This is a genomic window from Martinezella tropici (assembly GCF_008370325.1).
GTDB lineage: Bacteria > Pseudomonadota > Alphaproteobacteria > Rhizobiales > Rhizobiaceae > Rhizobium > Rhizobium tropici_B.
This window is the reverse complement of record NZ_VNIP01000006.1, coordinates 170,236-226,554: the sequence shown is the minus strand read 5'-3', so window position 1 is coordinate 226,554 and position 56,319 is coordinate 170,236. Positions and strand designations below refer to the sequence as shown.

Annotated in this window: 56 protein-coding genes and 2 pseudogenes (2 of these 58 cut by a window edge); 31 read left to right on the top strand and 27 right to left on the bottom strand. The window is 60.6% G+C overall.

What is annotated here, in order from left to right:
• Positions 1 to 1,141, top strand: the 3' portion of a protein-coding gene (locus FP026_RS09475) for an RNA polymerase sigma factor (protein ID WP_149634376.1). 107 nt of this gene lie to the left of the window's left edge; the window shows 1,141 of its 1,248 coding nt (coding positions 108–1,248); its start codon lies off the left edge, out of view; its stop codon occupies positions 1,139 to 1,141.
• A gap of 4 nt (positions 1,142 to 1,145) precedes the next feature.
• On the opposite strand, the gene FP026_RS09470 is transcribed toward FP026_RS09475, so the two are convergent.
• The 5 genes from FP026_RS09470 to FP026_RS09450 form a co-directional block, all read right to left on the bottom strand.
• Positions 1,146 to 2,177 carry a peptidoglycan -binding protein gene (locus FP026_RS09470; RefSeq protein ID WP_149634375.1) on the bottom strand — a complete coding sequence of 344 codons (1,032 nt, stop codon included), beginning with the start codon at positions 2,175 to 2,177 and terminating at the stop codon, positions 1,146 to 1,148.
• 3 nt (positions 2,178 to 2,180) lie between these two features.
• On the bottom strand, positions 2,181 to 3,224 hold the full coding sequence (locus FP026_RS09465; RefSeq protein WP_149634374.1) for a flagellar motor protein MotA: 1,044 nt from the start codon (positions 3,222 to 3,224) through the stop codon (positions 2,181 to 2,183).
• 135 nt (positions 3,225 to 3,359) lie between these two features.
• A complete protein-coding gene (locus FP026_RS09460) occupies positions 3,360 to 4,160 on the bottom strand; it encodes an inositol monophosphatase family protein (RefSeq protein ID WP_149634373.1) in 801 nt (266 codons plus the stop codon).
• 195 nt (positions 4,161 to 4,355) lie between these two features.
• Positions 4,356 to 5,594, bottom strand: coding sequence for a tetratricopeptide repeat protein (locus tag FP026_RS09455; RefSeq protein WP_149634372.1), 1,239 nt, complete (start codon positions 5,592 to 5,594; stop codon positions 4,356 to 4,358).
• Between the two features lie 9 nt (positions 5,595 to 5,603).
• Positions 5,604 to 6,257, bottom strand: a complete 654-nt coding sequence (locus FP026_RS09450; protein ID WP_149634371.1) for a thiamine phosphate synthase — start codon at positions 6,255 to 6,257, stop codon at positions 5,604 to 5,606.
• A gap of 222 nt (positions 6,258 to 6,479) precedes the next feature.
• On the opposite strand from FP026_RS09450, the gene FP026_RS09445 reads away from it, so the two are divergent.
• Positions 6,480 to 6,740, top strand: a complete 261-nt coding sequence (locus FP026_RS09445) for an ArsR/SmtB family transcription factor (RefSeq protein ID WP_149634370.1) — start codon at positions 6,480 to 6,482, stop codon at positions 6,738 to 6,740.
• Positions 6,741 to 6,912: 172 nt separating this feature from the next.
• Here the strand turns inward: FP026_RS09445 and FP026_RS09440 are convergent, their stop codons facing one another.
• Positions 6,913 to 7,086, bottom strand: coding sequence for a YdcH family protein (locus FP026_RS09440; protein WP_149634369.1), 174 nt, complete (start codon positions 7,084 to 7,086; stop codon positions 6,913 to 6,915).
• Positions 7,087 to 7,317: 231 nt separating this feature from the next.
• On the opposite strand from FP026_RS09440, the gene FP026_RS09435 reads away from it, so the two are divergent.
• The 6 genes from FP026_RS09435 (at position 7,318) to FP026_RS09410 (ending at position 11,266) form a co-directional block, all read left to right on the top strand.
• Positions 7,318 to 7,521: a YdcH family protein gene (locus FP026_RS09435; protein ID WP_075851912.1), complete on the top strand. Its 204-nt coding sequence runs from the start codon at positions 7,318 to 7,320 to the stop codon at positions 7,519 to 7,521.
• Between the two features lie 19 nt (positions 7,522 to 7,540).
• Entirely contained in the window at positions 7,541 to 8,035 is a 495-nt protein-coding gene (purE, locus tag FP026_RS09430) for a 5-(carboxyamino)imidazole ribonucleotide mutase (RefSeq protein WP_037196597.1), read from the top strand.
• Positions 8,032 to 9,090 (top strand): 5-(carboxyamino)imidazole ribonucleotide synthase, encoded by a 1,059-nt coding sequence (locus FP026_RS09425; RefSeq protein WP_149634368.1) that lies wholly within the window; start codon positions 8,032 to 8,034, stop codon positions 9,088 to 9,090. The genes purE and FP026_RS09425 overlap by 4 nt, the downstream gene beginning before the upstream one ends.
• Before the next feature lie 152 nt (positions 9,091 to 9,242).
• Complete coding sequence (ykgO, locus tag FP026_RS09420) at positions 9,243 to 9,368, top strand: type B 50S ribosomal protein L36 (protein ID WP_003582204.1); 126 nt, start codon at positions 9,243 to 9,245, stop codon at positions 9,366 to 9,368.
• Positions 9,369 to 9,458: 90 nt separating this feature from the next.
• Complete coding sequence (locus tag FP026_RS09415; protein ID WP_149634367.1) at positions 9,459 to 10,088, top strand: hypothetical protein; 630 nt, start codon at positions 9,459 to 9,461, stop codon at positions 10,086 to 10,088.
• A 128-nt stretch (positions 10,089 to 10,216) separates the two neighbouring features.
• A complete protein-coding gene (locus tag FP026_RS09410) occupies positions 10,217 to 11,266 on the top strand; it encodes an alpha/beta fold hydrolase (RefSeq protein WP_149634366.1) in 1,050 nt (349 codons plus the stop codon).
• Here FP026_RS09410 and FP026_RS09405 read toward each other — a convergent pair.
• Positions 11,245 to 12,186 carry a LysR substrate-binding domain-containing protein gene (locus FP026_RS09405; RefSeq protein ID WP_149634365.1) on the bottom strand — a complete coding sequence of 314 codons (942 nt, stop codon included), beginning with the start codon at positions 12,184 to 12,186 and terminating at the stop codon, positions 11,245 to 11,247. The two genes, FP026_RS09410 and FP026_RS09405, sit on opposite strands and share 22 nt — an antisense overlap.
• Before the next feature lie 110 nt (positions 12,187 to 12,296).
• Here FP026_RS09405 and FP026_RS09400 point away from each other — a divergent pair, with 110 nt between their 5' ends.
• The 4 genes from FP026_RS09400 to FP026_RS09385 all read left to right on the top strand — a co-directional run bounded on the left by FP026_RS09400 (position 12,297) and on the right by FP026_RS09385 (position 14,726).
• A complete protein-coding gene (locus FP026_RS09400) occupies positions 12,297 to 12,689 on the top strand; it encodes a tautomerase family protein (protein WP_149634364.1) in 393 nt (130 codons plus the stop codon).
• 5 nt (positions 12,690 to 12,694) lie between these two features.
• On the top strand, positions 12,695 to 13,090 hold the full coding sequence (locus FP026_RS09395; protein ID WP_149634363.1) for a cupin domain-containing protein: 396 nt from the start codon (positions 12,695 to 12,697) through the stop codon (positions 13,088 to 13,090).
• 2 nt (positions 13,091 to 13,092) lie between these two features.
• Positions 13,093 to 13,665, top strand: a complete 573-nt coding sequence (locus FP026_RS09390) for a DUF4865 family protein (protein ID WP_149634362.1) — start codon at positions 13,093 to 13,095, stop codon at positions 13,663 to 13,665.
• Positions 13,666 to 13,754: 89 nt separating this feature from the next.
• On the top strand, positions 13,755 to 14,726 hold the full coding sequence (locus tag FP026_RS09385; RefSeq protein WP_149634361.1) for a threonine ammonia-lyase: 972 nt from the start codon (positions 13,755 to 13,757) through the stop codon (positions 14,724 to 14,726).
• Between the two features lie 3 nt (positions 14,727 to 14,729).
• Here the strand turns inward: FP026_RS09385 and FP026_RS09380 are convergent, their stop codons facing one another.
• The 4 genes from FP026_RS09380 to FP026_RS09365 all read right to left on the bottom strand — a co-directional run bounded on the left by FP026_RS09380 (position 14,730) and on the right by FP026_RS09365 (position 18,639).
• Complete coding sequence (locus FP026_RS09380; protein WP_149634360.1) at positions 14,730 to 15,365, bottom strand: LysE family translocator; 636 nt, start codon at positions 15,363 to 15,365, stop codon at positions 14,730 to 14,732.
• Between the two features lie 334 nt (positions 15,366 to 15,699).
• Positions 15,700 to 16,581 (bottom strand): NAD(P)-dependent oxidoreductase, encoded by an 882-nt coding sequence (locus FP026_RS09375; RefSeq protein WP_149634359.1) that lies wholly within the window; start codon positions 16,579 to 16,581, stop codon positions 15,700 to 15,702.
• A gap of 130 nt (positions 16,582 to 16,711) precedes the next feature.
• On the bottom strand, positions 16,712 to 18,151 hold the full coding sequence (gene pyk / locus FP026_RS09370; protein WP_149634358.1) for a pyruvate kinase: 1,440 nt from the start codon (positions 18,149 to 18,151) through the stop codon (positions 16,712 to 16,714).
• A complete protein-coding gene (locus FP026_RS09365; protein WP_149634357.1) occupies positions 18,151 to 18,639 on the bottom strand; it encodes a DUF1036 domain-containing protein in 489 nt (162 codons plus the stop codon). Before FP026_RS09365 ends, pyk begins: the two co-directional genes overlap by 1 nt.
• Before the next feature lie 203 nt (positions 18,640 to 18,842).
• On the opposite strand from FP026_RS09365, the gene FP026_RS09360 reads away from it, so the two are divergent.
• The 3 genes from FP026_RS09360 (at position 18,843) to FP026_RS09350 (ending at position 20,394) form a co-directional block, all read left to right on the top strand.
• A complete protein-coding gene (locus FP026_RS09360) occupies positions 18,843 to 19,637 on the top strand; it encodes an N-formylglutamate amidohydrolase (protein WP_149634356.1) in 795 nt (264 codons plus the stop codon).
• Positions 19,638 to 19,665: 28 nt separating this feature from the next.
• Positions 19,666 to 19,971 (top strand): DUF1244 domain-containing protein, encoded by a 306-nt coding sequence (locus FP026_RS09355; protein ID WP_149634355.1) that lies wholly within the window; start codon positions 19,666 to 19,668, stop codon positions 19,969 to 19,971.
• 171 nt (positions 19,972 to 20,142) lie between these two features.
• Positions 20,143 to 20,394 (top strand): DUF2312 domain-containing protein, encoded by a 252-nt coding sequence (locus FP026_RS09350; protein WP_015341059.1) that lies wholly within the window; start codon positions 20,143 to 20,145, stop codon positions 20,392 to 20,394.
• A gap of 35 nt (positions 20,395 to 20,429) precedes the next feature.
• On the opposite strand, the gene FP026_RS09345 is transcribed toward FP026_RS09350, so the two are convergent.
• The 5 genes from FP026_RS09345 to FP026_RS09325 all read right to left on the bottom strand — a co-directional run bounded on the left by FP026_RS09345 (position 20,430) and on the right by FP026_RS09325 (position 26,476).
• On the bottom strand, positions 20,430 to 22,424 hold the full coding sequence (locus FP026_RS09345) for an ATP-binding protein (protein WP_149634354.1): 1,995 nt from the start codon (positions 22,422 to 22,424) through the stop codon (positions 20,430 to 20,432).
• A gap of 152 nt (positions 22,425 to 22,576) precedes the next feature.
• Entirely contained in the window at positions 22,577 to 23,629 is a 1,053-nt protein-coding gene (locus tag FP026_RS09340; protein WP_149634353.1) for an NAD(P)H-dependent flavin oxidoreductase, read from the bottom strand.
• A gap of 13 nt (positions 23,630 to 23,642) precedes the next feature.
• The gene (locus FP026_RS09335) at positions 23,643 to 23,834 is read right to left on the bottom strand and encodes a hypothetical protein (RefSeq protein WP_149634352.1); all 192 of its coding nucleotides are present in this window, start codon (positions 23,832 to 23,834) and stop codon (positions 23,643 to 23,645) included.
• Between the two features lie 101 nt (positions 23,835 to 23,935).
• The gene (locus tag FP026_RS09330; protein WP_149634351.1) at positions 23,936 to 25,033 is read right to left on the bottom strand and encodes a branched-chain amino acid aminotransferase; all 1,098 of its coding nucleotides are present in this window, start codon (positions 25,031 to 25,033) and stop codon (positions 23,936 to 23,938) included.
• A gap of 180 nt (positions 25,034 to 25,213) precedes the next feature.
• Positions 25,214 to 26,476 carry a flavin monoamine oxidase family protein gene (locus tag FP026_RS09325; protein ID WP_149634350.1) on the bottom strand — a complete coding sequence of 421 codons (1,263 nt, stop codon included), beginning with the start codon at positions 26,474 to 26,476 and terminating at the stop codon, positions 25,214 to 25,216.
• A 332-nt stretch (positions 26,477 to 26,808) separates the two neighbouring features.
• Between FP026_RS09325 and FP026_RS09320 the strand changes: the two genes are divergently transcribed.
• Positions 26,809 to 27,078, top strand: a complete 270-nt coding sequence (locus tag FP026_RS09320) for a hypothetical protein (protein WP_149634349.1) — start codon at positions 26,809 to 26,811, stop codon at positions 27,076 to 27,078.
• A gap of 25 nt (positions 27,079 to 27,103) precedes the next feature.
• On the opposite strand, the gene FP026_RS09315 is transcribed toward FP026_RS09320, so the two are convergent.
• The 6 genes and pseudogenes from FP026_RS09315 to FP026_RS09295 form a co-directional block, all read right to left on the bottom strand.
• The gene (locus tag FP026_RS09315) at positions 27,104 to 27,805 is read right to left on the bottom strand and encodes a polysaccharide deacetylase family protein (RefSeq protein WP_149634348.1); all 702 of its coding nucleotides are present in this window, start codon (positions 27,803 to 27,805) and stop codon (positions 27,104 to 27,106) included.
• A gap of 11 nt (positions 27,806 to 27,816) precedes the next feature.
• Positions 27,817 to 28,659, bottom strand: a complete 843-nt coding sequence (locus FP026_RS09310) for a glycosyltransferase family 25 protein (RefSeq protein WP_149634347.1) — start codon at positions 28,657 to 28,659, stop codon at positions 27,817 to 27,819.
• Positions 28,660 to 28,778: 119 nt separating this feature from the next.
• On the bottom strand, positions 28,779 to 29,396 hold the full coding sequence (locus tag FP026_RS09305) for a hypothetical protein (protein WP_149634346.1): 618 nt from the start codon (positions 29,394 to 29,396) through the stop codon (positions 28,779 to 28,781).
• Positions 29,397 to 29,612: 216 nt separating this feature from the next.
• Entirely contained in the window at positions 29,613 to 31,565 is a 1,953-nt protein-coding gene (locus tag FP026_RS09300; protein WP_149634345.1) for a DUF882 domain-containing protein, read from the bottom strand.
• Positions 31,566 to 31,740: 175 nt separating this feature from the next.
• Positions 31,741 to 31,953: pseudogene (locus tag FP026_RS30945) on the bottom strand (helix-turn-helix domain-containing protein); the annotation flags it as partial.
• A 116-nt stretch (positions 31,954 to 32,069) separates the two neighbouring features.
• Positions 32,070 to 33,321, bottom strand: a pseudogene (locus FP026_RS09295) (sigma-54-dependent transcriptional regulator); the annotation flags it as partial.
• A 220-nt stretch (positions 33,322 to 33,541) separates the two neighbouring features.
• Here FP026_RS09295 and FP026_RS09290 point away from each other — a divergent pair.
• The 9 genes from FP026_RS09290 (at position 33,542) to hemH (ending at position 43,710) form a co-directional block, all read left to right on the top strand.
• A complete protein-coding gene (locus tag FP026_RS09290) occupies positions 33,542 to 35,386 on the top strand; it encodes a M3 family oligoendopeptidase (protein WP_149634343.1) in 1,845 nt (614 codons plus the stop codon).
• Between the two features lie 268 nt (positions 35,387 to 35,654).
• Positions 35,655 to 36,815: an aminodeoxychorismate synthase component I gene (locus FP026_RS09285; RefSeq protein WP_149634342.1), complete on the top strand. Its 1,161-nt coding sequence runs from the start codon at positions 35,655 to 35,657 to the stop codon at positions 36,813 to 36,815.
• Positions 36,800 to 37,441, top strand: coding sequence for an aminotransferase class IV family protein (locus tag FP026_RS09280; RefSeq protein WP_149634341.1), 642 nt, complete (start codon positions 36,800 to 36,802; stop codon positions 37,439 to 37,441). The genes FP026_RS09285 and FP026_RS09280 overlap by 16 nt, the downstream gene beginning before the upstream one ends.
• A gap of 3 nt (positions 37,442 to 37,444) precedes the next feature.
• Positions 37,445 to 37,729, top strand: a complete 285-nt coding sequence (locus FP026_RS09275; RefSeq protein ID WP_149634340.1) for a YciI family protein — start codon at positions 37,445 to 37,447, stop codon at positions 37,727 to 37,729.
• A gap of 240 nt (positions 37,730 to 37,969) precedes the next feature.
• Positions 37,970 to 39,421, top strand: coding sequence for a homospermidine synthase (locus FP026_RS09270; RefSeq protein WP_149634339.1), 1,452 nt, complete (start codon positions 37,970 to 37,972; stop codon positions 39,419 to 39,421).
• Between the two features lie 181 nt (positions 39,422 to 39,602).
• Complete coding sequence (locus tag FP026_RS09265; protein ID WP_149634338.1) at positions 39,603 to 39,989, top strand: hypothetical protein; 387 nt, start codon at positions 39,603 to 39,605, stop codon at positions 39,987 to 39,989.
• Positions 39,990 to 40,017: 28 nt separating this feature from the next.
• On the top strand, positions 40,018 to 40,341 hold the full coding sequence (locus FP026_RS09260; protein ID WP_149634337.1) for a hypothetical protein: 324 nt from the start codon (positions 40,018 to 40,020) through the stop codon (positions 40,339 to 40,341).
• Between the two features lie 146 nt (positions 40,342 to 40,487).
• Positions 40,488 to 42,587, top strand: a complete 2,100-nt coding sequence (locus FP026_RS09255) for a 5'-nucleotidase C-terminal domain-containing protein (protein WP_149634336.1) — start codon at positions 40,488 to 40,490, stop codon at positions 42,585 to 42,587.
• A gap of 97 nt (positions 42,588 to 42,684) precedes the next feature.
• Complete coding sequence (hemH, locus tag FP026_RS09250; protein WP_149634335.1) at positions 42,685 to 43,710, top strand: ferrochelatase; 1,026 nt, start codon at positions 42,685 to 42,687, stop codon at positions 43,708 to 43,710.
• Positions 43,711 to 43,786: 76 nt separating this feature from the next.
• Here hemH and FP026_RS09245 read toward each other — a convergent pair whose 3' ends face one another.
• Positions 43,787 to 44,695 carry a S1C family serine protease gene (locus tag FP026_RS09245; RefSeq protein WP_149634334.1) on the bottom strand — a complete coding sequence of 303 codons (909 nt, stop codon included), beginning with the start codon at positions 44,693 to 44,695 and terminating at the stop codon, positions 43,787 to 43,789.
• Positions 44,696 to 44,995: 300 nt separating this feature from the next.
• On the opposite strand from FP026_RS09245, the gene FP026_RS09240 reads away from it, so the two are divergent.
• Positions 44,996 to 46,012: an SPFH domain-containing protein gene (locus tag FP026_RS09240; protein WP_149634333.1), complete on the top strand. Its 1,017-nt coding sequence runs from the start codon at positions 44,996 to 44,998 to the stop codon at positions 46,010 to 46,012.
• Position 46,013: 1 nt separating this feature from the next.
• Positions 46,014 to 46,472: an NfeD family protein gene (locus FP026_RS09235; protein WP_149634332.1), complete on the top strand. Its 459-nt coding sequence runs from the start codon at positions 46,014 to 46,016 to the stop codon at positions 46,470 to 46,472.
• Here the strand turns inward: FP026_RS09235 and FP026_RS09230 are convergent, their stop codons facing one another.
• Positions 46,473 to 47,468 carry a KpsF/GutQ family sugar-phosphate isomerase gene (locus tag FP026_RS09230; RefSeq protein ID WP_149634331.1) on the bottom strand — a complete coding sequence of 332 codons (996 nt, stop codon included), beginning with the start codon at positions 47,466 to 47,468 and terminating at the stop codon, positions 46,473 to 46,475. It lies immediately after the preceding gene.
• Positions 47,469 to 47,666: 198 nt separating this feature from the next.
• On the opposite strand from FP026_RS09230, the gene FP026_RS09225 reads away from it, so the two are divergent.
• A complete protein-coding gene (locus FP026_RS09225; protein WP_149634330.1) occupies positions 47,667 to 49,193 on the top strand; it encodes an outer membrane beta-barrel protein in 1,527 nt (508 codons plus the stop codon).
• 93 nt (positions 49,194 to 49,286) lie between these two features.
• Here the strand turns inward: FP026_RS09225 and galU are convergent, their stop codons facing one another.
• On the bottom strand, positions 49,287 to 50,174 hold the full coding sequence (gene galU, locus FP026_RS09220) for a UTP--glucose-1-phosphate uridylyltransferase GalU (RefSeq protein ID WP_149634329.1): 888 nt from the start codon (positions 50,172 to 50,174) through the stop codon (positions 49,287 to 49,289).
• Positions 50,175 to 50,376: 202 nt separating this feature from the next.
• Between galU and FP026_RS09215 the strand changes: the two genes are divergently transcribed.
• The 3 genes from FP026_RS09215 to FP026_RS09205 all read left to right on the top strand — a co-directional run bounded on the left by FP026_RS09215 (position 50,377) and on the right by FP026_RS09205 (position 53,855).
• The gene (locus tag FP026_RS09215; protein WP_149634328.1) at positions 50,377 to 51,600 is read left to right on the top strand and encodes a lytic murein transglycosylase; all 1,224 of its coding nucleotides are present in this window, start codon (positions 50,377 to 50,379) and stop codon (positions 51,598 to 51,600) included.
• A 77-nt stretch (positions 51,601 to 51,677) separates the two neighbouring features.
• Positions 51,678 to 52,868 carry an SGNH/GDSL hydrolase family protein gene (locus FP026_RS09210; RefSeq protein ID WP_149634327.1) on the top strand — a complete coding sequence of 397 codons (1,191 nt, stop codon included), beginning with the start codon at positions 51,678 to 51,680 and terminating at the stop codon, positions 52,866 to 52,868.
• 237 nt (positions 52,869 to 53,105) lie between these two features.
• The gene (locus tag FP026_RS09205; protein WP_149634326.1) at positions 53,106 to 53,855 is read left to right on the top strand and encodes an aminoacyl--tRNA ligase-related protein; all 750 of its coding nucleotides are present in this window, start codon (positions 53,106 to 53,108) and stop codon (positions 53,853 to 53,855) included.
• A gap of 64 nt (positions 53,856 to 53,919) precedes the next feature.
• Here FP026_RS09205 and FP026_RS09200 read toward each other — a convergent pair whose 3' ends face one another.
• Together FP026_RS09200 and gltB are read right to left on the bottom strand one after the other, a co-directional pair.
• Positions 53,920 to 55,374 (bottom strand): glutamate synthase subunit beta, encoded by a 1,455-nt coding sequence (locus tag FP026_RS09200; protein WP_149634325.1) that lies wholly within the window; start codon positions 55,372 to 55,374, stop codon positions 53,920 to 53,922.
• 177 nt (positions 55,375 to 55,551) lie between these two features.
• Positions 55,552 to 56,319, bottom strand: partial view of a glutamate synthase large subunit gene (gene gltB, locus FP026_RS09195; RefSeq protein WP_149634324.1) — the 3' portion only. It continues 3,972 nt past the right edge of the window; 768 of the gene's 4,740 nt are visible here — the last part of the coding sequence; its start codon lies off the right edge, out of view; it ends in the stop codon at positions 55,552 to 55,554.

Sequence of the window (56,319 nt, the reverse complement as noted above, 5' to 3'; positions counted from 1 at the left end):
TGCTTTGTCCGATGCGATCGCGGCAGCGCTGAGTACCTGGCCGGAACGCGGCATCCCCGATAATCCGGAAGCCTGGCTGTTGATTGCAGCCAAGCGCAACCTCCTTCGGCGGGTCAGGCACGAGAACGTCAGGGCCGGAGCGCGCGACAGGATCATGATGGCCTTCGAAGAAGCGGAGGAACGCATGAACGCCGACAATTCCACCTTTCCGGATGAGCGCTTGAAGCTCCTCTTCGTCTGCGCCCATCCGGCTCTGGATCGCTCGGCCCACACCCCGCTGATGCTGCAATCCGTACTGGCCGTCGATGCCGCAACCATAGCCAAGGCCTTCCTCGTTTCGCCGCAAGCCATGAGCCAGCGGCTCGTGCGGGCAAAAATCAAGATCCGCGACGCACATATTCCTTTTATCGTTCCGGAGCGGTCCGTGTTACCGGACCGATTGGAAAGCGTACTCTCGGCGATATATGCCGCCTATGGCCTCGGCTGGGACGGGGTCGACGGAGAGATCGGCAAGCAAAGATCCCTCGCGGATGAGGCCATCTGGCTCGGCCGCACTCTGCTTGCGACCCTACCCCAGGAGCCGGAGGCGGCGGGCTTGTTGTCGCTGATGCTCTACAGTCAATCCCGTCGTGAAGCGCGGCGCGACGCGAATGGACGATATGTCCCTCTCGACCAACAGGACATGTCCCTTTGGGATGCCGAAATGATCGTGGAAGCCGACAATCTGTTGCGAAAGGCTGGTGCATTCGGGCGCTTCGGTCCGTTCCAGTGCCAGGCTGCAATCCAGTCCGTGCATGCCGACCGGCGACGCTCCGGTGGGACCGACTGGACCGCACTGGCCAAGCTCTATGAAGCACTTGTGATCATGAAGCCGACGGCCGGCGCGCGCGTCAGCCACGCGGCGGTGGCGGGCAAGGTAGAAGGTCCTGCTGCGGGGTTGGCTCTCCTTGACCGGATGGCCGGGCGCGAAATCGTCAACTATCAGCCTTATTGGGCCGTGCTCGCTCATCTGCTGACCGAGACCGGCGATATGGAAAACGCCTCCCACGCATATCGTACCGCGATCGGCCTCAGTGACAGCGAAGCCGTGCGGCAATTCCTGCAGGCACGCCTCGATAGTATCGCATCGCCGGAGCGATGACCGATTATTTTTCCGTCAGCTTCAGTTCGATGCGCCGGTTGGTGGCGCGAGCATCCGGCGTATCGCCGGGTGCGATCGGTTGGAATTCGCCGAAGCCGGCCGCAACAAGCCTGTCGGCGGGAACGCCCTGCGAGATCAGGAACTTGACGACCGCGATGGCGCGCCCCGACGACAGTGCCCAGTTGTCCGGATAGCGGCCATTGCCCGAAAGCGGCACATTGTCGGTGTGGCCATCGACGCGCAGCACCCAATTGATCTCAGACGGAATTTCCTTGGAAAGATCGATGAGAGCCGCCGCCAGCTTGGCCATCTCCGTCTGGCCGGCCGGATTGAGATCGGCCGATCCCGATGGGAACAACACTTCCGACTGGAACACGAAACGGTCGCCGACGATACGGATATTGTCACGGTCGGAGAGGATCTCGCGCAAGCGGCCGAAGAAATCCGAGCGGTAACGGTTCAGTTCCTGTACACGCTGCGCCAGCGCCACGTTCAGCCGCCGCCCAAGATCGGCGATCTTCACCTGCGACGACTGGTCCTTGGCCTCAGAAGCCTGGAGCGCCGCTTCCACGGCGGCGATCTGGCTGCGCAGCGCGGCAATCTGCTGATTGAGGAGATCGAGCTGGGTAAGAGCCCGCGCACTCACCTGCTTCTCCTCGTCGAGCTGCTGCGACAGCGTACCGGCCCGCTGCTCGGCGGCCTGGCTGCTGCCGGAACCCGCGGCAAGCAGAGACTGCAGACGCGAGCGTTCGCTCTCCGCCGATGATAGCGACGCCTGAAGGTTGGCAACTGTATCCTCCAGATCCTGCTTGCCGTTCTTTTCGAGCGCCAGTTGCTCCACCAGATCGTTGATGCGGCTGTTGAGGCGGTTGAGGACCTCGTCACGCCCGGAGATTTCACGACTGAGGATGAATTGGCCGACGACGAACACCGTCAGCAGGAACATGATGGCCATCAGCAGCGTGGAGAGCGCGTCGACGAAACCGGGCCAATAGTCGACGCTTCTCTGGTGGCGTCGGTTGCGGGCGAGCGCCATGGCTTACTTGCTCCCGGTCTTCTCGGTGTGGCCGATGCGGTCGGCGAGCCGATCGAGCGTGCGACGCATCGATTTCGCCTCTTCCTGCTGCGCCTCGATCCAGTCACGCAGCATCTGCTGTTCGTTGCGCATGTTCTTGACCAGACCCTGAATGCCTTCGGCAAGGTTGGCCATGGCGGTTACCGAGCGCTGACCGCCGCCCTCCTCGGCGATCTTGCGCAGATAATCCGACAGCGCCCGCACATCCTCCGAAGAGGCACCCGCCGCGCCTTCGATGACTGGGGCGATATCGGAGCCGACATCGGTGACCGACGAGAGCCAGTTTTCGAGCTCGGTGTAGAAGCGGTTCTGCGCGCGGCCGGCCTGCAGGTCGAGGAAGCCGAGGATCAGCGAGCCGGAAAGGCCGAGCAGCGACGACGAGAAGGCCGTGCCCATGCCGACCAACGGGCCTGAAAGCCCGCTCTTCAGGGCGCTCAGAATATCGCCGGTGCCGCCGGTACCGACGTCGAGGCCCTGGATGACATCGTTGATCGAGCCGATGGTGCCGATCAGACCCCAGAAGGTGCCGAGCAGACCCAGAAAGACCAGCAGGCCGATGAGATAGCGCGAGGTATCGCGCGATTCGTCGAGGCGCGTCGCAATCGAATCGAGAATGGAGCGCAGTGTCGCGGTGGAGAGCTGCATCGCGCGGCGGTTGCCGAGCAGCGCCCGCATCGGCGCGAGAAGCCGCGGATTGCGGCCGACCTTGTCCGCATTGCCGACGGCGCGGAAATGATTGAACCAGCGAACCTCCGGCCTCAGCATCAGCACATGATTGAAGACCAGCAGAATACCGACGGCCAGAACGCCCAGGATGAGGCCGTTAAGCCCGGGATTGTGCAGGAAGGCGACCTGGGCCTGGCGGAAGAGGATGGCCACAATGAAGCCGACGATGATCAGAAAAAGAACCATCGTCCAGAAGAAGGCCATCGGGCTCGAGAGCTTGTAGGTGTAATTGCCCGATACGTTGTCGGTCGATCCCAGGTCCGACAGATTCACATTTTCCATCACGCGCTCCGCCACCGCATTTTCCGCAAGCGGAGACTAGAGCAACATTGTGCCGAATTGAAGAGACGGAAAGCACAAAACAGTCCGTTGGCAACAGACTGTTTTGTCATTCGAAAAAGCGAATGGGGGAATGGCTTACTTCGTCGGGATCGGACGCTTCACCACTTCGGCGAGCGCCTTCTGGATGTGCTCATTGCCGCAGATGATCGAACTGGTGCCGAGCATGTCGTTGCCGCCATGGAAATCCGAGACGAACCCGCCGGCTTCGCGGATCAGCAGAATGCCGGCCGCGACATCCCAGGGCGAAAGACCGGTTTCCCAGAAACCGTCGAAACGACCGGCCGCCACGTAGGCGAGATCGAGCGATGCGGAGCCGAGGCGGCGCACACCGGCGACTTCGCCCATGACGTGGCGCAGCTCCACCAGGAACTTGCCGTGATTGCCGCGACCGAGATGCGGAACGCCGCAGCCGATGACGCTATCCGACAGCACGCGGCGCGAAGCGACGCGCAGGCGACGGTCATTGAGGAATGCCCCGCCGCCGCGTTCGGTTGTATAGAGCTCGTCGGTCGCCGGATTGAAGATGACGCCGGCAACGATCTCGTCATTGCGCTCAAGCGCGATCGAAACGGAAAACATCGGAATGCCGTGCAGGAAGTTGGTGGTGCCGTCGAGCGGATCGACGATCCAGCGATGCGCGCCATCCGTGCCCTTGACCTCTTCGCTTTCCTCGCCGAGGAAACCGTAGGTGGGGCGCGCCTTCATCAGCTCGTCGCGGATGATCTTCTGCGCCTTCAGATCCGCCTGGCTGACGAAATCGCCCGGTCCCTTCACCGAAACCTGCAGGTTCTGCACTTCGCCGAAATCGCGGCTGAGCGACTTGCCTGCCTTGAGGGCAGCCTGAACCATGACATTGAGAAGAGCAGAACGGGCCATCGGGTTTCCTTGGATAATGCAGAAAGCGCTGACCGGGCGGCCCGAAAGCAGGCCCCGACGGAGCGGGAGCGTCAGCGGAAATAAAGATTGGCGGCCTCAAGACCATAAAATCGGGGGAATTTCAAGTGGTGAGGCTATGGCACGCGCAAACTGACGTCACATCAGGCCCTTTACGGCTAGTTTCAACCTCGGCTGCTACCGCGCGCGACGATACTTGTTCGCAGCATCGATGGCCGCCTTCTGCTGATAGTCCTCGATGCCCTGATAGAAATCCTCGAGCTCTGCATCCTTCAGACCGGCGCGGCGGGAAATGACATACCAGGTGGCCGCAGCCACCGGATCCTGCTTCGTGCCGATGGCGTTGATGTAAAGATGCGCCAGCTTGTTCTGAGCGACGACGTTGCCGCGATAGGCGGCAACCCGCATCCAGTTGAAGCCGTTTTCGAGATCCTGTTTGCCGCCGATGCCGTTGATCAGCCAGAGGCCCATATCGAGCTGCGCGGTGTCGAAGCCTGAATTGGCGGCGCGCGACAGCCACTCCCGCGCGCTGGCCTTCTTCTCCGGTGGCATGTCGGGAAGGTTGAGATAGAGCTGCGAGACGGCATATTGCGCGTCGGCAATGCCCTGCTCGGCGGATTTCTCATAATAGGGAAGCGCCATTTTTAGGCCCTTCGCGCCGGGATTTTCGGCCGTCAGCATCTGTGCCACGTTGAATTCGGCCGAAGGCTGCCCGGCTTCGGCAGCCTTCTTCATCCATTCATCCGCCTTCTTCTGATCGCGGGGCACGTCACGGCCTTCCATCAGGATCAGCGCGTATTTGAACATGGAGGTGGCGTCGCCACCGTCGGCGGCCTTGCTGTACCAGAAAGCGGCGTCCTTAGTGTCGCGCTTGACGCCCAATCCCTGTGACATCAGCTCGGCAATAAGGGTCTGCGCGGCCGGATCGCCGAGCTGCGCCCGCGGCAACGCCCGCTGAAACGCGGTCAGATAGTAGCCGCGCTGGAAGGCGCCATAGGCGTCGTCGACCTTGCCCTTGAAGGGTTTTTCCGGCGGCAGGGCAGGCAGATTGGCTCCCATGCGCTCGAAGACGCCGACGCCTTCCGAGGGCTTAATGTCGCCGTCGGCCTTCGGCTCGGTGCCCGGCTGGATCTTCTCGGTCTTGAAGGTGCCGGCATCGGCACCCAGCGGCCGCGTCACGATACTTTCGTTGGTCGCCGGCGCATCCGGCACGGAGGATGCGTCATCAGACTGCGCCTTATCATCGGCCTGAACCTTGTCATCAGGCCGCGCGCCCTTCTCCGCCGGCGCCTGAACGCCGGGCAACGACGTGGCGCCATTATCCGATTGCGCTGCAGCCAGCAGTGGAAATATCGTCAGCCCGGCCGTGAGCGCGACAAGAAAAGGTCTATGGCGGAATCGAGGCTTTGACGACATGAATCGCTATCAATCCTCAAACCGTGGCGCTTTTTCGTCCAGAAGCGCGTTCACTTCTGCAACGATGGACGGAGCCGCCGCAGGGTCGGCAAAAACCGCTGTGCGCAGCGCCACGAACTCCGCACCTGTCAAGGCCACTTCGAGCGCCGATTGCGTATCCGTGCCACCCATGACGATACAGGGAATCTCGATCATCGAGGCCCACCATTCGCCGAGCGCTAGGTTCTTCGGATGCGCCTCCGGCTTGATGTCGCCGTCCAGCTTGCCGAAGAAGATGTAATCCGGGCGCAATTCGCCGATTTCCAGCGCGCCGTGCCGGTCGGCAGCACTTCCCCCACCGACGATCAGCTTCGGTACGAATTTTTCGACGGCTTCGGTAAGCTCGGTAATATTGCCGGCAATGTGCAGCCCGTCGGCCTTGGCCCGGCCGGCTACGCGGCTGTCGCCGGCAATCAATGCCGCGGCACCCGCCGCCTGCACCACCGGCACCAGCTTTTCCGCATGTTTCTGGAAGGTGCCGTCATCCAGCCCGTATTGGGGAATGATCACCGAGGCGACATCCCCACCCCTCAGCGCATCAGCCACAACCTTCGCCTGCTGCTCGATATCGGCGATGTCGGGAACGATGAGAACGAGGCGGCAACGATCTTCGGGCACAGTCATGCGAGCTTCCATGGTTTCGGCTTCCATCGTCAGCGATGGCGCACCGGTTCGATAGTCGTGAGTAAATCCGTTAGCTCTCTCTGACAAGGGGCAGCGGCTGAAACGGCGATCTGTGGCATAAATCCGGGGCATTCCGGGCGCCGCCGGTAAACCTGTCGCGCAATATATCATGCAGCGCACAATTAACTTGCCGCCCTTTGGTGTTTGACGTAGCTTTCCGCCATGTCGACCATGGACCCTTTCGCAGCCATCGCGGATCCGAACCGGCGTTATTTGCTGGAGGAATTGCGCCGCGCACCCAAAACGGTCAACGAACTGGCGCAGGGCCTGCCGATCAGCCGCCCGGCGGTTTCGCAGCATTTAAAGGCGCTGCTCGACAGCAATCTCGTTTCCGTCACCAATGAAGGCACGAAACGCATCTACGCGGTCAATGGCCGCGGTTTCGACAAGCTGAATTTATGGCTGGATCAGTTCTGGTCCTGAAACACCTTCGCTTTCGCGGCATCAGGAAAATTGCGCCAACCTCTACCCCTAACGCTATGATGTTGGCGCATCCGTTTTTTGGCGGAAATGCTCATCGATCCTGGTTGGAAAAATTTCGATCTGCCTCTCTTACCCCCAAGATCGATGGCTTCTTGAACTTTAAGGCGTTATGTCAGTGAACTGACGAACGCAGACGTTGGATTTCGTCCTTGACACGCAGCTTCCTGCGTTTGATGTCGGCTATTTCCGTATCATTGCTAGAGGGAGATGACATTGCCACATGCAGCGCCTCCTCGAGCGCGACATGTTTCTTTTCGAGCGATTCAAGATGAGCTTGAACAGTCATATGACCCTTCCTTCCTCTTTGAGAGCCCTGACCATCCATTCGCCAAGGCTCTAGGTGTCAACCCTCCCACTGTGCCATAATATCCAGCCTTTGTCGAAGGCGAAAACGTGGCCTATAAGCGGCAAATTCGTGATGAAGGATAACTTCCCGTTATCGCCATTTGGTGATAGGAGCTTGCGGGATTCACGAGACGGAACGAATACGATTCCGCTATATGCTGGGGAAATGAACATGGCCGATCAGGAACAGGCGGAAATCAGGCTGATCGTGGCGCGGCTGCGCCAGGAGCACGAGGATTATGACGCCGCAATCAATGCCATGATCCAGACGGGCTGCGACGCCCTTCGTATCCAGCGCATGAAGAAGAAGAAGCTCGTCATCAAGGACAAGCTGACCAAGCTGGAAGACCAGATCATCCCCGATATCATAGCCTGAGGAGTACAAAGCAACGATGATGACCGAAAGACCGCCTGTCGCCATCATCATGGGAAGCCAGTCCGACTGGGAGACCATGAAGAATGCCGCGGACACTTTGGAAGCGCTTGAAATCACCTATGATGCGCGCATCATCTCGGCTCATCGTACGCCGGACAGGCTGGTGAGCTTCGCCAAAGGTGCAAAGGACGAGGGCTTCAAGGTTATCATTGCCGGCGCCGGCGGCGCAGCACACCTGCCGGGCATGGCAGCGTCCATGACGCCGCTGCCTGTCTTCGGCGTGCCGGTGCAGTCGCGCGCGCTCTCCGGGCAGGACAGTCTTCTTTCCATCGTGCAGATGCCGGCCGGCATTCCCGTCGGGACGCTGGCGATCGGCAAGGCCGGCGCGGTCAATGCCGCCCTTCTTGCCGCTGCCGTCCTCGCCCTTGGCGACGAGGAGATCGCCGACCGGCTCGACGAATGGCGCGCCCGCCAGAGTGCCGCGGTCGCCGAATATCCGATGGACGACCTATGAGCGCGAAGACGATCGGCATCATCGGCGGCGGCCAGCTCGGCCGCATGCTGGCCATGGCGGCTGCTCGCCTGAATTTCCGCACTGTCATCCTCGAACCGCAGACGGATTGCCCAGCAGCCCAGGTCGCCAACGAACAGATTGCCGGCGCCTATGACGATCCGGCCGCTCTTGCCGAGCTGGCGAGGCGCTGCGATGTCGTGACCTATGAATTCGAAAACGTGCCCGTTTCCGCCGCCGAGGCGCTTGCCTCGCAGATACCAGTCTATCCGCCGCCGAAAGCGCTGGAGATGGCCCAGGACCGGCTGACTGAGAAGCGGTTCATCAATAGCTGCGGCATTCCGACGGCCCGTTTCCATGCCGTCGACAGCCAGGCCGACCTGGAAAAGGCGCTGGCCGATTTCGGCGAACAAGGCGTGCTGAAAACCCGCCGCCTCGGTTATGACGGCAAGGGACAACGCGTCTATCGCTCCGCCGCCGACAGCGCCGAGGGCGGCTACGCTACGCTCGGCAACGTACCGCTGATTCTGGAGAGCTTCGTCTCCTTCGAGCGCGAAATCTCCATTATCGCCGCACGCGGGGTCGACGGAGCGGTCGCCTGTTACGATCCGGCCGAAAACATCCATCGCAACGGCATTCTCCACACCTCCACACTGCCAGCGAGCATTTCGGAAGAAACGGCTAACGCCGCGCGCGAAGCTGCGGGAAAGATATTGACGGCTCTCGGCTATGTCGGCGTCATCGGCATCGAATTCTTCGCGCTGGCCGATGGCAGCCTGATCGCCAATGAAATGGCGCCGCGCGTGCACAATTCCGGCCATTGGACGGAGGCTGCCTGCGTCATCTCGCAGTTCGAACAGCATATCCGCGCCGTCGCCGGCCTGCCGCTCGGAAAGCCCGAGCGTCATTCGGACTGCGTCATGACCAATCTGATCGGCGACGACATCAAGGCTTTGCCGGAATGGCTGCGCCGTGACGACACGCTGGTCCATCTCTACGGCAAGACCGAAGCACGGCCGGGCCGCAAGATGGGGCATGTCACGCAGCTTCTGCGCTGAGAGCCGTGGGAAAAAGCCCCTAACATGGTTGACAGGCCCGGTATGACAGGGTATTTGCTCCCCACCCTAAAGAGCGCGCCCCGAGCGCGCTTTTGATTGTTAAAGATACGGGCGAATGTGACATTCCCCCTCGAACATCGCGGATCAGAAAAATGAAGATCAAGAATTCGCTCAAGTCGCTCAAGGCGCGCCACCGTGACAACCGTCTGGTCCGCCGCAAGGGCCGCATCTACATCATCAACAAGCTGAACCCGCGCTACAAGGCTCGTCAAGGCTGACATAGCGCGGCTCGGATCCTATGGATCCGACGCTCAGTTTTAGTTGATCGCATCAAATTTGGTTTTGATCTTCGACATTGGCGGGCTACTATGCCCGCCATGCGCGTTTTTGCTTTGCCATATCTAGCCCTGCCGATTCTGCTTGCTCTGACAGCCTCCGCCCCTCATGCGGCGTTGGCGGACGAACCGAGCATAATGGAGAAAAAGGGTCCCGGTGATCCCTCCGGCAGCCTGTCGCCGAAGCAGCAGCTCGACAATCTCTTCACGGCTCTGAAGCGTCAGCGCGATCCCGATCAGGCCAGCCTGATCGCAGATCAGATCAATGCCGAACTCAGCGATTCCGGCAGCGCCACCATCAATCTCCTGATGCAATGGGCCGGCAAGGCCATCCAGGACAAGCGCAACGCCGCCGCCATGGACTATCTCGATCAGGTGATCTCGCTGAAGCCAGACTATGTCGAAGGCTGGAATCGTCGCGCGACTCTGAATTTCGCGATCGGCGACTATCGCAAGTCGATGGAAGACATCAATCAGGTCCTCCGGATAGAGCCGCGCCATTTCGGCGCGCTGGCCGGAATGGCGGCGATCCTGACCGAACGCGGCAACGATGCGCTCGCCCTCAAGGCATGGGAGCGCTTTCTGGAAGTATATCCGGCGAATCGGTCAGCTCAGGAAGAAGCCGGCAAGCTCTCGGAAAAGGTTGCCGGCAGCCGCACCTGATGGGATGGCCGCAAACGCTCTTCCCTTCATTGAAATCACATTGGCCGTCGTCGAAACCAAGTCGGAAGGGATGAAAGGCCGCAGGAATGCGCTAGATTAGTGTCTTACGATATTTGATCCGTGCCGCAATGTTCGATTCTCTTCTCGCCGCCATTGTCTTGCTTCTTGCCGTTGCCGCGGGCTTCTCCGCCTACAAGACGCGCGCCATCGAGCAGACCTATCCCAATATCGGCGAGCTCACCGATATCGGTGGCTATCGCCTCAACGCCGTGCATCTGCCGCGCCCGGCGACGGCGGACCTGCCGGCTCTCGTCTTCATCCATGGCGCCAGCGGCAATCTGCGCGATCAGTTCGAAGCCTTTGCAGCACCTTTAAGCGGCCGGGCGGAGATGCTGTTCGTCGATCGGCCCGGCCACGGCTATTCCGAACGCGGGACTGCCGAAAATGCCCTTCCCTCCGGCCAGGCCGATGCTATCGCAAGGCTGATGGATAAGCGCGGCATCAAGAGCGCCATCATCATCGGTCACTCCTTCGGCGGTGCCATCGCCGCCGCCTTCGGCATGCGCCATCCGGAAAAGACCAAGGGCCTGCTCTTCCTCGCCCCGGCGACTCACCCCTGGCCCGGCGGCGTCGATTGGTATTATACGCTCGCCGCCATGCCGGTCCTGGGCTGGCTCTTCACCCAGCTCTTTGTCATTCCGATCGGTCTGCGCCGGGTCGATACCGGTACGCTCAGCATCTTCCATCCGAACACGCGCCCGACAGACTATATCATGAAGACAGCGCCGGAACTCGTGCTGCGGCCACGGACCTTCCGCAACAATGCAATCGACGTCGTCAATCTCTTTGCCTATGTCTCTACCCATGCGCCGCGCTACCGCGAGATCAAGGCGCCCACCATCATCATTACAGGTGATAGCGACGATATCGTGCTCGAGGAATTGCATTCGCGCGGGCTTGCGCGGGATATCGCCGGTGCCGAGCTCATCACCATCCGCAATCTCGGCCACAAGCCCGATTATGTGACGACGGATGTTGCGATCGCAGCTATCGAACATCTGGCAGGCCAGCCGCGCGACCTGGAGATACTGGCAGCCGAGGCCGAAATCCGGATAGCCAACCTGTCGAAAGAACCTTCCAAATCCAGCGCCGGATCTCAGGCCGTGACGACATCGTGAGCCGGCGCATCCTCGAATATCCGGCTCTGGGGCACGATGTCGACCGTCTGCCGCACGGCCTGCAGCATGATCGATGCCAGCCGTTCCGTCGCCGGGCTCGCCTCCGCCTCGGCGCGATGCAAGACGAGATCGAGCTTCGGCAGGGCCGGTAGACCGGCTTCACCCGGCGTCAGTTGCCGTACTTTGCTTGGCAAGCCAAGCGGGGTGCGCAGTGCCAGGCCGAGACCCGCCGCCGTTGCGGCCCAAAGGCCGCCGAGGCTCGGGCTGACGAAGGATACCCGCCAGCCGATGCCGGCGCGATCGAGCGTCTTGGTAGCGATAGTCCGCAGCAGACATGGCGCCTCAAGCGAAGCTAGAGGCATGACCTCTCCGCCATCGGCATGCCAATGCACCGCGCCATTCGCCGGGCCGACCCAGCAGAGCGGCACTTCGGCGATGCGGTCCGTATAAGTGGTGCGGAAACCGTCGCTCCAGGCGAGTGCCAGATCGAGCTTGCCAGACGTCACCCGCTCGATCAGTTCCACATTACGCACGACGCGCGCCTCGATACGCACCTTCGGATGCATCCGTGCGAAACGGCCCAACACTTCCGGCAGCAGCGTCTCTCCAAAATCCTCCTGCAAGCCGAGACGAACCCAACCCTCCAACTCAGTCCCATGCAGCGCCGTGGCCGCCTCGTCGTTCAGGTCCAGCAGCCGTCGCGCATAACCGAGCATGGTCTCGCCGGCCTCCGTCAGCGCCAGCCCCCGCCCTGCCTTCCGGAAGATCGGCGTACCCGCCTGCTCTTCCAGCTTCTTGAGCTGGGCGCTGATCGCGGACGTCGAACGCCCGAGCCTGTCAGCCGCCTTGGCATAGCTGCCGAGATCCATGCCGGTGACGAAGCTGCGCAATACATCGAGATCGAAGATAATCTTCCGCATGGATAATCATCCATATTTTTGGGACTATAAATCCAGATTTATCTGATTTTCAGGATGATTATCTGCTGGCATTCTGTGCTCGTCAAGTGACACGGAAACAGGAGCATCCCATGCCATTCACCCGCATCACCCTGCTGCGCGGCAAGTCGCCCGAATATCTGAAGGCGCTGTCCGATAATTTCCACCGCGCCATGGTCGAAGCCTTCGATGTGCCGCCGACCGATCGCTTCCAGGCCATTCATCAGCTGGAACCGCACGAGCTCGTCTTTGATCGGACCTATTTCGCCAGCACTCCGCGCTCGGACAACTACATCTTCTTCGATGTCACGATCGGCAAGCCGCGCAGCACCGAGGTCAAGAAGGCCTTCTATCGCCGTGTCGCCGAACTTCTTGGCGACGCGCCCGGTATCCGCCCCGAGGACATCATGATCACCATCACGACGGCCGCGCGCGAGGACTGGTCCTTTTCTGACGGCCGCGCGCAGATGATCGAACAGGTCTAAGAGCGATGCCTCAGACCACATCTGCCCCATCGCCCGCCATTCACCGTGCCGGCACGAACATGCGACCATCTCCCGAGGGTATCGCCACTGCTTCCTTCTGGGTGGAGTCGCTCGTGGAAAATAATGAGAATGGCGGCTTGACCGCCATGTGCTGCGCCCTCGAACCCGGCGTCATGACACGCTGGCACACCCATCCGCACGGGCAGATCCTCTACGTTCTGTCCGGTGTCGGGCTTGCAGAGCGTTTCGGCGGTCCGGCCGAAGAACTGCACGCCGGCGACTGCGTCAGCTTCGCGCCCAACGAGCGCCATCGGCACGGCGCGGCAGCGGAAAGCACCTTTTCCTATATCAGTATCCAAGCGGCGCAGGATGGCAGCGCCGTAACCTGGCTGGAGGAATGATCATGATCGCCATGCAGTACAATTTCGCGCTGCCCGCGGATTACGACATGACGATCATCGATCGCCGCATCCGCGACAAAGGCCCGCTGCTCGACAATCTCCCGGGCCTGAAGTTCAAGGCCTATCTCACGGCGAGAAAGGGCGATGCGGTGACGGGAAGCCGGGAAAATCTCTACGCACCTTTCTACGTCTGGCGGCAGGAGGAAGGCTTAAGCGACTTCGTCTGCGGCCCCGGCTTCGCGGCCCTGACCGAGAGCTTCGGCCGCCCTCAGGTCAACACATGGATCGTCTGGCGCGCCGATACGTCTGTGGATATTCGCAGCGCCAAGTTCGCCACGCGCGAGGTGATCGCAATCGACCCTCACACGCCGCTTGCCGAACTTCGGGTGGAAGAGAGCGAAACCGCGGCGCAGGCGATATCGAATGGTGCGGCACTCGCCTCGGTCGTGGCCTTCGAGCCGACCCATTGGACGCTTGTGCGCTTCCGCCTCTTGGCCGAGCCGCCGAAGGATCTCGCCCGAACCGGCCTCCAGAGCTACAATGTCGGGCATCTCTCGCTGCCCGGTATTGCCTGAAGTGTCACGGAGACAATCGCCTTGTTTCAAAGGGAAGCGGCGCGCTTTATGGATGGAAAGCCTTTCTAAATCAGAAGAGTGATCTCTCCATGGTCGATATCGCAATGATCGAAGCCGCCCGTACTCGCCTCGGCGGCCGGGCGCGACGCACGCCGCTTCTCTCCTCGCCCTTTCTCGATGAAATCGCCGGACGCCGCCTGTTCGTGAAGGCCGAGTGCCTGCAGCACTCCGGCTCCTTCAAGTTTCGCGGCGGCTGGTCGGCGGTCTCGGCACTGGAGCAGGCGGTACGTGCCAGAGGCGTCATTGCCTTCTCGTCTGGCAACCACGCGCAGGGCGTGGCGCTGGCAGCAAAGCTCCACGGCATCCCGTCGCTCATCATCATGCCGACGGACGCGCCGAAGCTGAAGATCGCCAATACCCGCGCTTTTGGCGCCGAGGTCGTGCTCTATGATCGCATCAAGGAAGATCGCGACGAGATCGGCGCACGCATCTCCAAGGAGCGAGGCCTGACGCTCATCAAGCCCTTCGACGAACCGGAAGTGATCGCCGGCCAGGGAACCACCGGATTGGAAATTGCCGAACAGGCGGACGAAGAAGGCATCGATGCCGCAAGCGTGCTCGTCCCCTGCGGCGGCGGTGGCTTGACCTCCGGTATAGCGCTCGCACTCGAATCCCGCGCACCGGGCCTCAAGGTTCACCCATGCGAACCGGAAAATTTCGATGACACGGCCCGCTCGCTGGCCTCAGGCAAAATCGAACGCAATGCCGTCCCGCAAAGCTCGATCTGCGATGCCATCATGACGCCGCACCCGGGCAACATCACCTTTCCGATCTTGAAACGCCTCTGCGGCCACGGCCTCGTCGTCACGGATGAGGAAGCGCAAAAGGCTATGGCGCTCGCCTTCACCCGCTTGAAGATCGTCGTGGAACCGGGCGGCGCCGTCGCACTCGCGGCAGCACTCTTCCACGGCAAGGAGATCGACGGCGATACGGTGATCGCTGTCACGTCGGGGGGCAATGTCGATACGGATGTCTTCGAGGCGGCGCTAAGCCGCCACTAAGCCTTAGTTCACGGCGCGACGATAGAGCGCCAGCGACCCGGCAAGAGCCAGCAACGCGCCGCCACAGGCGCGCTCGAGCCATTTTGCCCCTTCCGACTTCAGCACACGCACGGCCTGCGAGCCGAAGACCGCGTAGCCGAACATAATCATGAAATCGAGCGCGGCGAAGACGGCGCCCAGAACGACATATTGCTGCAGCTGCGGCACAGAGGGATCGATGAACTGCGGCAGGAAGGCCGAGAAGAAGAGATAGCCCTTGGGGTTGGTCACGGCGACCATGAAGCTCTTCAGGCCGATGGCAAAGGCTGTTCCCTTCGGCTGGCTCGCGCTCGCCTGCAACGCGCCGTCGATGCTCCCCTTGGACCGTAACATCATGATGCCGAGAAAGGCGAGATAGGCGGCACCCACCCATTTCAGGGCAGAGAACCAGAATTCGGAAGCCGCAAGCAATGCACCGAGCCCGATGGCGACGGCGCTGATGAGAACGGCATCGGACAGGACCGCGCCGATCATGCCCGGCAAGGCGCGCCTGACGCCGAAACGGGAGCCGTTGGTCAGCGCCAGAAGCACAGTCGGCCCCGGCGTCGCAATACCGATGAAGGAAACGGCGGCGAAGGCAAGCAGCGTAGTCAGATGCATGATGTCCCTCCTCTAGAAGAGAGGAAGGTTGCATGTGGGGTGGCGGTTAGCAAGTGCCTGCTTAGTTGACATAAGCTTCGAATATGCCGAACCGCTGATACCCCCCTCTGTCGCTGTCACGACATCTCCCCCACAAGGGGGGAGATTGGTAACTCGTGGCACCGGTGCCCCCCCAAACAAGCATTGGATGCGCAGAAACCGCAGTTCACCGGTTTGAAAGGAACGGGCGGCAAACTCCCAACGATCTCCCCCCTTGTGGAGGAGATGTCCCGATAGGGACAGAGGGGGGCGCACACTCTCCACACACTCGATCGGCGATGAATGAGCCCCTGATTTACCCCACCAATCCCGCATCCTTCGCAGCCAGCGCCCCGATTGCCGACCAGTCCAGCTCCTCACCACCATGGGCAAGCAAAGTCAGGAACCGGTCGCGCAGCAGGCTCGCCAATGGCAGCGGCACATTGAGCGCCTCGCCGGCAGCAAGCGCCAGCCTGATATCCTTCTGGCCGAGCGGTGCGGTGAAACCGGCTGGTTGGAACTTGCGGTCCGCGATCAGCCCGCCATAGGTCTTGTAGACAGGCGCATTGAAGAGTGTCGATGTCAGCAAATCGAGATAGGCGTGCCGGTCGACGCCACCCTTCTCGACCAGCGCCATGGCCTCGCCCAGCGACTCGATGACGGCGGCGATGAGGAAATTGCCGCTGAGCTTGACGAGGTTGGCGGCCTTCGGTTCCTCGCCAAGTACGAAAGTCCGCTGACCGATCGCGTCGAAGAGCGGCGTGACCGACTGGATCGCATCTGGCGCACCGGCTGCAGCAATGAAGAGCTTTGCCGCAGCGGCGGCTTCCGGTCGACCGAAGACGGGTGCTGCCACGAAGCGCTGGCCCGCCGCGGCGTGCTCTTTGGTGAGCCTTTCGGACATCGCTACGCTGATCGTGCTTGCGGAGATATGGACAGCACCCTTGCCGAGGCTCTTGAGAACGCCGCCATCGCCGTGAACGACGGCCGACAGCGCATCGTCATGGGCAAGCATGGTGAAGACGGCCTCGCCGCCGCAGGCGTCCGCCACGCTCGCGGCAACCTTAGCACCTTCGCCGGCCAAAGCTTCGGCCTTGCCCCGCGAACGGTTGTAGACCGTCACCTCATGCCCGGCCTTGACGAGATTGATGGCCATGGCGCTGCCCATCTGACCCAATCCGATAAATCCGACTTTCATTGGCATATCTCCTTCTCAATCCGCCTGCTCGGGGGTGATCGCAGGCGCTTCGGCTACAAGAAAAAACCCGCCGTCTTTCGACAGCGGGCTTCGGATGTTTCAGGGTGCTGCCGTAACTGGATGTCGGCAATCACACGCCGGACTGGCCATCCGAACCGATATAGGCAATGCGCAGCATATTGGTGGCGCCCGGCGTACCGAGCGGCACGCCTGCCGAAATGATGATGCGGTCGCCCGGCTTGCCGAAGCCTTCCTCGGCAACGATGCGGCAGGCATTGTTGACCATGTCGTCAAGGTCGGTCGCATCATGCGTGACCACACAGTGCATGCCCCAGACGACGGAAAGGCGACGCGCCGTCTGAATGATCGGCGACAATGCCAGGATCGGAACCTGCGGACGCTCGCGCGAGGTGCGCAGGCCGGTCGTACCCGACGAAGTGTAGCAGACGATGGCCGCGAGCTTCAGCGTTTCGGCGATCTGGCGTGCAGCGAGCGAAATCGCATCGGCACCGGTCGCTTCCGGAAGCGCACGCTGGGCATAGATGATGCCCGGATAATGCGGCTCGCGCTCGATCGTGCCGGCGATCGAGGCCATCATGGAAACGGCTTCGATCGGATAGTCGCCAGAGGCGGATTCTGCCGAGAGCATGACGGCATCGGCGCCTTCGAAGACGGCGGTTGCCACGTCGGACACTTCGGCGCGCGTCGGGACCGGTGCGGAGATCATCGATTCCAGCATCTGCGTGGCGACGACCACCGGCTTGCCGGAACGACGGCAGGCGCGGATCAGCTGCTTCTGAATGCCGGGAACGGCTTCCAGCGGCATTTCCACGCCGAGGTCGCCACGCGCCACCATCAGTGCGTCCGAAAGCTCGATGATTTCCTCGATGCGCTCGACGGCCTGCGGCTTTTCGATCTTGGACATCAGGCCGACGCGGCCGTGGGAGATCTTGCGGACTTCCGTCAGGTCTTCCGGACGCTGGATGAAGGAGAGCGCCACCCAGTCGACTTCGTTGGTGGCGAGAACGGCATCGAGATCGGTGCGGTCCTTGTCGGTCAGCGCGCCGACGCCAAGGAGCGTGTCGGGCAGGCTGACGCCCTTGCGGTCCGAAATCTTCGTGCCCGAGATGACTGTGGTGACGATGCTCTTGCCATCGCACTTGTCGGCCCGCAGCGCCAGCTTGCCATCGTCGATCAGCAGGCGGTGGCCGGGCTGAACCGATTCCAGGATTTCCGGATGTGGCAGGAACACGCGCGTGTTGTCGCCGGGCGTATCCTGATTGTCGAGCGTAAACGTCTGGCCGGGCTTGAGATCGACCTTGCCTTCCGCAAACTTGCCGACGCGCAGCTTGGGACCCTGCAAGTCGGCGAGAATGCCGATCGGACGGCCACAGCGGGCTTCGACGGCACGGATACGCTGGATCAGCATGCGCATCACATCATGGCTGGCATGGCTCATGTTGATACGGAACAGATCGGCCCCGGCCTCATGGAGCTTCTGAATCATTTCCTCCGAAGAGGATGCCGGACCGAGCGTTGCGAGGATTTTGACTTTGCGGTTTCGTCTCATCAATTCTGGCTTTCCTGGCTGCCCGAGGTATCGGAGAGCTGAACCATCCAGCTTGCCTGACGCCCCGTGTCGTATTCCTTGAATCCCATCTTTTGGTAGCCACGAGCGTAGCAATCCTTCACACCTGGGATTTTGAATTCATTTTCCGCCACGCACATTTCGACGTCGCCCGTCCAGCGGCCGCCGCGAGCCGCATCTTCTGCGTAGAGATAATAATAGCGGGATTGAAGCGGCCCCTCGATCAGCGTCGCGCAGGTGGTCGCCGGAACCTGCCACCATCCCTCCGTCACCCAGCCGTCCTTCGCACGATAGCCGATCGCGACACCAACGAGATTCTGCGTACCGTTGCAAACGCGGAAATCGGCATGAGCCGCACTTGGCATGAAGAAGAACGGCGCTGCCGCGGCGAGAATGAGGAAGGCGATTCGGGCGAGCGGACCTGACCGCTTAACGAAACGTGGCGCGACTTGGCTGGACACGGCTTCCAATTGGCTCCCGGTTATTCGTTGTTCGTCTTCTTGCGCTGCCATCCCATGAATGTCAACGCAACTCTAATCGATTATATTTTCTTCGCGGTATGGTGACGGCGCCCCGCGCCGCTCCTCATCCGATCGAAGCTGCAAACCTTGCACCTTCCATCCGCACATGCAATCAAACAAAGAGTTGAAAATTTCGATAACCGACAATCCGCATGACCGACTTCAGACCATTCGAAATCATATCCGGCAATCGTGACAAAGGCATGGTCATTCTCGGCGATCACGCCATGCGGCATCTGCCCGAGCGCTATGGCAGCCTCGGCCTGCCGGAAGCCGCCTTCTCCCGCCATATTGCCTATGATATCGGCATCGAAAGCCTGTGCCGCCGTCTCTGCGCGAGGTTGGGCGTGCCCGGCGTACTGGGCGGTTTTTCCCGCCTGCTGATCGATCCGAACCGCGGCGAGGACGACCCGACCCTGATCATGAAGATCTCGGACGGGGCAATCATCCCAGGCAATCACCCGATCACGAATGAAGAGTGGAACTACCGCATCGAGGCCTTCCATCGGCCCTATCATCAAGCCGTCGACGAGACGATTTCCGCAGTGGCCGAGGCGACGGGCAAGGCACCCCTGATATTCTCCCTGCACTCCTTCACGCCGGCATGGAAGGGCGTTCCTCGGCCCTGGCACGCAAGCGTGCTCTGGGATAGCGACGATCGCGCTGTCGCACCGCTGCTTGCAAAGCTCGGTGCCGATACCAATCTCGTCATTGGTGACAATGAGCCGTATGACGGCGCCCTGCGCAACGACACCATGTTCCGCCATTGCATGATGAAAGGCATTCCACACGCGCTGCTGGAGGTCCGGCAGGATCTGATAAGCGATGAAGCCGGCATTGCCGAATGGGCCGACCGGCTAACGCCGATTTTTGCCGAGATCAATGCCGATCCGGCCCTGCACGACTATAAACGCTATGCTTCGCGCACCGGTCCTTACGAGGCATGACGCCGCGAGCGAACCGAGGAGAATAGAGATGACCACGCTCACCAAGGAACAAGAGACCGAGCTCGAGGCCGCCGCCTTCCGCCGTCTCGTGGCGCACCTGCGCGAACGCGGCGATGTTCAAAACATCGACCTGATGAACCTTGCCGGCTTCTGCCGCAACTGCCTCTCCAACTGGTATCGTGAAGCGGCCGAAGAGGCAGGCCTGCCGGTCAGCAAGGACGAGTCGCGCGAGATGATCTACGGCATGCCCTATGAGGATTGGAAAAACCTGCACCAGAAAGAAGCCTCGCCTGTGCAAAAAGCCGCTTTCGAGCAGAACAAGCCAAAAGATTAACCCTCCCTTCACCAATCCGGCTTGACCTTGCGCGCCATTCGCGGCACGTCAACTGCCCGATCGAATTCGAAATACCGCGCAGGCCCTGAAGCGATGTACCGTATCGGTGATCCACCGATCCTAGTTGCGACCGGCCGCAGGTGATCCTTTGAGACCCTTTAGGAGAAGTGCATGGAAGAGAACAGCGTCGAGAACGTGGCCGCGGCGGAACTGCGTCAATTCATCGAGCGGATTGAGCGCCTGGAAGAAGAAAAAGCCGCGATCGGCAGCGACATCAAGGACGTGATGGGCGAAGCCAAAGGCCGCGGTTACGACACCAAGGCGATCCGCACGATCATCCGCCTTCGTAAGAAGGACGCGAATGAACGTCTGGAAGAGGAATCCATCCTGCAGACCTATATGGCCGCGCTCGGCATGGAATAAGGTTTAGTAGGCGGAATGAAAGCGCAAGATCGCCTTCATTCCGCCGCTTGTGTCGCCGTTACGGCCGTTGTTTCACTCAGAGCTTTCCGAACCTCTTCAGGTAAAAGACCAAGCTTTTGAAAAAAGCTCTGATTTCGTAATTCGGCATCTCTGAATACTTTTTTGTAACTTAACACTCTCAACGAGGCACGGTGAGTGGGTGAGAAACCATAATAGCCTAAGCCGTCAGGCGTTGGGTTCTGGGCGAGACTTCGCTTGAAGCGCTTTCTCGCGCCTTCGGTCAGATCGCATAAGATAATGCATTCGAACGGAGTGTCTTCGCCAATTTCCGAAACAACCTCTCCCTGTTGATCCCTGACGGTTTTACTCCGCAGCTTTTCGACATACTCAAGGACTTGGTCTACCGGATCGCTTGATGGTTGCTCGTCACCGGGTCGCTTAAATTCGACCACCACAACAGGATCGTTTGTTCCGTCGCGCCTAAACCCATACGGGTTTAGGAAAATGAGATCGGGCTCTTTGCGCTCGCCGTCCACTCCGAATGCCGACATTGCTTTGTCCGAGGCGAAGAAGCTATAATACGAAAGTAAATCATCAACGAGCCAAAGGTTATGGTCATCATAGTCCTTGGTGCTCAGCATTTTTCCCATGGGACAGATGATCTCGTGGAGCGTCTTCTCCCAGTGGTAGGATTTCTTTTCCTCATCCGAGTATCGAAGAAGCGATCTGGCAAGTTGAATAATCTGGTGCCGCTTTATTGTGTATTCAGCAAGCCGCCGCTTTGCGTCATCGCTTACCTTTTGGACGAGCTTATCAATTTGATCTTGCCGGGTTTCCCCTGCCGTATCGTCGGCCGCTATTGAGATGATATCAGCCTTGACCTTCTTTTCGTGTCGATAAAGTACAGTGAAAAGGCTCTTCCCGATATCCTCATCGGACATTCCCGGCGTCAATTTTTCAACATATCCGTCGATATCGTCAACTGAGACAGCTAATTGTGGGTGTTCTTGGAGAAGATCGACAACAAATCTTTTTTGGCCTTTCCGCAGTGTTTTAATGTGAGGTTCCAAGAATGCCTCTGCCGCTTCGAGTGCTGCTCCATGTATTGCATCTAACTCCGCCTGCGACGCTTTGAAGGAAGTCCGCTCCTGGTCGACGTTATCATCTAGAAATTTTCCACGCACAACGCACACGTAAGCTTTGCCGTTTTCCAGTCCGCTCAATGCAAATTTTTGATCAATTTCAATGGTATCAACTACTCGCCCTTGGGCAGCCAAGAGGATAGCGTTCGAGAACCCCTGCGAGATGTTTTTCTCCGCATAAACGTGCGTTATTTCCAGCTCGCCGATTGCATTAAATTCGAGCGCGACCTTTTGGTCGGCCTGTTTCGCGACGCGCTCGGCCAGATAAGCACCTATGTCACGTTGTGACGACCCGATCTGAGCAACCAATCTCGGCATGCCACCCGCGATAAACATTGGAAAGAAATGATGGCAGAGTTGGCGAGTCAGGGAGCCTTTCCCAATGGCCGCATTCTGATCCGGCCTTATCGCTCCCAGCACAATGCTAGTACCCACGTCTTCAACTTTGCCCGGATGGTGCTCGATGCCCACCAGTGATTCATTAAGTCTTGGGTCAAAGCGAAAACGAACCTCTTCGCACTTGTCAAGACCAACCTCATAAGTACTACGGACTTGAATATCTTGGAACACCTTCGCCCAGATCAGTCGACCAACGCCGCGCCCTCCAATGGCCCGTTTTTCGCGCGTATCGCAGGTCTCGAAAGATGCCAGATGCTTCTGATTCAATCCAACGCCATTGTCCGAAACCGCAATGTGCCTGAGATTCTTCTCCTTGTCGAAATCTATACTAACCGTGATTACCCCACGCTTGGCGAATTCCGCCACCCCGAAGCGTTCCTCAATCGCATGAACGGCGTTACTGACAGCTTCATAAATCGAATATGAAAGTCCAGTTCGGTTAGAAGGCACACGCAAATTATCGATGCGCCCATCAATATCGAATCTCATGTTACCCCTCAGTAGTAATTCAATGAGAAGCTAAAGCAATTTTAAGTTTTAATTCAACCAGATTCTTCGGCGAAATCCAAGTGGCCGAGTGCATCGATAGATGCGTTTTCGCAATTTGAAGAAAAACGGAAGATCTGGAACCTGGTACCGCCTCAATCTTCGAAGAGACGCTTGATCAGCGCAGCAGCACTGCCTTGCCAGAGTTCACCCCTGCCGGTTCCCGACCAGAGGGACAGGAAATCCGGTGAGCCCTTCGCCGTCGATGCGCCGCGCATATCCCGCGTGAATTTGTTTTGCGCCGGAAAAGAGAGAATGGCGTCCGGCTCGCCATCCATCTCATCCATGAAACGATTTTCGATGCCGCGTGCAAATCGGCCCGAAAAAGCGCGTGTCGTCCGCGTCCTGCGTTCGGAGGTTTCGAGAAGCTTGCCGCGATAGGGGGTCGAAGTTCCGGCCTCCGCGCAGGCAAGGAAGGCCGTGCCCATCTGGACCGCCTGCGCGCCCGCTTGCAGCACCGAGCGAATATCGCCTGAGGTCATGATACCGCCGGCTGCGATCAGCGGCACGCGAATGGTGCCGACGCATTGCGCCAGGAGATCGCGCACCCCGATTTCCGGATCCGCTGCCGCAGCATCGAAAATGCCGCGATGGCCGCCCGCTTCGAAGCCCTGCAGCACGATTGCATCCACACCGCTGTCTTCCAGCGTCCTCGCCTCCTCGAGCGTCGTCGCGGTGCCGATAAGCGGGATACCAGCCTTTTTCGCCTCGCGGACGTGATCGGCGGAGAGCAGACCGAAGACGAAGCTGAAGCATGCTGGCTTGACGCGCAACACGGCGTCGAATTGCGCGTCGAAATCCTCCTCATAGGGAGCCTCGAGCTGCGGTGAAGGCAGTTCCAGTTCCTGTCGATACTGAGCGGTCGCTGCCACCGCGTGCTCAAACCGATCGGCCGCAACCTCAGGAATCGAATGCGGAATGAAGAGATTGATCGAAAACGGCCGTTCGGTTCGCTGGCGCACCTGATCCGCGAAAGCCTCGATAGCAGCGGCATTGGAATAGGCCGCTCCCATGGCGCCGAGCGCTCCTGCCGCCGAAGCAGCCGCAACGAGCTCCACCGACGACGGACCGCCGGCCATCGGCGCGACGATCAACGGGTGCTTCAAATCGAGTTGGCGAAAGAGATTGCCGTCAGTAGGGGCAGACACGTCCGGCTTCCTTTCAGGAATGTCCGTTCAGGTATCCATGCAGCATAGGTGCCGCGCCGCAGCTTCCCAAGCGAAACCTTGTGGAAACCCGCACTTCCATCAGCTTCGTTTGAGCGCCGCGGTGCGAACCTCGATGACTGCAACCATCGACAAAACCGATCTCCTCGCCCAGCTCATCGCCGGGACGTTCGCTGACCTTGGTCATCACAACAACTCCGATGGTTCGGGTGACTATCCGATCTCTTGTGTCAGAGCCGGCGGGAGAGCTCATATGCCTTTCCCGCCGGGTATCGGTTCATGGTCCGCCTAGAACAGGCGGTCCAGCCACTCATTCTTATCCGGCGCCCGGCCGAACTGAATATCGGTCAGCGCTGCCTTCAGGCGCTGTGTCGTCGCGCCGGCATTGCCATCGCCGATGGTGAAGCTGTGTTTGCGGCCCTTCACCTTGCCGATCGGCGTCACGACAGCCGCCGTGCCGCAAGCGAAGGATTCGCGCAGGCGGCCGCTCTCGGCATCGGCCTGCCACTGCTCGATCGAATAGGGCTCTTCGCGGACTGTCAGGCCCATGTCGCGCCCAAGCTTGATCAGCGAATCGCGCGTGATGCCCGGCAGGATCGTGCCGGTCAGCGGCGGCGTCTGCAAAGATCCATCGTCGAAGACGAAGAAGACATTCATGCCGCCAAGTTCCTCGATCCAGCGCTTTTCGACGGCATCGAGGAAAACCACCTGATCGCAGCCTTCGCGCTGACCTTCGGCCAATGCGGCAAGGCTTGCCGCATAATTGCCGCCGCACTTGGCCGCACCCGTGCCGCCAGGAGCCGCGCGGGTGAAATTCTCGGAGACCCAGAGCGTGACGGCCGATCCGCCGCCCTTGAAAAAGGAGGCGACGGGGGAAGCAACGACGCAATAGAGGTAATCGGCCGACGGCTTCGTGCCGAGCGCAACTTCCGTACCGATCAGGAACGGCCGGAGATAGAGCGACGAACCTTCCGCGGTTGGGATCCATTCACGCTCGATCTTGACCAGCTCGCGAACGGACTCGACAAAGAGCTCTTCCGGCAGGCGCGGCATCGCCAGCCGCTCGGCCGAATTCTGGAACCGCCGTGCGTTGGCGCTCGGACGGAAGAGGGCCGCCCCGCCATCCGGCAGGTGGTAGGCCTTCATGCCTTCGAAGATTTCCTGCGCATAATGGAGAACTACGGTCGCCGGATCGAGAGGCAGCGCCTTGCGCGCCTCGATCTTGGCGCTGTGCCAGCCGCGGTCCTGCGAATAGTGGATCGTCGCCATATGATCGGTGAAGATGCGACCGAAACCCGGATTTTGCAGCAGCGCTTCGCGCTCGCTGGCCGTTGCAGGATTCGGATTTTTCTCGATGGCGAAGGTTAACGTGTCGCCGTTGCTCATGGCTCCTCCAATGCTTCTTTTATCGCGGCTTTCGCCGCCCATCTCCCGAAGGATGGTTTAAATCAAATCGGGTGGTATTTGATTGCGTTTACGCCTGTTCCTGCGCAAGTTTAAGTGTGATTTTCAGAAATTTATGAGGCAAATCGCGATTTCCGGGGCGCGCATCTTATCAGCTTCCCGTCACAGCACTTTCGCAACGGCTTCGGCGGCGGCGGCCCCAGTCTCATAGGCACCATGCGCCGTCGAATATCGCGCCCTTGAACAGGCTTCCCCAGCAAAGAACAACCGATCGTCCCGGGCGGCAACCAATACCCCGCGAAGATCGGACGCACCGGGCGTCGCGTAGGAATAGGACCCACCGACGAAGGGCTCACCCGCCCAGGCGGACATAATGAGGGGCGACAGTGTTGCGCCGACATCCGAACCGAAGACGCGCTTCAGCTGTTCCACCGAAAAAGCAAACATCGCCTCCATGCCTTGCCGCTCCAGATCAAGCGCAAGATCACCGGCAAAATAGGCTTCGATGACAGGCGCGCCGAACGGCCTCAGCTGATAGGCGCCTGTCCGGCGGCTGTGCTGCGATCCCATGACATGCGTATCGGCAGGAAACATATCCGCTTCGGCGATGCGGATGAAAAGCTTGTTTGCCAGGCCGAGCGGCAACCGCGACGCCGCCTCGATCTTCTCCGGCAAAGGCGGCCAGAAGGCAATGCGTTCGGCCGCCAGGACGTTGGTGGAGACCGTGACGATAACGGCCTTTGCCCGCAGCTCGCCCTTGCTCGTGGAAAGCACGATATGGCCGGCACTACTATGGTCGATACGACTGACCTCGACGCCAAGGACGGTCGGCACCGGCAGGCCATAGGTCGCAACCAGCGTTCCGTAGCCTTGCCGGACCCGCCAATCCGGGCCAGGACCTGGATCATAGCGGCCGAGATCGATCACCGATGACTTGTCGAGCTCTCCTCCGGTCATGAACGCCCCGACGGCATGGATCCGTTCACTCCATGGATCGTCGGGCGCCACCAGGGTCGAAAGATCCTCATCGTCCTCGCCTTCATAGGCATAGGCCCGTTCGAAAAATCCGTTCACGGCCGCGCCCGCAGCCTTTACCGCGGGATCATCTTGCTCGAGCCGATGCCCGCCGTCGCTCCAGGGCGCGGGCGTGCGATCGACGGTCAGGCCGACCTCTTCGGCAATCGCAGTCCAGGCATTGGTGCGCGCGCCATGCAGCCAGCCGCAGCCGAGATCGAGCGCGGTTCCATCCGCACCGAACGGATGGATCGTGCGCGCGCGACCGCCGACGCGATCAGAGGCTTCCAGCAATAGGATGGAAAGATCCGGACGAAGCCGCTGCAATTGGCGGGCAGCGCCCACACCCGCAGCTCCGGCACCGATCACGGCAACGTCGATCTCGCCGCCTTTCCAAGACTCGATGGGCATTCCAATTCCTCTGCGCGCAAGCATCGGAGAGCGATCCGACCGCGCACGACGATAGACGATGGGAGGCCCACCAATCCGCCAGCGCGGGCCTCATTCTTCATCTGTAGCTGACCTCGGCACGGCATGTAAACGGGCACGCGACCCCGTACCAAATTGCCGCATTGAGCTGAAACGGCGAATGTCGTACGTGCTTCATCCAGACAGACAATGGAGAGAGATCGTGCACAAGCGGGTCTTCGCAACAAGGCAATGGCTGGTGGGCATTCCATGCGCCGTCACGCTGATGTGCCTCGGCCCCCAATCTGCCTGGACGCCTGGTTTTGGAGGCAACGATGCCGACACAGCTCAATAAGGCGGCAGCCGGCCGCCGCGCCGCGTTCAAGTCTGGCCGGCAGACGCCGATGTTCACGAAAGAATGGTCCATTCCGGCGATTCTCACCGTCTTTCTGTTCGGTGTCTGCGGCCTGATCGCCTATTTCACATGGACCCTCATGCCGCCGGCGACGCCGGTGAGAAACCATGTCGGCAGCCCCATCACGCTCAGCGACCATAATGGTCAGCCCACCGCGGAGCACGCTCCCGCACCGAAAAAGCAGCCATAACCGGTGCCGAACTGGCGGCAGCCCGCTACCCGAGGATACATTTCTTGACGAAATGCATCCAGCTGTCGTTGCGCCGGATGGTCGCCCGCGGCAAACCGAACGGGTCGTCGGCCGGCCGCGCCCGGCCGCGCCGGGTCGTCGTCGCCGCACTATAGCCTGCCTCATAGGTCAATACGCGATCAAGCGGCGTTTCGGCGCCATAGGGGAAACAGAAGGACGAGACGCCCTCGTCGAGCAGGTCTTCAAGCAGCTCGCGCGAATGCGTGATCTGGCGCCGCGCCTCTTCCATCGGCAATCGCGGGAGGCGCACATGATCGAGCGTGTGCGATCCTACCTCGTGCCCCAGGCTATGCCAGTGGCGCAACTGTTCGACCGACATGCAGGGCGCATGCGCCACGCCGATGGGCTTATCCCAGACATTGCTGCCGCCGATCTGGTTCACCACCACGAAATTCGTGGCCGTGAAGCCGAACTCCTGCAACACGGGCAATGCATTCTCATAGACATTGGCATAGCTATCGTCGAAGGTGATGGCGGCGACCTTGCCGGTCTTTTCACCCCGGATGTAGGGCATTGCCTCACGCAGCGTCATGCCCTGAATGCCAAGCCTTTTCAGCCACTCCATCTGGCGATGGAAGGCTTCGGGATGAACGACCATGCTTCTGTACGGCGCCTTGCGCGACGGCGGCACCGCAATCTGATGATAAGCGAGGATTGGAACGGTCATGATATGGCGTCTCAGATGAAGCGACGCGAACGAAGGGCTATTTTCGCGCGATAGAGTGGCCGCAACACCTCCCTGGAAAGCCGCTCCGCCAACGTCTTGTCGCCTTTGATGGTGCTGCCGCCGAGCTGCGGAGAAATTTCGCGCACACCGCCCGGCAGGACCGCCAGCGGAGATATGCGAGTCAGCCAGCTCATCTGCACGGTCGTATCCACGGGCCGATCGAAAACCGATGTCGCCTCCAGCAGGCGGATGGCCGCATCGCGGCTGATGAGCTGGGCCACCATGCCGAGACCGATCCGGATCGGCTGGATGACGTTGGTCCCGCCCTCGGAGAGAACGCACTTGCCATGCTCCTTGCCCATGCGGAATGGAAAACGAATGAACGAGCCCGGCTTCAGGCAAGCTTTGGCTGCGGCAAAGGCAGCCCGGAATGCATCATCGATCTCGACGTCATCCTCGAAGACGAGACCGGCATCGATACCCTGCTCGACAATGGCGGCCCATGTCTTGCGGTGCGACAGGAAACAGGCGACTTCGCCGATACTCATTTCGAAGGGATAATACGGCTTCTGCAGTCGGCGGCGATAGACGCGCTCGATTTCGCCATCCGTCAGCCTGCGCCCGTCGACCGCCTCGATGACCTCGCTTGGCACCGGCAGTCTGGCCGCAAGCCGCTCGACCTGGGGCATGCGGTCGCGGGCGCGCTCCAGATGAATGATGAAGCCGCGGATGACGGGCTGTTTGGCTTCTTCCAGTCTGGCGCCGACGGGATTGGGCCCATGATCGAACTCGAATCCCGTATGAGATCTTTCGAGCGGCATCGCCGAAGACGGGTTGAATTCGTAGGTTTGCATTGAGAATACCTCGGTCAATTTCGCGAGGCTCTAGCAACCGTGAATGAAAGCGGGCTTAGGCAAACCTGAGCCGAAACTGAAAACGGTTGTTTTCAATCGGCCTGACAACTGAAGGAAGGTTAGACGAGCAGGCTGATGCGCCCGCTCGCCATCTTGTCGTCGACCCAGCGGCGCTCATCCAGCCAGGCATGACGCTTCCATCCCTCCCAGCTGAAGCCGCACAGCTTGACGTCCCACACGTCGGCGGGCAAACGCGACAGAACATAGCGGATCCCGAAAAAGCCGGTGCTTGGAAAGAGTTGGCGCATTCGGCATTCGCTCACACCAAGCTCCGCACAGCCTTCAATATAGAATTGCGGCGGCATGATGCGGATCTCCTTGCCAGCAGCGCCGACGAGTTCGATCGTCCGCATCGTCCAGTCGCTTCGCCTGCCTTTCAGGTGCGAAAGGAAATTGGGCTTGGGGTGATATTTGCTGATGATGACGGGATGGTAGGCAAGCACAACCTCCTTTGCGGCCTTGAAGGTGGCGCTGGTCAAGAAGGCCGGATCCGTCAGCCGGCGTTGCATCGGCTTGCTGGAGGCTGCGAGCATGAGAATATCGGTGCGCGATCCGCTCATGCCGATCGACGCCTTCGGCTCGTTGAAGCGCATCGTGAAATCCGCTCTGTCCACGATCTCAGAGAGATCGCGCGGCAGCTTGCCATTACCGATGATGATTGCCGTCTTTCGGTTCAAACGTGGATATCCAGCCTTGCAAAGACTGCCGCCCTAATCCGGCTGAATGAAGCGACGCTGAATGAAGCGTGAAGCCGAGATGAATAAAAGCTGACTTGAACCTGAAAGCGGATGCGGTGTCACCAGCGAGCAACAGCACTGCATCTCAGCTACACCCGCCATATGCAAAGGGAGCCAAAGCGGCTCCCCCGGAACTGCACAGAGCAGGAATTTAGCCTATTCGACCGAATTGAACTTCTTCACCTGGAGGAAATTCACGGCGGAACCGCTGAAACGTTCCGGATCGATCGACGCTGTCTGCATCTTGAAGCCATCCGTGTAGACGGCGGTCGGCTGGGCACGCAGCGTCGGGCTGACGAAACGCGGCGCCTTGACCGGGCGATTGACGATCTCGACGCGGGCCTTTGCGATCGCCCACTGCGAAATCATCTTCTCCGTCAGGGTCGGTGCGGTCGTGACGGTAGCGCGGCCGGCATCGGCCTCTACCGCGTCCTGCCTGCTCGGCCGCGAGCCCTTGGTCGCAATGCCGGCGGCAATCGGACGTTCCTGCGGGGTCACCGTATCGAAGCTGTCATTGAAACGACGGCTGCTGGCTTTGACCTCGTTGCGGATCGGCGCGAGCGCCGCCACCTGCATCGGCATCTGCTGCGCGGGCCTCTGCTGCGGCAAGACCGAAGCGATAGCCTGGGCGGCACCGTTCCCGCCCGCGGCTCCGTCATTGACCGGCGTAATCTGATCTTTCGACGCAACATCGTTAAGCGGCGGCACTACCGCTGCATTCGCATCGGATCGATCAGGCCGGCTTTGTTCGAGGGCGGCGACGACCGAGGGCGAAAGCGCGGCGACATCGGCCTGATCGTCGAGCGCTTCCTGATCCGCGTCAGTGGATGCCAAAAGGTTTTCAGCGATTTCGGGGCGTTGTGCCGGCACGGGTACGGAAGCGACCTGGCCCTTCATGTCAGCCTCGGCCGAAGCCAGCTCGGCATCGCCAGGCGCACGCCGATCGAGCAAGGCCGGAACGGGTACGTGATAGGAGCGAAGATCGGCATATTGCGGCTGATCGTCCGTGTTCGGCATTGCAGCGGCAAGCGCGTCCTGCGCGGCATTACGCGACGGCGAGACAAGCGCGGACGCAACATCGCTGCCGGCAGGCTGATTGCCGAAGGCGGGGCGAACCTGCGGAACGGGCGCGTTTACGCTTGCAACCTGAACCTGGGCCGGAGTTTGGACGGGAGCGGCACTATCGTCACCATCGTCGCTCGCGGCCGGAGCCGGCTGACCCTTACGTGTAGCCGAAGCGACGGCCACCGGCGCTGCCGCCGTGCCGCTTTCTGCATTGTCCTCTTCCTCATCCGCACCGCCGCCGCCAAACAGGCGGGCAAAAAAGCCACGACGCGGCGACGAGGAGCTGGCGATCTGGATATCGTCGGACGACACTCGGCGCTTGTAATCGGCGACCGCCTGCTGGTAACCCGGCAGCGGCCGGCCGTCGGCGGGAATATGCATCGTCTTGCCATCCGGGAAGAGGCGGACGAGATCCTGGCGATCCATGCGCGGCCAGGCGCGCACGCCGCCGACGTCCATATGGACGAAAGGCGAACCCGAGGTCGGATAATAGCCGACGCCGCCCACCTGCAGCTTCATGCCGATTTCGCGCAGCTTGGAAAGCTTCACGTCCGGAAGGTAGAAATCCATCGCGTTGCCGAGCATGTGCTGGCTCTTCTTCGCAACGCCTGTATGGGCATTGCGCGTACGCAGCATCTCATTGGTGCCCGGCGAACGGAAACCGCAGATCACATAGATGAATTCGTGCGAACCGCTTTCGCGGTAGGCTTCCCAGATCAGATCGAACAGCCGCGGATTCATCTTGGTCGGCTGATTCTTGCGCCAGTCGCGCAGGATGCGGTTCAGCTTCTCCAGGCCGTCCGGATCGAACTTGCCATTGCGCTTGTAGGTGATGACGGCCTTTTCGCCGGTGTGGACGTAATAGATCTTGAGGCTGCGGGTTTCACCGCCGGCCTGCGAGGGAGTGCCGACGAAAACAGGGGTGGAAACGGCCAAAGCAAGGAGGCCAACGGCTGCAACCTTGGCCACCTTGCGAAATAAGTCCGAGCACGCAGAATGCCAGCTCAAGCTTTTAGGCTTGGTATTTCCACTCAAATTCGGCAATTCGATCCCCGTCCGACAGACAATGTCGCATCGTGTTCCAAATGGCTGTCAATTGCGGTGACACGATGGCAAAAATGCCACACATGGTCGCCCTCTTCATACATGGTGAACGATGCACTAACAAGTGCTTTACGACGGGTAACAAAATATGCTTGCCTAAACGTTAAATCACCATTCACGCGGCGTTTTTTTGCGGGTCATCCGGGTCTATGCCATAGTCTTTCAACTTCCGATAGAGAGTTGAGCGACCGATTCCGAGCTTTCTCGCCACTTGACTCATCTGCCCACGATAGAATTTCAAGGCAAATCGGATGAGCTCTTCCTCGACATCCGCCAGTTTTCTGACATCGCCCGATGTATTGGTGCTGACGATGACATTGTCGGAAGCGCTCTCGGAAGCATCGCCGCCCGAAAGAGAAGAGGTTGCAGCCGCACCCTGAAGAAGGGGGCGTGCGGCCCGTTCCACTCTCTCGGTTGCAATGGCAGCCGCCGCGTGCGCATGCGAGTTATCCACAACTAAGGTCGGGTGCTCTGCGGCGAAATAGCCCGGCAACTGCGCGGCGATTTGCGGGAAATCGCTATCGAGCAACTCCGGTCCTTCAGACAGGACGACCGCGCGGAAGATCGCGTTTTCGAGCTGGCGGATATTGCCCGGCCAGTCATAGGCCGTCAGCAGCGCAAGGGCGTCGTTGCTGATCCCCAGCGGATGATCGAGCTTCTGCTCCAGCGCGAACCGGTCTACGAAGGCGCGTGCCAGATGCGGAATATCTTCCTTGCGGCGGCGCAATGCCGGCATGGTGATCGGGAAGACGTTGAGGCGATAGTAAAGGTCCTCGCGGAACCGCCCCGCCTTGACCTCTTCGATCAGATCCTTGTTGGTCGCTGAGATCAGCCGGACATTGACCTTCTGCGCAACGCGCGCGCCGACGGTCTCGATTTCACCCTGCTGGACGGCGCGCAGCAGCTTGACCTGGACATCAAGCGGCAGGTCGCCGATCTCGTCGAGGAATAGCGTGCCGCCATCGGCTTCCATGAACTTGCCGACATGGCGCTCCGCAGCACCGGTAAAGGCGCCCTTCTCGTGGCCGAAAAGGATGCTTTCGACCAGATTGTGCGGAATGGCGCCGCAGTTGACCGTTACGAACGGCTTGCCGGCACGGTCGCTGGCGGCCTGGATGGCGCGCGCGACCAGCTCCTTGCCGACGCCGGATTCGCCTTCCAGCACGACGGGAATATTCGATTGCGCCGCGCGATGGGCAAGGTCGATCACCCGCATCATCGCCGGGCTTGCCGAGACGATGTCGTCGAAGGTGATGCTGCTTGAGCGCGACTTGCGCCCGGCACGGGCTTTCGCCTCGCGCTGGTCGAGCTTCAACGCGTTAGCGATCGATGCCGCGATGCGCTCGGGCGATACCGGCTTGACGACGAAATCGAAGGCGCCGGCCCGCATGGCCTGCACCACGGTGTCGATGCCGCCCTGCCCCGTCTGAACGATCACGGGCAGATCGATGCCCATATCGTTCAGAGCGCCCAGGAACTCGATGCCATTCATTTCCGGCATCATGAGATCGAGCACGACCACATTGATCTGATCGCTGCTGCGCTTCAAAACTTCGAGGCCGAGACGGCCATTTTCTGCCAAATGGGCGACGTGTCCGTGTCGCTCGATGGCATTCTTCAGCAGACGGCGTTGAATCGGATCATCCTCAACAACGAGAATCTGCGCGCCCCCCTTGGCGCTATTGTAAAAGGTCATTGGTGCCTCACTTCATGCGAAACCTGAAGCGAACACTCGCAGAAAGGCTTGAACATGAAGTTTTGCCAAATCATCGCATTTTAATCATTATGACGAATGTAATATCGCTTATGTTTCAAGCGCCAATGCTGGGAAATCAGGCCTTGCAGCATGCTTTTCAGCCGATTAGACACGAACGGACCGGACGTTCCCAAAAATAAAAGCAGAGGAAATATCGCCCATGAGCCCGACCTCGCTCCATCAATCCCTTAACTTTTCCGCAAGCCAGGCCGCCGGCCAGGCGCTTGGCGACCTGCCAGCCTGGAAGCTTAGCGATCTCTATCCGTCCGCAACCTCGCAGGCCTTCCTCGATGACATGGAAAAGGCCGGCAAGATGGCCGCTGCCTTCGAGGAAAAGTGGAAGGGAAAGCTTACCGATGCCGCCGCCAAATCGGGTGACACCGGTATCGGCGCGGCCCTCAAGGAATATGAGGCGCTTGACGACGTCATGGGCCGTCTCGGCTCGTTCGCCGGGCTTACCTATTTCTCCAATACGATCGATCCAAACAACGGCAAGCTTTATGGCGACGTCCAGGCAAAGCTCACGGACTATTCCTCTCATCTTTTGTTCTTCCCGCTGGAGCTGAACCGCATCGACGATGCGGTCATGGACGCCTGCATGGCGAACGATCCCGCCGCCGGCCACTATCGCCCGTGGATCGTCGACCTGCGCAAGGACAAGCCGCACCAGCTCGACGACAGGCTGGAGCAGCTGTTCCTGGAAAAATCCATCACGAGTGCCGCCGCCTTCAACCGGCTGTTCGACGAGACGATGGCTGAGCTGCGCTTCGAGATCGACGGCGAGAAGCAGCCGCTGGAAGTCGCCTTGAATATGCTGCAGGAGCAGGACCCGGAGGTGCGCCGCAAGGCCGCCACGGCGCTTGCCGAAACCTTCAAGGCCAATCTGCGCACCTTCACGCTGATTACGAATACGCTCGCCAAGGACAAGGAAATCGCCGACCGCTGGCGCGGCTTCGAGGATATCGCCGACAGCAGGCATCTGGCCAACCGTGTCGAGCGCGAGGTGGTGGATGCGCTGGCGGCCGCCGTGCGCGAGGCCTATCCGCGCCTCTCGCACCGCTATTACAAGATGAAAGCCAGGTGGCTCGGCATGGACCAGATGAATTTCTGGGACCGCAACGCGCCCCTTCCGGAAACGCCCAATGCGCTGATCCCCTGGAACGAGGCGAAAGACACGGTACTATCGGCTTACGGCAACTTCGCCCCGGAAATGGCCGCCATTGCCAAGCGCTTCTTCGATGAGGAATGGATCGATGCGCCGGTTCGCCCAGGCAAGGCGCCGGGCGCTTTTGCACATCCGACCGTGCCGTCGGCCCACCCTTACGTTCTCGTCAACTATATGGGTAAGCCGCGCGATGTCATGACGCTCGCGCACGAGCTGGGCCATGGCGTGCATCAGGTGCTGGCCGGCGGCCAGGGCGCGCTGATGTGTCAGACGCCGCTGACGCTGGCCGAAACCGCCTCCGTCTTCGGCGAGATGCTGACCTTCCGCGCGCTCCTCGACAAGACCACCGACAAGCGCGAACGCAAGGCAATGCTCGCCCAGAAGGTCGAGGACATGATCAATACGGTCGTGCGCCAGATCGCCTTCTACGAATTCGAGCGCAAGGTGCACACCGCCCGCAAGAATGGCGAGCTGACATCGGACAATATCGGCGAGCTATGGCTCTCCGTACAGGCGGAGAGCCTTGGACCTGCGATCAAGATTTCCGAGGGCTACGAGACCTATTGGGCCTATATCCCCCATTTCATCCACTCGCCCTTCTACGTCTATGCCTATGCCTTCGGTGATTGCCTCGTGAACTCGCTCTATGCGGTCTATCGCAATGCCGAAAAGGGTTTCCAGGACAAGTATTTCGAACTGCTGAAGGCCGGCGGCACCAAGCACCACTCCGAACTCCTGAAGCCTTTCGGCCTCGACGCGACCGATCCGTCGTTCTGGAGCAAGGGACTGTCGATGATCGAAGGGCTGATCGACGAGCTGGAAGCGCTAGATAAGAACTGAAATTCCGCCTGCTGACAGCAGCAGGCCAGGCACCTTCGCCATTGCCGCAGCTTCGCGCGTGGCCCCTCACCCCAACCCTCTCCCCGCCAATGCGGGGAGAGGGAGTGATCGCAATCGCTACACCGCCTTTGCACGGAATGGTGTGGTGAATGCAGAACCAGTCCCCTCTCCCCGCGAGCGGGGAGAGGGCTAGGGTGAGGGGCTAGGTGCAACGGCATATGTAATCATGCCTGGGATCGACTGAACAAGACTGGATCGAAATCCGCGCATGGCCGATGCCATACCCTACGTCCTCTTCAGGGACGACAGCACAGGACAGGTGATGATCTTCGCCGAACCGGCCGAGATCATCGTAGCCCATACGCGCGTGCAGTTTTTCGATGCGCTGGATCGCATGGAAAAGGCCAGGCGAGAGGGAAAATGGCTGGCCGGCTACATGGCTTATGAGGCTGGCCATCTTTTCGAGGAAAAGCTTGCGCCATTCGCCGAGGAGAACCGCGAAACACCATTGCTCTGCTTCGGCGTTTTCGATGCGCCGGCTGCCGGCGGCCATCCGCTCGGTCAGCCGGCACAGCGCCCGGAAAACCAGGAGTTTCTCACAGAGCCGAAGGCCGCCTGGAATTTCGAGATATATCGGGAGCGCTTCGACAGGCTGCATTGGCATCTGCGCCAGGGCGATTGCTATCAGGCAAACCTCACCATGCCGATCCATGCCCGCTGGAACGGCGATCCACGCGCTGCCTTCTGGTCGCTGATCGAACGGCAGCCGGTGAAATACGGCGCGCTCGTCGATCTCGGCGGGCCGATCATCCTGTCGCGCTCGCCGGAGCTTTTCTTCCGCACGGACGAGGACGGCTGGATCGAGACGCATCCGATGAAGGGCACAGCAAAGCGCGGCAAGGATGCCGCCGAGGACGACGAGATCATCGCCGCCATGCTTGCCGACGAAAAGACGCAGGCCGAAAACCGCATGATCGTCGACCTGCTGCGCAACGATATCTCGCGCATCACCGAAGTCGGCACGCTCGACGTTCCCAGGCTTTTCGAAATCGAGACCTACCCCACGCTGCACCAGATGGTCAGCCATGTGCAGGCAAGGCTGCTTCCCGGCATCACAATTCGCGATATCCTCGCAGCACTCTTTCCCTGCGGCTCAATCACAGGCGCGCCGAAGATGCGGGCAATGGAAATCCTGCATGAACTCGAAGATACCCCCCGCGACGCCTATTGCGGCGCGATCGGCATGATCTCGCCGACCGGCGCCATGCGGTTTTCGGTGGCGATCCGCACGATCACGCTTTTCGAAGACGGCCGCGCGGTGTTCAATGTCGGCGGAGGCATCGTCTTCGATTCGACGGCGGAAGCGGAATATGAGGAATGCCTCCTCAAGGCGCGCTTCGCCGTGGGGGACCGATGGATCGACCGATAAAGGATTTTTCCCTGATCGAGACGCTGCGCTACGAGCCGGAAACCGGCTTCGTCCGCCTGCGCCTGCATCTTGCCCGCCTGCAGCGCTCCGCCCGCCGCCTCGGCTTTTCGGCTCCGAAGAACGTGCTTGGAAAACTCGAGCAGGCTGTTGCCGGTGCAGCCGCACCCTTGCGAGTCCGGCTGACGCTGGATCGCGAAGGACAGACGGCGGTGACGACGGCCCCCTTTGTCCCGCTGCCGCCCGACACTATCTGGCGCGTCCGCATCGCCGAAATCCGGCTCGATTCCGCCGACAAGCTGCTGCGCATAAAGACCACGCGCCGCGCAGTTTATGAAGCGGCGCGTGCCGAATATCGGCCCGACGAGGCGGACGAGGTGCTGCTGCTCAATGAGAAGGACGAGCTTTGCGAGGGAACGATCACATCCGTCTTCCTCGAGGACGGCGCGGACCTGCTCCGCACCCCGCCCATATCGGCCGGCCTGCTAGCCGGCGTCCTGCGCACCGAACTCATTTGCCAGCGCAAGGCCCGCGTCGGCCGTATCCGGCTCGACGACCTGAAAGATCGTCCCCTTTATGTCGGAAACTCCCTGCGCGGCCTGATCCGCGCGCAACTTCTATGGAATTGATTGATGTTCATCCTCTCGCTCACCTACCTCAAGGGCAATGACGAAGCCGACAAGCACATGGAACCGCATATGGCCTGGGTGAAGGAAGGCTATGCCAAGGGCTGGTTCCTTGCCTCCGGCCGCAAGGTGCCGCGCACCGGCGGCGTCATCTTCGCCCGTGGCGAGCGGACGGAGCTGGAAGCCTATGTCGCAGCCGACCCCTTCACCATCCACGGCATCGCCGTCTACGAAGTCCTGGAAATCGCCCTCACCACCGTTATTGACGGTTTGGAAGCCTTGCAGGCCTGATCGACGAAGACGGGCCGTCACAGCTCAGTTCCTCCTAGGTCAGTGAAAACAAACCTTGAAGGCAACAAACTCGTCGCATATGGCGTGTATGTTGGCCTTCTTGACTTTGCCCGGCTAACCCTGAACAGCTCTTTATTGTGACATCAAATTATGATTAGAGCCGCTCATCTCGCGTTTTCGCGCCAACTCTGATTGAATTTCGCAAACCGAACGGCGTCCTGCCTTTCGAAGGAGAAAAGAATGACGGAAAAGAACTATCCGGTATATGCCGAAATTACCGGTCCGATCGTGATGATCGGCTTTGGCTCCATCGGTCGCGGCACCCTGCCCCTGATCGAGCGCCATTTCAAATTCGACAAAAGCCGGATGGTCGTCATCGACCCGCAGATGGACGCCGAGCACCTGGCGATCCTGGAAAAGCATGGCGTCCGTCATATCAAGGAATATGTCACCAGGGACAATTACAAGGATCTCCTGAAGCCGCTCCTGACAGAAGGCGACGGCCAGGGCTTCTGCGTCAACCTCTCGGTCGACACCGGCTCGCTCGATTTGGTCAAGCTATGCCGCAAGCTCGACGTGCTCTACATCGACACCGTCGTCGAACCCTGGCTCGGCTTCTATTTCGACAAGAGCCTGAAGAACGCCGACCGCACGAACTATGCGCTGCGTGAAACCATGCGCAAGGAAAAGGCGAAGAATCCCGGCGGCGCGACAGCCGTTTCCACCTGCGGCGCCAATCCGGGCATGGTCTCCTGGTTCGTCAAGCAGGCGCTCGTCAACCTCGCCAAGGATATCGGCCTGAAGTTCGAGGAGCCGGACCAGCACGACCGCGAAGGCTGGGCCAAGCTGATGAAGAAGGTCGGCGTCAAGGGCGTCCACATTGCCGAGCGCGACACGCAGCGCACCAAGCATCCGAAGCCGCTCAACGTCTTCTGGAACACCTGGTCGGTCGAAGGCTTCATCTCTGAAGGCCTGCAGCCGGCCGAACTCGGCTGGGGCACCCATGAGGAATGGATGCCGAAGAACGCCAAGAAGCATAAGAAGGGCTGCCAGGCCGCCATCTATCTGGAACAGCCGGGCGCCAACACCCGCGTCCGCACCTGGTGCCCGACCCCCGGCCCGCAATACGGTTTCCTCGTCACGCACAACGAGTCGATCTCGATCGCTGACTATTTCACCGTGCGCGACAAGGACGGCGAAGTGACCTTCCGCCCGACCTGCCACTATGCTTATCATCCTGCCAACGACGCCGTGCTTTCGCTGCACGAAATGTTCGGCAACGGCGGCACCGCGCAGCCGGTCCATCACGTTCTCGACGAGGACGAACTCGAGGACGGTATCGACGAACTCGGCGTGCTGCTCTACGGCCATGCCAAGAATGCCTATTGGTACGGTTCGCGTCTGTCTCTCGAAGAGACCCGCCGCATCGCCCCTTATCAGAACGCCACCGGCCTGCAGGTCACCTCGGCCGTGCTCGCCGGCATGGTCTGGGCGCTGGAAAACCCGAACGCCGGCATCGTCGAAGCCGACGAGGTCGACTACAAGCGGTGCCTCGAAGTGCAGCTGCCCTATCTCGGCCCGGTCGAAGGTCACTACACGGACTGGACGCCGCTCGATGGCCGTCCAGGCCTCTTCCCGGAAGATATCGACACCAAGGACCCCTGGCAGTTCCGGAACATTCTGGTTCGCTGAGAGCAATAAGGTTCGTCCGATACAACGCTTCAATGCCCGCACAGGTCGTGCGGGCATTTTTGTTACGCAAGCCAGATAAATCAAGCAGATCGGCGGTGAAGCCTTGCTTTAGCCCGATGGTCGCGTCATCTTCCTTGCAACCGATGCGCCATTAGTCCGCCCTTATTCGCGGGAGACATTTATGAAGATAAGAACCATGCTTGCCCTCGTTGCTGCCACCGCAGCCCTGTCCGCCTGTGTCGATTTCGGCGGATCGAGGCCGCCGCCGATGGGAATGAACACTGGCGCCCAGCCGCGGATGAACTCGGTGGAAGGCAGCTGGGCCGATTCGAACGGCCTGAACTCGACCTTCAACGCCGGTCGCTTCGAAACGCACACCACGGACGGCACGAACCAGCAGATGGCCTCGGGAACCTACACGACCGATCCGTCAGGCACGATCCAGATCAATCTTTATTCGAATATCAAGCGCACGTCGTCGAAGGTGAATTGCTTCCTGGCCAATCCGAGCCAGCTCAATTGCACGTCCGAAACAGGCGGGCATTTCTCGCTCAATCGTCAGGGCTGATATAAGCCCGCTGGACGGATAAGGCATCATGCGCGGCATGCTGGTCCTTTATCTGGCTCTTATCGCAGCCCTCCCCGTCGCCCTCATGGCGGCGGTTCTTCCCGTCAACACCTATCGGGCTCAGGGCATCGAGGCGCCCGATTGCGACGGGCCGATCAGCGTCCTCTTCTTCGCCTTGCCGGCCCTGCTGATCTATGGCGCCGGTGCGATCCTTCTCTACCGGAAGCGGAAACGGCGCTTTCACCTTGCAGTTTCCCTTTGCTGCCTGCTGGTCTTCTGTACCGTCGGGTGGAATGCCGCTGCGGCATTGCGGGAATCCTACGGCCCCGCCTCCGTCGAGGCATGTGCCTGATCCGGCGCTCATCTCGCCGCTTGCAAAAATCCTAATGAAGCCAACAGCTTTTGCTTGCGCTCGCTTGCCCGTGATGAAAACATCAGCGCGGGGGGCCGCCATGGGGCACAGGCGGGCCGGATTGCAATGACCAACAGGAGAGACAGATGAAGCAGCCCTTCGGAGTGGGCCTTTTGGCCGCCACGCTGCTGGCGCTCAGCACCAGTGCCGCCTTCGCGGACTATCAGCTCAACATCCTGCATTTCAATGATTTCCATTCGCGCGTGGAATCGATCAACAAGTTCGACGCGACCTGCTCGGCAGCCGAGGAAGCCAAGAATGAGTGCTTCGGCGGCGCAGCCCGGCTGAAGACCATCATCGACCAGCGGCGCGCAGCACTTGCCGGCCAGAACGTACTGGTTCTCGATGCCGGCGACAATTTCCAGGGCTCGCTGTTCTACACCACTTACAAGGGCGCGGCCGAAGTCGAATTCCTCAACGACATCAAGATCGACGCCATGACGGTCGGCAACCATGAGTTCGACGATGGCGAAGGCCCGCTTGCAGCCTTCCTCGACAAGGCACAATTCCCGGTCGTGACCGCCAATCTGGTGGTCGACGATCAGTCGAAGCTCGGCAACCGCATCAAGAAATCCATCGTGCTCGATGTCGGCGGCCAGAAGATCGGCATCGTTGGTGCCGTGACGACCGAAACGCCGGAACTGGCCTCGCCAGGCCCGCATGTGAAGATAACCGACGATGCCGCCGCCATCAGCGCCGAGGTGGATGCGCTGAAGTCGCAGGGCATCAACAAGATCATCGCTCTCACCCATGTCGGCTATCCCCGCGATGTCGAGAAGATCGCCAAGATCGCCGGCGTCAGCATCGTCGTCGGCGGCCATTCGCATACGCTCCTGTCGAATACCGACCCGAAGGCGGCCGGCCCCTATCCGACCATGGTCGACAATCCGGCGGGCTACAAGGTGCCGGTCGTCCAAGCAGCCTCCTATGGCAAGTATCTCGGCGATCTCGTCGTCACCTTCGACGATAACGGCATCGTCAAGGATGCCAAGGGTGACCCGATCCTGCTCGATGCCTCCATCAAGCCCGATCCGGCGATCGCCGCCCGCGTGCTGGAGATGGCAAAGCCGATCGAGGAGCTGCGCAAGAAGGTCATCGGCAGCTCGCAAGCGCCTATCGAAGGCGCGCGTGAAGTCTGCCGCGTTCAGGAATGCTCGATGGGCAATCTCGTTGCCGATGCAATGCTCGACCGCACCAAGACGCAAGGCATTTCCATCGCCATCCAGAACGGCGGAGGCTTGCGTGCCTCCATCGGCGCCGGCGATGTCAGCATGGGCGACGTCCTGACCGTGCTGCCCTTCCAGAACACGGTCGCGACCTTCCAGCTGACCGGCGCGGAGGTAAAGGCGGCGCTGGAAAACGGCCTCAGCCAGATCGATGAAGGCGCCGGCCGATTCCCGCAGGTTGCCGGCCTCAAATACAGCTTCGACAAGACCAAACCCGCAGGCAGCCGTCTCGTATCCGTCGAGGTGCAGGAAGGCACGGAATTCAAGCCGATCGATCCCGAAAAAGCCTATGGTATCGTCAGCAACAATTACATGCGCGCCGGCGGTGACGGCTATGCGGTCTTCGCCAAGGACGGCAAGAATGCCTATGATTTCGGCCCCAATCTGGAATCGGTGGTCGCCGATTATCTTGGCGCCCACAACCCCTACAAACCCTATACGGACGGTCGTATAACCCAGGTCGGCATCGTCGCGGCAACGGCGCAGCCCGCGCCGGCAAAGCCCGCCGATGCGACACAGCAGGCCGCGCCGGAGCAAAAGCCGGCACCTGCCGCTGACGGGGGCACTGCCTCTTCCACCGCGACGCCGCCCGCCTCTTCGGCCCCGAGCGTCACAGCCCCCAGCACGGCCATGCCGGCAAATCCGACGGCGACGCCATCCGCTCCGCCAAAGTCGGACCCGGCCGTGTCGACGCCTACGACCGAAACTCCGGCGACGTCGGCACCCGCGACGAGCGCTCCCGCCGCAACAACGCCGGAGACAGCCGCGCCGGTAGCCGCCGCCAGCGAGCCGCCGAAAACACCGACGACTCATGTCGTCGTCGCGGGCGATACGCTCTGGGATATTGCCAAGACCTATTATGGCAACGCCAATCGGTGGCACAAGCTTCTGGCGGCCAACCGCAATATCAGGCCGCATCATCTCCCGGTCGGCGAAAAGTTGAGGATTCCGTCCAAGTAAGGACGATTTGTCTCGCATGACAGAGCCGGTCCGGGCTTCCCCGGGCCGGCTTTTGTTCCTATGTGAAGGGCTTCGTTTCGCCCAGAAGGTATGATTGATGACCGCAGCAGCCGTGACCGGCCAACCACAACAGCAATCCGGCAAGATCGGCGTTCTCCTCGTCAACCTCGGCACGCCTGACGGCACCGACTACGCATCGATGCGGCGCTACCTACGCGAATTTCTCACGGACAGGCGCGTCATCGAATGGTCGCGGTGGAAATGGTATCCGATCCTGTTCGGCATCGTGCTCAACACCCGGCCGCAGAAGGTCGGCAAGGCCTATGAGACGATCTGGAACAAGGAAAGGAACGAGAGTTTCCTGCGCACCTATACCCGCAACCAGTCAGACCTCATGACGACACGGCTGGCGGACCTGCCTGATGTCATCGTCGACTGGGCGATGCGCTACGGGACGCCGTCGATCGGCGAGCGCATTCAGGCGCTGCAGGATCGCGGCTGCGACCGCATCCTGCTCTTCCCTCTCTATCCGCAATATGCGGCGGCAACGACCGCTACCGTCAACGACAAGGCTTTCGAGAAACTGGTGAAGATGCGCTGGCAGCCGGCCCTACGCACCGTGCCGGATTATCATACCGACCCGACCTATATCGAAGCGCTTGCTGATTCCGTCACCCGGCATCTTTCGACGCTCGACTGGCAGCCGGAAAAGGTGCTGGCCTCCTTCCACGGCATACCGCTTTCCTATTCGCAGCAAGGCGATCCTTACTACGGCCAGTGCATCGAGACCGGCCGCCTGCTGCGTGAAAGACTAGGGCTCTCCGAAGATCAGTTCATGGTCACCTTCCAGTCGCGCTTCGGCCCGGAGGAATGGCTGCAGCCCTATACCGACAAGACTGTGGAAGAGCTTGCCAAAAGCGGCACCAGGCGCGTCGCCGTTCTCAATCCGGGCTTCGTTTCCGACTGCCTGGAGACGCTCGAGGAAATCGCCGAACAGGCAGCCGAATCCTTCCATCATAATGGCGGCGAGAAATTCACCCATATTCCCTGTCTCAACGACAGCGAAGACGGCATGAAAGTGCTGGAAAAGGTCGTGCGGCGGGAGCTGCTCGGCTGGGTGTAAGAGGCCGGCCGGAATTGCGTGAAACAAAGAGATAAAGCGGTTCAGAGATTCCATGAAAAGCTGAACCGCTCGACGCCTATTGCAGCTGCGGCTTCTTGAGGAAGCTGCTGCGATCCGCCGACTTGACACGCAGCCAGGCTTCGCGGCCATCGCGCAGCACCCGCATGGGGATCTCGGCGCCGGCCGGCCCGCTCTCCCATACCTTGCGGTAGAAGTCGGCGAGACCGTCGACTTCACCGTCGCGGATCTCGGAAATGACATCACCCCGGCGCAACCCTGCCTTGGCCGCCGGGCCGCCCTCGGTGACGCTCATGACAACAACATCGCCGTTGCTTTCGGCCGAGAAGGCGCCGAGCCACGGCCGCGGGGGCTTGTTGACCCGCCCGCGCTTGATGAGATCCTCCAGGATGGGCAACAGCAGGTTGATCGGCACGATCATGTTGATGTCGGCGCTATCGCCATTCTGGGTTGCCATCTGCAAATGCAGCGAGCCGACGCCGAGAAGCTTGCCATCTTCGTCGAGAAGAGCCGCGCCGCCCCATGAGGGATGCGCCGGCGCAACGAAGATGGCCTCATCGACCAGATATTCCCAATAGCCGGCAAACTCCTGCTTGGCGACGATCTTCGCCTCGACGAATTGGCCGATCCCGTCGGCCACGACGACCTCATCGCCGACCTCGGCCTTGTCCGCGTCGCCGAATTCCAGGGCGGGCACGTCGAGCGGGCCGAGCGCCTGCACCAGGCCGAACCCGGTTTCCTGATCGTAAGCCAAGGCATGGCCAGGCACGACGCGGCCGCTATTGGTCGTCAGCCAGACATTGTCGGCTTCCGTGATCAGGTAGCCGATGGTCAAGACGAGCCCGTTGCCCCGGATGACCACGCCGCTGCCTTCCCTGCGGGTGCCGAGCGTTGCCGCTGTGAAAGCATCTTCCGGAATTGAGGCGTGCACGGCCACGACTGACCGTAAGGTCCTATCGATATTCATAGCTTCACCCTGGTGATGCGCGATGACTTGGCTCGAAAGACTGCGGAGCAGCGGAGCCAGAAATTCCTATAATAAAGTATGAAGATCAACCGCCGGAAGCAAGACCCGGTCGCAATTGATTGATTTGAGTTTGCAAACACCTTCCTTCGACGCCCATTCCTCACTTGTCGAGAACATGTTAACCCACCACATCTGATTGAGCTGCCGCCTCTTATGCTCGGGCGAGCGATTGGAGGCAGAACGGCAGCGATTGACGCGACGCGGTTCCGCTGCAGGCGGGCGCGTCCATGGAGGAATTCAATGGTAGTCGGTGGTTTCAGCATCGTCGTGATTGCCCTGATCGTCCTGGTCATCCTGGTGCTGTTCGCAGGGATCAAGACCGTACCGCAGGGATATCGCTACACGGTCCAGCGCTTTGGTCGCTATACCCGCACGCTGGAACCGGGGCTCAACCTGATCGTGCCCTTCATCGACACGATCGGCGCGCGCATGAACGTGATGGAACAGGTGCTATCCGTGCCGACGCAGGAGGTCATCACCAAGGACAATGCCAGCATCTCGGCCGATGCGGTGGCTTTCTTCCAGGTGCTAAACGCGGCCCAGGCCGCCTATCAGATCACCAATCTCGAAACCGCGATCCTCAATTTGACCAAGACCAATATCCGCTCGGTGATGGGCTCGATGGACCTCGATGAATTACTGTCCAATCGCGACGTCATCAACGAGCGCCTGCTGCGGGTCGTCGACGAGGCCGCCGAGCCCTGGGGTATCAAGATGACGCGCATCGAGATCAAGGATATCCAGCCGCCGAAAGATCTGGTCGATGCCATGGGTCGGCAGATGAAGGCCGAGCGAGAAAAGCGCGCGCAGGTTTTGGAGGCCGAGGGCTTGCGCAATGCTCAGATCCTGCGCGCCGAAGGCGCCAAGCAGGCCGCAGTCCTTCAGGCCGAGGGCCAGCGCGAGGCGGCCTTCCGCAATGCCGAGGCGCGCGAGCGTCTCGCCGAGGCGGAAGCGAAGGCGACCCGCGTGGTGTCCGAGGCTATTGCCGAGGGCAATGTGCAGGCGATCAACTACTTCATTGCGCAGAAATACACCGAAGCCCTCACCGCGATCGGCGCCGCCGGCAATTCGAAGATCGTCCTGATGCCGATGGAGGCTAGCTCCATCATCGGTTCGCTCGGCGGCATCGGCGCCATCGCCCGCGAAGTTTTCGGCGACAATGGTGACGGCAATGGGACGCCACAGGCACCCCGTCCGCGCTCCGGCCCGGCACGCACCACGCCTTCGGTCAATCCGCTGACGTCGAAGGAGAGCTGAGATGATCGACAATTTCGTCGTCGAGCTCGGCCCCTGGAGCTGGTGGCTGGTGGGTTTGGTGCTGCTCGCCGCCGAGTTGATCCTGCCGGGCTTCTTCCTGGTCTGGATCGGTCTGGCGGGCATCATCGTCGGCGCTTTGTCCCTGCTTTTCTGGGACAGCGCCTTCTGGGTCTGGCAGGTACAGGGGCTTGTCTTCGCCGCCACGGCCGTGATCGTCACCCTCATTGGGCGCCGCTATCTCTACAACAACACCCAGGTGACCGACGAGCCGTTCCTCAATCAGCGCGGCGCCAGCCTGGTCGGCCGAACGGCAACGCTCGATCAGCCGATCAGCGAGGGCCGGGGGCGCATTCGCTTGAACGATACCTATTGGACGGTCAGCGGACCGGATTTGCCTATCGGCACGCGCGTCAAGGTCGTCGCCAGCAACGGCCGCGAGCTTACGGTCGAACCCGTCTGATCAGGCTACGCCGATCCGCAGCAGATCGTGGAAATGCACGACGCCGATCGGCCGGCGTGCATCGTCGACGACGATAAGCGCCGAGATATTATGGCGATTGAGCACGGCCATGGCGCTCGTCGCCAGCGTCGTTTCCTTCACCGTCTTCGGATTGCGGGTCATCACCTCGTCCACGCGCATCTCGGCGAGGCTGGTGCCGAGATTGCGGGCGATGTCGCCATCGGTGACGATGCCGCAGAGGCAACCGTCGTCATCGATCACGCCGACACAGCCGAAGCGCATTTGCGAAAGCGTCATCGCCGCTTCCGGCATGCCTGTGCCGAGCTTGACCAGGGGCACGCGATCACCCTTGTGCATGATATCGGCGACATGCGACAGGCTGGCACCCAGCTTGCCGCCCGGATGGAAGGTGCGGAAATCCTCGGCCGTGAAGCCCCTCGCCTCTAGCAGCGCCACGGTCAGCGCGTCACCGATGGCAAGCTGCAGCAGTGTCGACGTCGTTGGCGCCAGCCCGTGCGGGCAGGCCTCCTGCTCCTTCGGCAGCAGCAGAACCACGTCCGACTCGCGTGCAAGGGTGGAAGTCTCGCCTGATGTAATGGCGATCATCGGGATCGAAAAGCGGCGGGAATAGCTGATAATGCCGCGCAGCTCGGCACTCTCGCCACCCCAGGATATCGCGATGATGATGTCATCCTGTGTGATCATGCCAAGATCGCCGTGATTGGCCTCGACCGGATGCACGAAGAAAGCAGGGGTCCCGGTGGAAGCCAGGCTGGCGGCAAGCTTGTTGCCGATATGGCCGCTCTTGCCGACGCCGGTGATGACGACACGGCCCCTGATATCGCCGATGATCTCCACCGCGCGGCTGAAGGGCTCGGCCAGACCGTTGGTCAGAGCGCGTTCCAGCGCCTCCATGCCCCGCCTCTCGGTCTCGATCGTTCGCATCGCGGATTCGATCGCACCGTTCTCGATGAGTCTTACAGCTCTCTTATTCATGAGCGAGGCCTAACGCTTTTCTGCAAATCTGTCCACAGAAGATCGACTTATGGCCGCACCGCCGGCCGGCCAGCCCATATCGACAATATTACCGATCCACATCGGCGCGTAGTCCTTTGGCAACCAAGCGTTAACCACGTGGCTTTACACTTGGGTAAGAATTTTAAGACTTTTCCAGCAGGGTCAGACATAAATAAAATGAACATCGGCAAGGATAAGGCGGGTCATGGTGCCCTCCAGCTGACGGCATGGGCGACCTTTGCCGTGCTCGGCTGGGGTATCGCATTCGCCGCGCCGATGTCGGTCTATGCGCAATCGCTCTTACCCGGGCAGAACCTCGACGACAGCTTGCCTGCATCAACATTGGCATCCCCGACTGATCCGACGACCTCCTTCGCAGGCAGTGCGCAAGCGGTCCAGCCGACGAACCCGGCCTCCGCCAGCGCGTCGAATAGCGACTCGCCGCCGAACATGCGCCTCCGCCTTGATGGCGTCGATCCCACCACCACGGGCTCCACGCTCGATAATGACCTGCGCCGCGTCAACCTGCCGGAACCGACGGTCGATGGATTGAAGGCGCGCCAATATCCGGATCGGGCGGATGTCCAGGGCATACCGCTCGGCACCTTCACCCTGCGCCCTTCCGTCAACCAGTCGATCAATGTCGAGCGGGATCGCACCGGCTCCACCGAGGACAACCGCACTTTCCTGCAGACGGATCTGCGCAGCACCTTGACCTCGGATTGGGACCGTCATGCCCTGACCATTACCGGCGAAGGCGTCTGGCAAAAGAACCTCAGCGGCACGAGCGAAGAAAAACCGACCATCAATCTCAACGCCGACCTGCGGCTCGATCTTCCCGCCGATACCACCGCGCATATCACCGCCGGCTATCAGTTCTACCGCGAGGACACGAGCGACCCGAACGCGATCGCCGGCGCCTCGAAGCAATCGGCGGTCAACCAGTTCACGACCGGGCTTTCGCTGGAACGCGACTTCGGTCTGCTGCGCGGGACGACGGCGCTGGCACTGACGCGCACAGTCTATTCCGATGCCGTGCTTTCCGACGGAACCAAGGTCACGCTCAGCGACCGCGACCAGACGGCCGGCACCTGGCGCGGGCGTATCGGCTACGAGCTCTCGCCCGCCATCATTCCCTTCGTGGAAGTCAATCTCGGCCGAGCCATCTACGATCAGACGCGCGACAGCAACGGCTATGCCCGCTCGAACCAGAGCTATGGCGGCAAGGGCGGCGTCGAATTCGACCTTGGCGAAAAGTTCAAGGGCGAACTGGGCTTCGGCTATCAGCACACGCAATTCGATGATTCGCGCCTGGCGTCCGTGGACTCGCCGACGATCGACGGCAATCTCGCCTGGTCGCCGCAGCGCGGCACGGATATCAGCATCGGCCTTTCGACCACGGTCCAGCCCTCCACCACGGCCGGCCTCAGCGGCTATACCGCCTACCAGCTCACGAGCACCGTAAGCCATCAGCTGCGCGACGACTTGACCGCCAAAGTGACGGGCGGAACGATCTGGCGCGACTATCCTTCCAACGGCGGCGCCTCCGACGAAACCGAATACGACACGGCTTTCGGCCTGACGTGGGGGATCAACCGCTACCTCGATCTGACCAGCAATATCGGCTATCAGCTGACCACCAGAAAGGCCGGCGACGATACGCACCAGCTTCAGGCCGGCGTCGGCTTGACGGTGAAGCGCTAACTCCGCCCCCTGGATCGAGCCTTTTTCCCCGCAAACGAAATGAGGCCCGGCATAACCGGGCCTCGATGCTTTGTCTGTGAAGATCGCAAGCGCTTATTTCAGGGCTGCGATCAGCGCCTTCAGCTCGTTTTCGATGGTCGGGCGGATATCCGCGCGCGCCAGCGAGAAAGCGACATTGGCGAGGATGAAGCCATCCTTTGCGCCACAGTCGAAGGTCTGGCCCTGGAAGTGATAGCCGGCGAAGTCCTGCGTCTGCGCGAGTTTCAGCATGCCGTCGGTCAGCTGGATCTCGTTGCCGGCGCCGCGTTCCTGGCTTTCAAGGATGCGGAAGATTTCCGGCTGCAGGATGTAGCGGCCGTTGATGAAGAAGTTGGACGGAGCCGTGCCCTTGGCCGGCTTTTCGATCATTTCGGTGATGCGGAAACCGTTGCCGATCGTCTCGCCGACACCGACGATACCATATTTATGGGTCTGATCGGGCGCGCATTCCTCGACGGCGATGACATTGCCGCCGCTATGCTCATAAAGCTCGATCATGCCCTTCATGCAGCCCTTGTCGGCGCGCATGACCATATCGGGCAGCAAAAGCGCGAAGGGCTCGTCACCGACGATCTCTCGGGCGCACCAGACGGCGTGGCCGAGGCCGAGCGGTTCCTGCTGGCGCGTGAAGCTCGCCGTGCCGGCCTTCGGCAGCAGGCCGTTCAGCAGCGACAGTTCGGCATTCTTGTTGCGCTGGCGCAGCGTCTGCTCGAGCTCGAACTGGATATCGAAATAATCTTCGATGACGTGCTTGCTGCGGCCCGTCACGAAGACGAAATGCTCGATGCCCGCTTCCATCGCCTCGTCGACGACATATTGGATCACCGGCTTATCCACGACAGTCAGCATTTCCTTCGGTACCGCCTTGGTCGCCGGCAGGAACCGCGTCCCTAGTCCGGCAACCGGAAATACTGCCTTACGCACCTTCTTATGCTGTCCCACTCATACCTCCTGGGCATTAAAACGCTGGCGCCAAGCCATTCGAAACGTCAGTAGATTAAATTTGCTACTGTTTTGCAAATAATGACTGGCCCGCACTTCCATGGTAAAGAATTTGTTGACTTCGTTCCTTTAGTGTCACGCTTGGGCGACTGCCATTTGCTTCGCCGCACCGAAATCCAACGATTGATGGACCAGGCTGTAGATGACCTTAAACCGCAAAAACTCCCTTCGTGGTCTCGCTCTGGCGCTCGCGCTCGGCGCCTTTGCGGGATTCTTCCCCGTTAACGCCAATGCTGACCCTGGGTTCCAGAAATGGATCGCGGGCTTCTACGCCACCGCTGCAAAGAGCGGCATCACACAATCGACCTATCGCGATGCATTTGCCGGCGTGACCGACCCCGACCCCACGGTCCTCGAAAAAGCGCAGTATCAACCGGAGTTCAAGTCCCAGATCTGGGACTACCTCGACTCCCGTGTCAATCCCTATACCGTGGATATTGGCCGGAAGATGGCGGTCAAATATGCATCCACACTGCGTGCACTTGAGCAGCGCTTCGGCGTCGACAGAAACATCATGCTGGCGATCTGGTCGATGGAATCCAACTATGGCGCCGTGCTGGCCAAGAACGACCGGCTGCATTATGTGCCCCGCGCGCTCGCGACGCTCGCCTACGCCGATCCCAAGCGGGCCAATTATGCGAAGAAGCAGCTGGTTGCCGCGCTGAAGATCCTGCAGAAGGGCGATATCTCGCGCAAGGAGCTGAACGGCTCCTGGGCCGGCGCCATGGGCCATACGCAATTCATTCCGACCAGCTACCTGCTCTATGCCGTGGATGCCGACGGCAGCGGCCATCCGGATATCTGGAACTCCATTCCGGACGCCTTGGCGACCACGGCCAATCTTCTTGCCAAGAACGGCTGGGATACCGGGCGCACATGGGGCTATGAAGTCGTAGTACCGCCCGGCGGCAGCGCCCAGGCCGGCAAAACCCACACCGTCGCGCAATGGGCAGCCCTCGGCTTCGTCCGCCCCAACGGCAAGAGCTTCCGCCTGACCTCCGACCGCGCCCAGCTGAAAATGCCGGGCGGCCCGGATGGCCCGGGTTTCCTGATGACCGGCAACTTCTTCACCGTCAAGCGCTACAACGCCTCGGACAGCTATGCGCTGGCCGTCGGTTTGCTCGCGGATCAGATCGCCGGCTATGGCGGCATGCAGCAATCCTGGCCGCGCCCGAGCGGCGCGCTCGACGTCAAGCAGAAATTTGAGCTGCAGACGCGCCTGAAAGAGCTCGGCTATTACGACGGCGTCGTCGACGGCAATTTCGGATCTGGCTCCAAGGCTGCGATATCAGCCCTTCAGCAACGCATGGGCATGGATGCCGATGGCGAGCCCTCGATGGGCCTGCTGAAAGCATTGCGCAAGTAGGCCGCATAAAACGGACCTCGATCGCTTGACGGGAAATTTGTCTTCATGCGATCGCGGGGCGTCAGCGGAAAGTAGCTATGATAAAACGACCTGCCCGCGCGACCATGGCAACAGCAAGGATTGTCCTTGCGGCATTCCTTGCGGCCGTCATCATGTTCGGCGGCCTGTGGAGCGCAGCCGAAGCGCAGGAGCGGCCGCGCAGAAACCTGTTCGATATGCTGTTCGGCACCCGCGAGCCGGACTATCCCGATCAGCCGGCCGAGCAGCCGCCACCGCGTCGAAAGGCCCAGCCGCGCAAGCGGCCGACCCCACCGCCTCGGCAACCGGTCGTGCAGCCGGAAACGCCGCCGCCGACGGAAAAGCGTCCCGATGCTAAAACCATTCTCGTCGTCGGCGACTTCCTGGCGAGTGGCCTGGCGGCGGGACTGGAGGATGCCTTCTCCACCTCCCCCGGCGTCGTCATCCAGGCCCGCAGCAATATCGCTTCCGGCCTCGTCCGGCAGGATTATTACAACTGGCCGCAACAACTGCCCGGGATGATCGATCAGTTGAAGCCGGCCATGGTCATCGTCATGATCGGCGCCAACGACCGACAGCAGATGATCGGCGACGGGCTGAATGAGAAATACGGCACCGATCCGTGGTTCCTCGCCTATGAAGAGCGCGTGCAGCAATTCGCCAAGCTGGTGACGAGCCGCCATATCCCGCTGCTCTGGGTGGGACTGCCCTCCTTCGGCTCGGATCAGTTGAGCGCAGGTGCGGTCAAGCTCAATCAGATCTACCAAAGCCAGATGACCAGCGTCGGCGGCGAATTCATCGACATATGGGACGGATTTACCGACCAGAACGGCGAATTCATCGTTACCGGCTCCGACATAAACGGCCAGCAGGTTCGATTGAGGACGGCAGATGGCGTTAACCTGACGGTGGCCGGCAAGCGCAAGGTCGCCTTCTATGTCGAAAAGCCGGCGCGCCGGATATTGGGAGATCAGGCAAGCCCCGACATCACCCGCCTCGACACGGGCAATTCGCTGCCGGCACTGCAGGCCAACCTCCCCGCAACCGAGATGGAAAAAATAACCCGCACGCAGCCGATAAGTCTTTCCGACCCCGACCTCGACGGCGGCTCGCAACTCCTGGGCGCCGCGCCGGCACCCGCCGTGACGACGCCCTCGCCACGCGATCTTCTGGTCGAGAAGGGCCGAATGGATCCGCCACCGGCCGGCCGCGTGGACGACTACCGGTTGCCGGGATCGGTGGCGCGGTAGATGCGCTGGAGCGGTTTGACAAGCTTGCAGACCGCCAATAGAAGTACTGCATGAGTACGAACAGCGCAGATCATATCGATCGTAACCGCACCTGCCGGCAGGCTGCGATTTTGCGCGCTTTCTCCGGCTGAGGTCTCCGCGTCCAGTCGTGACGGCCGGAGCGATTGGCGTGTCCGGCGGCTGCTGGACGTAAAGCCCTCACCTCAAAACATCAACGTTGCCTATGGAGAATGGCACGTGCTCAATATCTATAACGTCAATTCGCTCGTTCATTGGGAAGAGCGGGATATCAAACTGCGCGACGATCTCGTCCGGTTCTTTTCCGATGAAGTCGCACGCTTTCTGCGATCCGCAAACTCCGCCTGGGATTTTCGCAGGGTCGAAGCTCCGACCCTGATGCCTCGAAGCCTCGTCTCGGATGCCTATTCCAACCCGGACATATGGGTACAGGAGCAGGTATCGAAGACCGAGATTGAACTTGTGCTTCGGCCCGAAACGACGCCATCAACCTATGCCTACATGCAGCATCTTCTCGGAAACCATTCGAGAACGCGGCTGCCTTTGTGCGTCTGGCAGGCTGGGAAATCCTATCGCCGCGAACAGGAGCAGCCGAGCAAGCATGTGCGGCTCAAGGAATTCTGGCAGCTTGAATTCCAATGCGCGTTTACCGCCGATAGCGGCAATGATTACCACACCGCCTCGCTGGAACCGGTCCGCCGCATGATCGCCTCGGTGATCCATCTGCCGACGCGGATCGTGCCATCCGATCGCCTCCCGGCCTATTCCGAAATCACGATGGATATCGAGATCGACAACGGCGACAAATGGATGGAGGTCTGCTCGATTTCGAAACGGACGGACTTTCCGCAGCGCTATCGCAGCCAGCCGAAGAAGGAACCGGCGGTAGACCATGACATCGCAGTGCTGGAAATCGCGATCGGCCTCGACCGCTGCATCTACAACTGGAACATCGCTGCAAACCGATAAGAACAAAGGCCGGGTTCATTGCGAACCCGGCCTTTTGATAAGCGCATTAAAAGAGCAGCGAAGTTCAGTTCGGCAGAACCGTCGAACCCATCAGGGCCTCGTCGATGGCGCGGGCGGCCTGGCGGCCCTCGCGGATTGCCCAGACCACCAGCGACTGGCCGCGGCGAATGTCGCCGGCCGTCCAGAACTTGTCGATCGAGGTCTTGTAGTCCTTGTCGTTGGCAACGACGTTAGTCGAACCACGGCGATCCGTGTTCAGCGTCAGCTTGCCGTCAAGTTCCTTGAGCACGCTGTCGGTGAACGGGCCACGGAAGCCGATGGCGATGAAGGCGAGATCGGCGCGGATGACGAATTCCGTGCCGGCGATCGGCTTGCGGCGCTCATCGACTTCGCAGCACTTCACGCCCGTCAGAACGCCGTCTTCGCCGATGAACTCGAGCGTCGCGACCTGGAATTCACGAACGGCACCTTCGGCCTGGGAGGAAGAGGTGCGCATCTTCGTTGCCCAGAACGGCCAGACGGCGAGCTTGTCTTCCTTTTCCGGCGGCTGCGGACGAATGTCGAGCTGGGTCACCTTCACCGCGCCCTGACGGAATGCCGTGCCGACGCAGTCCGACGCCGTATCGCCGCCGCCGACAACGACGATATGCTTGCCGCCAGCGAGAATCGGATCGCCGGGCCAGCCGACGCTGTCGATGTTTTCGCGGCCGACGCGGCGGTTCTGTTGCACGAGATAAGGCATGGCGTCATGGACGCCGGCAAGAGTCGTGCCGGGAATGCCGGCTTCGCGCGGGGTTTCCGAACCGCCGCAATAGAGCACGGCATCATAGTCGGCCAGAAGTTGCTCGACCTTGACATCCACGCCGACATTGACGCCGCAATGGAAGGTGACGCCCTCGCCCTTCATCTGCTCGACGCGCCGGTCGATGAAGTTCTTCTCCATCTTGAAGTCCGGGATGCCGTAGCGCAGCAGGCCGCCGGGCTTGCTTTCGCGCTCATAAAGATGAACGTCGTGACCGGCGCGGCCGAGCTGCTGGGCGGCTGCCATGCCGGCCGGACCTGAGCCGATGATCGCGACCTTCTTGCCCGTATGCACCGTTGCCGGCTGCGGGCGAATGAAGCCAAGCTCATAGGCCTTGTCGGCAATCGCCTGTTCCACGGTCTTGATGGCGACCGGGGCATCTTCCAGGTTCAGCGTGCAGGCCTCCTCGCAGGGCGCGGGGCAGACGCGGCCGGTGAATTCCGGGAAGTTGTTGGTCGAATGCAGGTTGTGGATCGCCTGTTCCCAATTGTTGTTGTAAACGAGGTCGTTCCAATCGGGGATCTGGTTGTGCACCGGGCAGCCGGTCGGGCCGTGGCAATAGGGAATGCCACAGTCCATGCAGCGGGCTGCCTGTTTCTGCACTTCCTGATCCGACATGGGGATCGTGAATTCACGGAAATGCCGGATGCGATCCGACGCCGGCTGATACTTCGCCACCTGCCGGTCGATTTCCAAGAAGCCTGTTACCTTGCCCATGCTTTCGTTTCCTCACTCTAAAAGAGGAGCTCATGGCTCCCGTGCCTGAGGGTCATCTCGGTTTCCCTGTCCGGCACTTTAATTCACATCCGATTCCGCTGTTCGACAGTCGCGGTCGCCATGGCGGCGACCGCAATGCGAGGCGAAACCCTCGGCTGGTTTCAGAACGGGGGCGGATTACTCCGCCGCCACGCTCATCCGGCTGCGCTCCATTTCCTCAAGGGCGCGGCGGTATTCGACCGGCATGACCTTGCGGAATTTCGGGCGGTAGTCGGCCCAGTGATCGAGGATTTCCTTGGCTCGCGTCGAACCCGTATAGTGGACGTGGTTCGAAATCAGCTGGAAGAGACGCTCTTCATCGTGGCGCGTCATATCGTCGGAGACGTCGACGCGTCCCTTATGCATGATGTCGCCACCATGATGATGCAGCTTCTCCAGGAGCTCGTCCTCTTCGGGAACCGGTTCCAGTTCGACCATGGCCATATTGCAGCGGCGAGCGAAATCGCCCTTCTCGTCGAACACATAGGCCACGCCACCCGACATGCCGGCAGCAAAGTTGCGTCCGGTTTCGCCGAGTACGACGACGACACCGCCGGTCATGTATTCGCAGCCATGGTCGCCCACGCCTTCGACGACGGCGATCGCGCCGGAGTTTCTGACGGCAAAGCGCTCGCCTGCGACACCGCGGAAGTAGCACTCGCCCTCGGTTGCGCCGTAAAGCACGGTGTTGCCGACGATGATCGAGTTCTCAGCAACGATCTTCGAATTTTCCGGCGGACGGATGATGATGCGGCCGCCCGAAAGTCCCTTGCCGACGTAGTCGTTGCCGTCGCCGATCAAGTTGAAGGTTACACCCCGTGCCAGGAAGGCTGCGAAGGACTGCCCGGCCGTCCCCTTCAGGGTGACGTTGATCGTGTCGTCCTTCAGGCCGCGATGGCCATAGCG

Bases quoted from the DNA above. Each gene is read 5' to 3' on its own strand.
- FP026_RS09360 (WP_149634356.1), top strand. From the start codon at position 18,843: ATGACCGACTTCAGACCATTCGAAATCATATCCGGCAATCGTGACAAA.
- purE (WP_037196597.1), top strand. From the start codon at position 7,541: ATGACCGAAAGACCGCCTGTCGCCATCATCATGGGAAGCCAGTCCGAC.
- FP026_RS09240 (WP_149634333.1), top strand. From the start codon at position 44,996: ATGGTAGTCGGTGGTTTCAGCATCGTCGTGATTGCCCTGATCGTCCTG.
- FP026_RS09350 (WP_015341059.1), top strand. From the start codon at position 20,143: ATGGAAGAGAACAGCGTCGAGAACGTGGCCGCGGCGGAACTGCGTCAA.
- FP026_RS09200 (WP_149634325.1), bottom strand. From the start codon at position 55,374: ATGGGCAAGGTAACAGGCTTCTTGGAAATCGACCGGCAGGTGGCGAAG.
- FP026_RS09310 (WP_149634347.1), bottom strand. From the start codon at position 28,659: ATGCAAACCTACGAATTCAACCCGTCTTCGGCGATGCCGCTCGAAAGA.
- hemH (WP_149634335.1), top strand. From the start codon at position 42,685: ATGACCGCAGCAGCCGTGACCGGCCAACCACAACAGCAATCCGGCAAG.
- FP026_RS09215 (WP_149634328.1), top strand. From the start codon at position 50,377: ATGACCTTAAACCGCAAAAACTCCCTTCGTGGTCTCGCTCTGGCGCTC.
- FP026_RS09465 (WP_149634374.1), bottom strand. From the start codon at position 3,224: ATGGAAAATGTGAATCTGTCGGACCTGGGATCGACCGACAACGTATCG.
- FP026_RS09425 (WP_149634368.1), top strand. From the start codon at position 8,032: ATGAGCGCGAAGACGATCGGCATCATCGGCGGCGGCCAGCTCGGCCGC.
- FP026_RS09460 (WP_149634373.1), bottom strand. From the start codon at position 4,160: ATGGCCCGTTCTGCTCTTCTCAATGTCATGGTTCAGGCTGCCCTCAAG.
- FP026_RS09255 (WP_149634336.1), top strand. From the start codon at position 40,488: ATGAAGCAGCCCTTCGGAGTGGGCCTTTTGGCCGCCACGCTGCTGGCG.
- FP026_RS09260 (WP_149634337.1), top strand. From the start codon at position 40,018: ATGCGCGGCATGCTGGTCCTTTATCTGGCTCTTATCGCAGCCCTCCCC.
- FP026_RS09395 (WP_149634363.1), top strand. From the start codon at position 12,695: ATGCCTCAGACCACATCTGCCCCATCGCCCGCCATTCACCGTGCCGGC.
- pyk (WP_149634358.1), bottom strand. From the start codon at position 18,151: ATGAGACGAAACCGCAAAGTCAAAATCCTCGCAACGCTCGGTCCGGCA.
- FP026_RS09415 (WP_149634367.1), top strand. From the start codon at position 9,459: ATGCCCGCCATGCGCGTTTTTGCTTTGCCATATCTAGCCCTGCCGATT.
- FP026_RS09375 (WP_149634359.1), bottom strand. From the start codon at position 16,581: ATGAAAGTCGGATTTATCGGATTGGGTCAGATGGGCAGCGCCATGGCC.
- FP026_RS09345 (WP_149634354.1), bottom strand. From the start codon at position 22,424: ATGAGATTCGATATTGATGGGCGCATCGATAATTTGCGTGTGCCTTCT.
- FP026_RS09450 (WP_149634371.1), bottom strand. From the start codon at position 6,257: ATGACTGTGCCCGAAGATCGTTGCCGCCTCGTTCTCATCGTTCCCGAC.
- FP026_RS09335 (WP_149634352.1), bottom strand. From the start codon at position 23,834: ATGACCAAGGTCAGCGAACGTCCCGGCGATGAGCTGGGCGAGGAGATC.
- FP026_RS09245 (WP_149634334.1), bottom strand. From the start codon at position 44,695: ATGAATATCGATAGGACCTTACGGTCAGTCGTGGCCGTGCACGCCTCA.
- FP026_RS09285 (WP_149634342.1), top strand. From the start codon at position 35,655: ATGGCCGATGCCATACCCTACGTCCTCTTCAGGGACGACAGCACAGGA.
- FP026_RS09410 (WP_149634366.1), top strand. From the start codon at position 10,217: ATGTTCGATTCTCTTCTCGCCGCCATTGTCTTGCTTCTTGCCGTTGCC.
- FP026_RS09265 (WP_149634338.1), top strand. From the start codon at position 39,603: ATGAAGATAAGAACCATGCTTGCCCTCGTTGCTGCCACCGCAGCCCTG.
- FP026_RS09275 (WP_149634340.1), top strand. From the start codon at position 37,445: ATGTTCATCCTCTCGCTCACCTACCTCAAGGGCAATGACGAAGCCGAC.
- FP026_RS09320 (WP_149634349.1), top strand. From the start codon at position 26,809: ATGCCGACACAGCTCAATAAGGCGGCAGCCGGCCGCCGCGCCGCGTTC.
- FP026_RS09380 (WP_149634360.1), bottom strand. From the start codon at position 15,365: ATGCATCTGACTACGCTGCTTGCCTTCGCCGCCGTTTCCTTCATCGGT.
- FP026_RS09405 (WP_149634365.1), bottom strand. From the start codon at position 12,186: ATGCGGAAGATTATCTTCGATCTCGATGTATTGCGCAGCTTCGTCACC.
- FP026_RS09225 (WP_149634330.1), top strand. From the start codon at position 47,667: ATGAACATCGGCAAGGATAAGGCGGGTCATGGTGCCCTCCAGCTGACG.
- FP026_RS09390 (WP_149634362.1), top strand. From the start codon at position 13,093: ATGATCGCCATGCAGTACAATTTCGCGCTGCCCGCGGATTACGACATG.
- FP026_RS09210 (WP_149634327.1), top strand. From the start codon at position 51,678: ATGATAAAACGACCTGCCCGCGCGACCATGGCAACAGCAAGGATTGTC.
- ykgO (WP_003582204.1), top strand. From the start codon at position 9,243: ATGAAGATCAAGAATTCGCTCAAGTCGCTCAAGGCGCGCCACCGTGAC.
- FP026_RS09330 (WP_149634351.1), bottom strand. From the start codon at position 25,033: ATGAGCAACGGCGACACGTTAACCTTCGCCATCGAGAAAAATCCGAAT.
- FP026_RS09385 (WP_149634361.1), top strand. From the start codon at position 13,755: ATGGTCGATATCGCAATGATCGAAGCCGCCCGTACTCGCCTCGGCGGC.
- FP026_RS09400 (WP_149634364.1), top strand. From the start codon at position 12,297: ATGCCATTCACCCGCATCACCCTGCTGCGCGGCAAGTCGCCCGAATAT.
- FP026_RS09455 (WP_149634372.1), bottom strand. From the start codon at position 5,594: ATGTCGTCAAAGCCTCGATTCCGCCATAGACCTTTTCTTGTCGCGCTC.
- FP026_RS09270 (WP_149634339.1), top strand. From the start codon at position 37,970: ATGACGGAAAAGAACTATCCGGTATATGCCGAAATTACCGGTCCGATC.
- FP026_RS09230 (WP_149634331.1), bottom strand. From the start codon at position 47,468: ATGAATAAGAGAGCTGTAAGACTCATCGAGAACGGTGCGATCGAATCC.
- FP026_RS09315 (WP_149634348.1), bottom strand. From the start codon at position 27,805: ATGACCGTTCCAATCCTCGCTTATCATCAGATTGCGGTGCCGCCGTCG.
- FP026_RS09445 (WP_149634370.1), top strand. From the start codon at position 6,480: ATGTCGACCATGGACCCTTTCGCAGCCATCGCGGATCCGAACCGGCGT.
- FP026_RS09440 (WP_149634369.1), bottom strand. From the start codon at position 7,086: ATGACTGTTCAAGCTCATCTTGAATCGCTCGAAAAGAAACATGTCGCG.
- FP026_RS09355 (WP_149634355.1), top strand. From the start codon at position 19,666: ATGACCACGCTCACCAAGGAACAAGAGACCGAGCTCGAGGCCGCCGCC.
- FP026_RS09235 (WP_149634332.1), top strand. From the start codon at position 46,014: ATGATCGACAATTTCGTCGTCGAGCTCGGCCCCTGGAGCTGGTGGCTG.
- FP026_RS09435 (WP_075851912.1), top strand. From the start codon at position 7,318: ATGGCCGATCAGGAACAGGCGGAAATCAGGCTGATCGTGGCGCGGCTG.
- FP026_RS09325 (WP_149634350.1), bottom strand. From the start codon at position 26,476: ATGCCCATCGAGTCTTGGAAAGGCGGCGAGATCGACGTTGCCGTGATC.
- FP026_RS09280 (WP_149634341.1), top strand. From the start codon at position 36,800: ATGGATCGACCGATAAAGGATTTTTCCCTGATCGAGACGCTGCGCTAC.
- FP026_RS09470 (WP_149634375.1), bottom strand. From the start codon at position 2,177: ATGGCGCTCGCCCGCAACCGACGCCACCAGAGAAGCGTCGACTATTGG.
- FP026_RS09290 (WP_149634343.1), top strand. From the start codon at position 33,542: ATGAGCCCGACCTCGCTCCATCAATCCCTTAACTTTTCCGCAAGCCAG.